This window comes from Microbacterium kribbense (genome assembly GCF_039537285.1).
GTDB classification, from domain to species: Bacteria; Actinomycetota; Actinomycetes; order Actinomycetales; family Microbacteriaceae; genus Microbacterium; species Microbacterium kribbense.
Genome location: NZ_BAABAF010000001.1, coordinates 396967 through 454637, shown reverse-complemented (window position 1 = coordinate 454637; position 57671 = coordinate 396967). Strand labels below are relative to the sequence as shown.

General features: G+C 66.3%; 45 protein-coding genes and 2 pseudogenes (2 of these 47 only partly in view). 26 read left to right on the top strand and 21 right to left on the bottom strand.

Annotated features, from left to right (window positions below):
- The 5 genes from pglZ to ABD705_RS02035 all read right to left on the bottom strand — a co-directional run.
- Positions 1–1533, bottom strand: the 5' portion of a protein-coding gene (gene pglZ / locus ABD705_RS02055) for a BREX-2 system phosphatase PglZ (protein WP_344779994.1). Its footprint begins 1125 nt before the window's first position; the window shows 1533 of its 2658 coding nt (coding positions 1–1533); the start codon lies at positions 1531–1533; its stop codon lies off the left edge, out of view.
- A gap of 3 nt (positions 1534–1536) precedes the next feature.
- Positions 1537–5172: a BREX-2 system ATPase PglY family protein gene (locus ABD705_RS02050; protein ID WP_344779992.1), complete on the bottom strand. Its 3636-nt coding sequence runs from the start codon at positions 5170–5172 to the stop codon at positions 1537–1539.
- Entirely contained in the window at positions 5169–8726 is a 3558-nt protein-coding gene (gene pglX / locus ABD705_RS02045; RefSeq protein ID WP_344779990.1) for a BREX-2 system adenine-specific DNA-methyltransferase PglX, read from the bottom strand. Before pglX ends, ABD705_RS02050 begins: the two co-directional genes overlap by 4 nt.
- On the bottom strand, positions 8723–12748 hold the full coding sequence (locus tag ABD705_RS02040) for a protein kinase domain-containing protein (protein ID WP_344779988.1): 4026 nt from the start codon (positions 12746–12748) through the stop codon (positions 8723–8725). The genes pglX and ABD705_RS02040 overlap by 4 nt, the downstream gene beginning before the upstream one ends.
- 189 nt (positions 12749–12937) lie before the next feature.
- Positions 12938–14398 (bottom strand): reverse transcriptase domain-containing protein, encoded by a 1461-nt coding sequence (locus ABD705_RS02035; RefSeq protein WP_344779986.1) that lies wholly within the window; start codon positions 14396–14398, stop codon positions 12938–12940.
- A gap of 358 nt (positions 14399–14756) precedes the next feature.
- Between ABD705_RS02035 and ABD705_RS02030 the strand changes: the two genes are divergently transcribed.
- The 8 genes and pseudogenes from ABD705_RS02030 (at position 14757) to ABD705_RS02000 (ending at position 24464) form a co-directional block, all read left to right on the top strand.
- On the top strand, positions 14757–15077 hold the full coding sequence (locus ABD705_RS02030; protein ID WP_344779984.1) for a nucleotide pyrophosphohydrolase: 321 nt from the start codon (positions 14757–14759) through the stop codon (positions 15075–15077).
- Positions 15064–16821 carry a DNA/RNA helicase domain-containing protein gene (locus tag ABD705_RS02025; protein WP_344779982.1) on the top strand — a complete coding sequence of 586 codons (1758 nt, stop codon included), beginning with the start codon at positions 15064–15066 and terminating at the stop codon, positions 16819–16821. Before ABD705_RS02030 ends, ABD705_RS02025 begins: the two co-directional genes overlap by 14 nt.
- A gap of 73 nt (positions 16822–16894) precedes the next feature.
- Positions 16895–18082 carry a DUF6361 family protein gene (locus ABD705_RS02020; protein ID WP_344779980.1) on the top strand — a complete coding sequence of 396 codons (1188 nt, stop codon included), beginning with the start codon at positions 16895–16897 and terminating at the stop codon, positions 18080–18082.
- Complete coding sequence (locus ABD705_RS02015) at positions 18079–19872, top strand: phospholipase D family protein (protein ID WP_344779978.1); 1794 nt, start codon at positions 18079–18081, stop codon at positions 19870–19872. Before ABD705_RS02020 ends, ABD705_RS02015 begins: the two co-directional genes overlap by 4 nt.
- Positions 19869–23099 (top strand): helicase-related protein, encoded by a 3231-nt coding sequence (locus ABD705_RS02010; protein ID WP_344779976.1) that lies wholly within the window; start codon positions 19869–19871, stop codon positions 23097–23099. The genes ABD705_RS02015 and ABD705_RS02010 overlap by 4 nt, the downstream gene beginning before the upstream one ends.
- A 529-nt stretch (positions 23100–23628) precedes the next feature.
- The gene (locus tag ABD705_RS02005; protein WP_344779974.1) at positions 23629–23904 is read left to right on the top strand and encodes a hypothetical protein; all 276 of its coding nucleotides are present in this window, start codon (positions 23629–23631) and stop codon (positions 23902–23904) included.
- A pseudogene (locus ABD705_RS16050) lies at positions 23901–24092 on the top strand (J domain-containing protein); the annotation flags it as partial. The gene ABD705_RS02005 and the pseudogene ABD705_RS16050, both read left to right, overlap by 4 nt.
- 108 nt (positions 24093–24200) lie before the next feature.
- On the top strand, positions 24201–24464 hold the full coding sequence (locus ABD705_RS02000; RefSeq protein WP_344779972.1) for a hypothetical protein: 264 nt from the start codon (positions 24201–24203) through the stop codon (positions 24462–24464).
- Positions 24465–24817: 353 nt separating this feature from the next.
- Here ABD705_RS02000 and ABD705_RS01995 read toward each other — a convergent pair whose 3' ends face one another.
- Both ABD705_RS01995 and ABD705_RS01990 read right to left on the bottom strand, forming a co-directional pair.
- On the bottom strand, positions 24818–26167 hold the full coding sequence (locus ABD705_RS01995; protein ID WP_344779970.1) for an MFS transporter: 1350 nt from the start codon (positions 26165–26167) through the stop codon (positions 24818–24820).
- Between the two features lie 143 nt (positions 26168–26310).
- Positions 26311–27786, bottom strand: coding sequence for an RsbRD N-terminal domain-containing protein (locus ABD705_RS01990; protein ID WP_344779968.1), 1476 nt, complete (start codon positions 27784–27786; stop codon positions 26311–26313).
- On the opposite strand from ABD705_RS01990, the gene ABD705_RS01985 reads away from it, so the two are divergent.
- The 6 genes from ABD705_RS01985 to ABD705_RS01960 all read left to right on the top strand — a co-directional run bounded on the left by ABD705_RS01985 (position 27715) and on the right by ABD705_RS01960 (position 32858).
- Positions 27715–29238, top strand: coding sequence for an amidohydrolase (locus ABD705_RS01985; protein ID WP_344779966.1), 1524 nt, complete (start codon positions 27715–27717; stop codon positions 29236–29238). The genes ABD705_RS01990 and ABD705_RS01985 overlap by 72 nt on opposite strands.
- A gap of 41 nt (positions 29239–29279) precedes the next feature.
- Positions 29280–30587, top strand: a complete 1308-nt coding sequence (locus ABD705_RS01980) for a hydantoinase/carbamoylase family amidase (protein WP_344779964.1) — start codon at positions 29280–29282, stop codon at positions 30585–30587.
- Positions 30584–31045 (top strand): hypothetical protein, encoded by a 462-nt coding sequence (locus ABD705_RS01975; protein ID WP_344779962.1) that lies wholly within the window; start codon positions 30584–30586, stop codon positions 31043–31045. Before ABD705_RS01980 ends, ABD705_RS01975 begins: the two co-directional genes overlap by 4 nt.
- Before the next feature lie 172 nt (positions 31046–31217).
- On the top strand, positions 31218–32108 hold the full coding sequence (locus tag ABD705_RS01970; protein ID WP_344779960.1) for an HNH endonuclease: 891 nt from the start codon (positions 31218–31220) through the stop codon (positions 32106–32108).
- Positions 32109–32251: 143 nt separating this feature from the next.
- On the top strand, positions 32252–32491 hold the full coding sequence (locus tag ABD705_RS01965; RefSeq protein ID WP_344779957.1) for a hypothetical protein: 240 nt from the start codon (positions 32252–32254) through the stop codon (positions 32489–32491).
- The gene (locus ABD705_RS01960; RefSeq protein WP_344779955.1) at positions 32484–32858 is read left to right on the top strand and encodes a type II toxin-antitoxin system PemK/MazF family toxin; all 375 of its coding nucleotides are present in this window, start codon (positions 32484–32486) and stop codon (positions 32856–32858) included. Before ABD705_RS01965 ends, ABD705_RS01960 begins: the two co-directional genes overlap by 8 nt.
- A 115-nt stretch (positions 32859–32973) precedes the next feature.
- Here ABD705_RS01960 and ABD705_RS01955 read toward each other — a convergent pair whose 3' ends face one another.
- The 3 genes from ABD705_RS01955 to speB form a co-directional block, all read right to left on the bottom strand.
- Positions 32974–33795, bottom strand: coding sequence for a nitrilase family protein (locus ABD705_RS01955; RefSeq protein ID WP_344779953.1), 822 nt, complete (start codon positions 33793–33795; stop codon positions 32974–32976).
- Positions 33792–35210: a purine-cytosine permease family protein gene (locus ABD705_RS01950; RefSeq protein WP_344779951.1), complete on the bottom strand. Its 1419-nt coding sequence runs from the start codon at positions 35208–35210 to the stop codon at positions 33792–33794. The genes ABD705_RS01955 and ABD705_RS01950 overlap by 4 nt, the downstream gene beginning before the upstream one ends.
- A gap of 76 nt (positions 35211–35286) precedes the next feature.
- Positions 35287–36240 (bottom strand): agmatinase, encoded by a 954-nt coding sequence (speB, locus tag ABD705_RS01945; protein ID WP_344779949.1) that lies wholly within the window; start codon positions 36238–36240, stop codon positions 35287–35289.
- Positions 36241–36385: 145 nt separating this feature from the next.
- Between speB and ABD705_RS01940 the strand changes: the two genes are divergently transcribed.
- Together ABD705_RS01940 and ABD705_RS01935 are read left to right on the top strand one after the other, a co-directional pair.
- Positions 36386–36970, top strand: coding sequence for a helix-turn-helix domain-containing protein (locus ABD705_RS01940; protein ID WP_344780430.1), 585 nt, complete (start codon positions 36386–36388; stop codon positions 36968–36970).
- Positions 36971–37070: 100 nt separating this feature from the next.
- Positions 37071–37289, top strand: a pseudogene (locus tag ABD705_RS01935) (CoA transferase); the annotation flags it as partial.
- 49 nt (positions 37290–37338) lie between these two features.
- On the opposite strand, the gene ABD705_RS01930 reads toward ABD705_RS01935, so the two are convergent.
- Positions 37339–38061 (bottom strand): TetR/AcrR family transcriptional regulator, encoded by a 723-nt coding sequence (locus tag ABD705_RS01930; RefSeq protein WP_344779947.1) that lies wholly within the window; start codon positions 38059–38061, stop codon positions 37339–37341.
- 187 nt (positions 38062–38248) lie between these two features.
- On the opposite strand from ABD705_RS01930, the gene ABD705_RS01925 reads away from it, so the two are divergent.
- The 4 genes from ABD705_RS01925 to ABD705_RS01910 are packed head-to-tail and all read left to right on the top strand — an operon-like array spanning position 38249 to position 42222.
- Positions 38249–39394, top strand: coding sequence for an acyl-CoA dehydrogenase family protein (locus ABD705_RS01925; RefSeq protein ID WP_344779945.1), 1146 nt, complete (start codon positions 38249–38251; stop codon positions 39392–39394).
- Between the two features lie 36 nt (positions 39395–39430).
- Complete coding sequence (locus ABD705_RS01920; protein ID WP_344779943.1) at positions 39431–40177, top strand: SDR family NAD(P)-dependent oxidoreductase; 747 nt, start codon at positions 39431–39433, stop codon at positions 40175–40177.
- Between the two features lie 32 nt (positions 40178–40209).
- Entirely contained in the window at positions 40210–41004 is a 795-nt protein-coding gene (locus ABD705_RS01915; protein ID WP_344779941.1) for an enoyl-CoA hydratase/isomerase family protein, read from the top strand.
- 39 nt (positions 41005–41043) lie between these two features.
- Positions 41044–42222, top strand: coding sequence for an acyl-CoA dehydrogenase family protein (locus ABD705_RS01910; RefSeq protein ID WP_425562008.1), 1179 nt, complete (start codon positions 41044–41046; stop codon positions 42220–42222).
- Positions 42223–42316: 94 nt separating this feature from the next.
- On the opposite strand, the gene ABD705_RS01905 is transcribed toward ABD705_RS01910, so the two are convergent.
- Complete coding sequence (locus tag ABD705_RS01905; protein WP_344779937.1) at positions 42317–43327, bottom strand: class I mannose-6-phosphate isomerase; 1011 nt, start codon at positions 43325–43327, stop codon at positions 42317–42319.
- A gap of 115 nt (positions 43328–43442) precedes the next feature.
- Here ABD705_RS01905 and ABD705_RS01900 point away from each other — a divergent pair, with 115 nt between their 5' ends.
- Positions 43443–43565, top strand: coding sequence for a hypothetical protein (locus ABD705_RS01900; protein ID WP_344779935.1), 123 nt, complete (start codon positions 43443–43445; stop codon positions 43563–43565).
- 108 nt (positions 43566–43673) lie between these two features.
- A complete protein-coding gene (locus ABD705_RS01895) occupies positions 43674–44033 on the top strand; it encodes a YybH family protein (protein WP_344779933.1) in 360 nt (119 codons plus the stop codon).
- Between the two features lie 45 nt (positions 44034–44078).
- Here the strand turns inward: ABD705_RS01895 and ABD705_RS01890 are convergent, their stop codons facing one another.
- The 7 genes from ABD705_RS01890 to ABD705_RS01860 form a co-directional block, all read right to left on the bottom strand.
- Positions 44079–44489 (bottom strand): VOC family protein, encoded by a 411-nt coding sequence (locus ABD705_RS01890; protein ID WP_344779931.1) that lies wholly within the window; start codon positions 44487–44489, stop codon positions 44079–44081.
- 180 nt (positions 44490–44669) lie between these two features.
- Positions 44670–44849 carry a hypothetical protein gene (locus tag ABD705_RS01885; protein ID WP_344779929.1) on the bottom strand — a complete coding sequence of 60 codons (180 nt, stop codon included), beginning with the start codon at positions 44847–44849 and terminating at the stop codon, positions 44670–44672.
- Between the two features lie 51 nt (positions 44850–44900).
- Entirely contained in the window at positions 44901–47234 is a 2334-nt protein-coding gene (locus tag ABD705_RS01880; RefSeq protein WP_344779927.1) for an arylsulfatase, read from the bottom strand.
- Between the two features lie 74 nt (positions 47235–47308).
- A complete protein-coding gene (locus tag ABD705_RS01875) occupies positions 47309–48088 on the bottom strand; it encodes an ABC transporter permease (protein ID WP_344779925.1) in 780 nt (259 codons plus the stop codon).
- Positions 48085–48924, bottom strand: coding sequence for an ABC transporter permease (locus ABD705_RS01870; RefSeq protein WP_344779923.1), 840 nt, complete (start codon positions 48922–48924; stop codon positions 48085–48087). Before ABD705_RS01870 ends, ABD705_RS01875 begins: the two co-directional genes overlap by 4 nt.
- Positions 48921–49745, bottom strand: coding sequence for an ABC transporter ATP-binding protein (locus tag ABD705_RS01865; protein WP_344779921.1), 825 nt, complete (start codon positions 49743–49745; stop codon positions 48921–48923). Before ABD705_RS01865 ends, ABD705_RS01870 begins: the two co-directional genes overlap by 4 nt.
- A 71-nt stretch (positions 49746–49816) precedes the next feature.
- Complete coding sequence (locus ABD705_RS01860) at positions 49817–50851, bottom strand: ABC transporter substrate-binding protein (RefSeq protein ID WP_344779919.1); 1035 nt, start codon at positions 50849–50851, stop codon at positions 49817–49819.
- A 133-nt stretch (positions 50852–50984) separates the two neighbouring features.
- Here ABD705_RS01860 and ABD705_RS01855 point away from each other — a divergent pair, with 133 nt between their 5' ends.
- Entirely contained in the window at positions 50985–51467 is a 483-nt protein-coding gene (locus ABD705_RS01855) for a MarR family winged helix-turn-helix transcriptional regulator (RefSeq protein WP_344779917.1), read from the top strand.
- 153 nt (positions 51468–51620) lie between these two features.
- Positions 51621–53159 carry a S53 family peptidase gene (locus tag ABD705_RS01850; protein WP_344779915.1) on the top strand — a complete coding sequence of 513 codons (1539 nt, stop codon included), beginning with the start codon at positions 51621–51623 and terminating at the stop codon, positions 53157–53159.
- Positions 53160–53181: 22 nt separating this feature from the next.
- Here ABD705_RS01850 and ABD705_RS01845 read toward each other — a convergent pair whose 3' ends face one another.
- Positions 53182–54168, bottom strand: coding sequence for a LacI family DNA-binding transcriptional regulator (locus tag ABD705_RS01845; RefSeq protein WP_344779913.1), 987 nt, complete (start codon positions 54166–54168; stop codon positions 53182–53184).
- 19 nt (positions 54169–54187) lie between these two features.
- Positions 54188–55402 (bottom strand): Gfo/Idh/MocA family protein, encoded by a 1215-nt coding sequence (locus tag ABD705_RS01840; protein ID WP_344779911.1) that lies wholly within the window; start codon positions 55400–55402, stop codon positions 54188–54190.
- Between the two features lie 253 nt (positions 55403–55655).
- Here ABD705_RS01840 and ABD705_RS01835 point away from each other — a divergent pair, with 253 nt between their 5' ends.
- Together ABD705_RS01835 and ABD705_RS01830 are read left to right on the top strand one after the other, a co-directional pair.
- On the top strand, positions 55656–56930 hold the full coding sequence (locus ABD705_RS01835; protein ID WP_344779909.1) for an ABC transporter substrate-binding protein: 1275 nt from the start codon (positions 55656–55658) through the stop codon (positions 56928–56930).
- Positions 56931–56972: 42 nt separating this feature from the next.
- On the top strand, positions 56973–57671 hold the 5' portion of the coding sequence (locus tag ABD705_RS01830) for a carbohydrate ABC transporter permease (RefSeq protein WP_344779907.1). It continues 264 nt past the right edge of the window; only the first 699 of its 963 coding nucleotides appear in the window; it begins with the start codon at positions 56973–56975; the stop codon falls past the right edge of the window.

The following is a 57671-nucleotide window of genomic DNA, read 5'->3' as shown; positions in this document are numbered from 1 at the left end:
ACGTTGGCGCGACTCAGCTGGCACGAGCTCAGTCCAGCCACGCCGAGGCAGGTCCGCTGCGAGCTCAATGGCGGTTGCCGCACTCATCCCGTCGAGGACGATGAGCAACACCCGGTGTTGCGCACTGAGTGGAACGATGACTTGAGTGAGCAGATCTTCGACACGAATAACGCCCTTCGGGGCGTGCGCACCCGCAGCTTGCTGTAGCAGCGAAGATGCCGCCGCGTCACCTGCGGCTTGCGCATCCCGGATACTGTGCGCGAGTTGGCGGAAGGCGGAGGCCAGCTCAGGTGTCGGTGCCCCATCCCACACGTCACCCAATGCCCGCTCGACCCACGCTCCGTCGCGCATGTACGAGGCGATCGCATCTGAGATGTTGGCAGGCACGGGTGTTGCGCCAGACAGCCACCGCACCAATCGCATAGCCATTGCCGCCGCCGGTACGAGACTCGGGACCGTCGATGCGGCCTGATGGCGAGCGATGTCGGCGAACGCACGGTCGACCGTGACTGCGTGCGCCCGAGTCGGCGACGCGACGGCCTCCGTGATCTGCTGCTGCATCCGTCGAATACGGGCGTGCAACCCGGAAAGGAGGATGTCGGACTGCCGTACGCCGGCGGACCATTCCAATTCTGCGCACAGCGCATCAGCCTGCTCGAGCAGCTCACGCCCATGATCGTCGGCGAGCAGCCGTCCGATAACGCGCCGCGAGACTTCACCGAAGCGTAAGGCAGCGGCAGCCGAGACCTGGCTCCCCAGGTAGCGCTCGATGCGGACCCGGGCTGCCGCAGTATCTGCATCCACGTTCCGCGTCGCCCACAGTTCTCCCGCGACCAGGCCGATGGCGATCGTGGAGACATGGCCGGCATGCAGCGTCGCACGGAGCGCGAGAGCAAGGTCCGCGCCGAGATCGTCGGATGCTGCACGCACGAACATCTCCTGAACGTCGGCAGGCAGAGCCCTCAGTCGAGCCCGCACCCCAGGGTCGTCGAGAGGCGTGAGCGCCGTGGCAAGGTCGAGGTCTTCGATTCGTGACAGGCCGAGCAACGCCATCATGAGTGAGCGCATCACGTGTTCGGCCGTGAGAACTCCCCCGGGTGCGGATGGATAGCCCCGCTCGGGTCGCAGCTCAATGAGCATTCCGGGAACCCATCGGCCCAGCCCATGCACGTGCCGTGAAGTATTCGAGTCACGCGCGGCGAACAGCTCAGGGACGACGCTCCACTCGTCCAGGTTCGTGACCCTCTGCGGGTGCGCGTCCAGCACCACCGCGGAGCCCAGCTGCCGCTCGTCGAGCAGCGTAAGCGCCACCACGGCATCGTCGGGCGGGGTCGTGCGCATCGCATCGAGGACCGCCAGCCCCGACACCCCTTCGATGACGTGTACGCGCGTGTTGCCGACAAGGATGACCGGCTCGCCGGTCCATCTCGGCTGCGCACGCACCAGCAAGGTGCGCGCCCGACGACTTGATGCGTCAAGCCAGGCAGAGACATGCTGCCGCAGGGCGGTCTCAGTGACGGTCGCGGCGGCCATAGGTCAGCCGACCTGCCAGCGGATGGTCACGGTATCGCTGGTTTCAGCAGCACGCTCGATCTCGGCCCGTAACTCGTCGAGTGTTGGGCCCAATTCGGCCACGGTAGTTTCACGACGCCCGGATGCCGCGGCTGGCGTTTCGTCGATGACCCCGGTGTTCGATACGGCAGGGTCGCCGGGGCGAGCTTCCACCGGCGGCATGATCACTGGCTGTACGACAAGGTGCCGAGCCCGCGTTGCGATCTCGCGCAACCGTGGTTCCAGCATTGCTACGGATTCGTTGACAGCGGCTGCCTCGCGCATGGCCGCGAGCAATTCCTCAAAAGCAGGGTCCGCCCTCGTCGCGGCCGCGGCAACGATTCCCCAGTCGAGTCCTGCCAGTTGACGCGCGAGTTGATCAGCCGTGGTGAACGTACGGCCGAGCGGCACGGGATCTTCGGGCAGGTCAAAGGTGGCGAGCGTGTCGACAAGCTCCCTATCGGTGTGCGTGCGGGTGAGCGTTGTGATCAGCTGGTTCAGGCGACGCACGGTCGCGAGGCGCCCGGTCTCGGATTCTTCGAAGATGCCGAGTTCAGTCGCCCGCTTCTGAAGCTGTGCCAGCAGGTCGGCTACGCCATTCGAATCGATCTTCATGCGCACCGCGGCAGCAAACCTCACTACCGCTCGCGACGTGAGGTGCGTCTCGGGCGCGACACCAAATATCCCACCCGCATACTGCTGAGCCCGCGACCAGTCGTCGGCCTGTGGCAGGTTAGCCTTGCGCAGTCCCGCAGCTTCGGGCAAGCCCTGCATGCCCGGGTTCGCGACGCCGATTATTTCCCAATCGCCCAAAGCGATCCACGTGAGCAGTATTGCGTTCTGCATCGGAGCCGACATGCCCCAGGGAACGAGCTTGGCACGAAACGCACCAATCGTGAGGCCCTGACCGAGCTCACCCTCCCATCGCGCGAACTGGCTGTTCCAGCGAAAGTGGGCGGCGTCGACGACGAGCACGTTCTCATTGAGCATACCGAGGCCCAGGGGGGTGACGATCTCACGCGCCAGCTTCTGCTCGGGGGCGCTCAGCCCTTGTCGGCGCCCACCCGCTTCAATCGTGCCCGTGGCAAGGTCGACGGCCTCGCTCAGTCGACGCACAGATACTTCTTCGGTGCCGAGATCGGGGTGATCGGGGAACTCGTTCGCCCACGCCGTGTCGAGCGCGTGGTGCAGCCCGACGAGCAGTGTGCCCGTGGGGGGCGGGGAGATCATGAGACCCTCGGCGAGGTTCGAAAAGATCTGGTTAGCTGCGAGGTCGGCACCGACGTTAATCTCATCGGGCGCGTTCACGCCGTACGCCTGCCGAAGAGCAACAGTGAGTACGTCACGCAGTGTGCGGCGCTGCGACTCGAGCGTCTGTCGGGCAGGTCCCCGGTCGGCGAGTGCCAGGTGTGCGGCGTTGGCATCGAATCGGTTGCCGGTGAGCACATACTCCAACAACACGAGCCGGCCGAGGTCGTTCAGCCGCGCATCGGACAGGAAGTTCGGGATCCACGCGATGCTGTTAGACGATCGACCAGCGTCGCGCAGCTCGTATAGGCGGGCCACATCGTCCGCGGGCGAGTACGACCCACTGTCATAGGGAAAGTCGATAATGACGCGCCATTGGTCGTCGCTGTGCACCAGATCGCTGTCGAGCACGCTGTCTTTGTCGCGGACATTTCCGAATTTGACGGTGGCAGCCCGCTTCTGCCCGCGCCACACGTGGGTCAGCTGCTGGCCGACAAGGCTGGTGGATGCCGCGGGAAGGCCCAGTTCGTCATTGACGAGTCGCCGCACAAGTTCGCGGCGCGTCTCTTGGCTGTCTTCGTTGCCTACGCGCTCGAGGATGGAGTCGTAGTCAACGCCGCTGAGGGTGGCGCTGATGATGGGGTCAGGGCCGTCACCAACACTGATCTCGCCGAACTCGGTCGCCCATTGACGGACGATCCCCAGTACTTGGCCGGCCTCGTCTCCGACGATGAACGCACGGATCGTCCCCCAGTTCAGTGCGGCGAGCTTACCGGCCGTGAGGTTCGACAGCGATCGCGCCTCGGGTGCGAGGGCGGCGATGAGCACCGTCTTTGCGAGTCGGTCTTCGGTGACGAAAGGGTGTTCGCGGTCGAGCCCCGCAGCCTGGCTCTCGGTGAGCTGATGCTTACGCAACAAGTACGGCAGCATCTTCTGGCGGTAAAAGTCAGCGGAGATCGTGAAGTGCTTCTTCATCTCGTCGGTTAGCGGTGCAGAACCGCCCAGCACGATCGGCGCATACAGGTCGCCGACCGGAATGACATCATGCACCTGCAGGGTGTCGCGCCCAGCGCTAAGCAACTCCGCCATGAGCTTGAGCGCGGTGCGCTCACGCTGCATAAGGCTCGACAATGCGACCATCGTGTCGACGAGGGCGGGGCTGAACGGGTAGACGTCGGCGAAATCCTGCTCGTCGGAATTGGCGTCGTCGGCGAGCAGGTAGCCCCACGCGGCATTGTCTTGTTTAACCTCGGCGAGCGCAAGCTTCAGCATCTGCGCAGCCTCGTCATCGACCGGCTGCAGCAGGCGCTGCTTGACGATCTTGGGCAGGTCGGCGGCGTGCAGTGTGATCTTGTCGAATCGGTCTTCCCAGTATGAGAAAAGCTGGCCCTGAGCGGTGCGTTGCGCGCCCGTGACATGCGTTCCAAGAAAGTCGCGCAGGTCGCGCTGGCGCGCGAGGAACGAGGTGATCGGGATCGGCAGGTTGGCCGTGGCGTTCTCGGCAAGCTGCACGACCTTCTCGATCTCGCTCGTTACCCATGTCTCGTCGGCGAGGTGCTGGCCGAGCCACAGCACGATCTCATCGATAAGAAGCACGAGGCCCTGATAACCGAGGTCCTTCGCGTGCGCGGTGATGGCCTGCAGTCCGTCTGCCATGGCCAGCCATTCGCCCGCATGCACGGAAGAGGTGAAGTATGTGTCGACGAGATCGCGCACGAGACGGTCACGATCGGGATGCCCTGGTGCGGCGTCCGCAGCCGCACCGAAGGTCGCGGCATCCCACGCGCTGCTGAAGTCTCCCCACCCTGCGTCGCCGCCGCCGAGGCCGTCAAAGAACGCGTCATCACCAATGCGACCGCGCAGAGCACGGGCGTCGGTGAGAATACCGTCGCTGACGTGCAACACAGGGGCAGGAATGGTGGCATCCGGATGCCTCGCCTCGATCGTGCGCAGGTAGCCGCTGAACAGCGCGTCTTCGAATGAGGTCGCCCCGAGCAGGTTGTAATCGACGACGAGCAGCTTGCGCTCGAGCGTGTCTTGCCTGGTGGCGACGACGGAGCCGAGCCCCGGGATCTGCCGCGCTGCAACGTCGCCAGAGAGCAGCAGGTGCAGCACTGCCATATAGTGCGACTTGCCGGATCCGAATGAGCCGTCGAGAAACGCCCCGCGTGAGGACTGACGAGTGAGAGCTCCTGCGACCAGGTCGAGCCCTTCACCGATTGCATCGGCGATCGCATCGGTGACGACGTAGTCGTGAATGGTCTGCTCGCGCCGGGCGACGCCTTCGTCAAGCTTGATGACGAAGTCGGCGGCCTCGACCCGCCTGGGCAGGTGAATGAGCTCCCGCAGCGGTGAGGTCAGCGTGTAAGTCATGCCTTCTTCTTTCTTCCGCGGGCGGCGGGAGCCGGCCGCCAATCGCTGACAGTGTCGGCACCGACACCCAGGCGCGACAGCAGGCTACTCGTAGCGCCCGAGATAGCGGATGCCGGGCTGACACCGGAGCGCGTGTCGACCTCGCGATACCACTGGTCGAGCCAGGGCTGCAGCTCGAGGAGTACGCCGAGCAAGGGGATGATCTGCTCGTCGGGAGCGGCGGAACGCGCGAGATCACCCGCCAGGCGGGCGACTGCCTGGCCTCGCTCTGAATGATCCCATCCGGCCCAGCCGTATAGCGCAGTCATGTCATCGGGCACTACCGAACCAGGAAAGGACATGAACCGCTCCTTGGGAACATCGAGACTGTTTCGAGCCGTCCAATACGACGGCTTGAGGAAGTCTTCTTTCGCGTACCTGGGAGGTACCGGGACGTCTACGTGTTCACCCCGGTCCTCCTCGCGCTGCAGTTCCCATGTGCGCTGCCACACCCGGAACTTCTCGATACCGGTCGGCTTGTACCGCAGCGGCGCAAACCCTGGCACGGCTTGGCCTGCGAGCAGGCGGCCGACCTCAGTCACCAAGTCGTAGTCGGGCGAACCGGTGTGAATCGTGAGCAACTCGCGCACTCGTTCGTCGTGCCGTAGCGCGTCGGCGGTCTGTGCCGCGGAGCGCACGAGCGGACGGCCCGCACCGTCTTGCCACAGTTCCGGCGCCTCGAGACGGTCGAGCAGCTCCGTCGTGACGGCATCTGCGAGCAATTCGTCCCACGAGGCTCCGGCCCAGCGTCGCTTGTACTCGGGCTGTTCAAGGAGCCGCAGCGACGGGTTGGACTCCGTCGCATCGAGGCGTCGCTCGACGAGATCCGTGTACCAGTCGGGCCAAGACGCTGGGAGTTCAATTTGCGGAGTGCGCCTGTGCCGCTCAAACCACGCAGTCTTTGTGCGGCCCGCCACGACATTGCGAGCGAGTTGGATCTCGAAGGCGCGCTGAGTCGGCTCGATCAGGACGGGATCTGTGTCCTCTGGCGTAAGGAGATCGGCATCGCTGAGCCCGTAGGCGACGTACATGCGCCAGTCGAGTTCCTCCTGGAGGCCGACGAGGCGACGGCCCAACTCATCCCATTCAGCATGTGACTGGACCAGGGATGTGCCGCTTGCGAGGGCTGCCGCCGGCGCCACACGCGCTCGCGCCTGAGCGATCTCATCGATCCGGCGAGCGAGAGTGCGTGCCCGATCACTAGGTAGCGGGAACTCCTCGAGCTTCGCTGCAGTGTATTCGTATCGCCACTCCCACGGTTCTCCGCCCCCACCCTTCTCGTAGCTCACCTCCTTCAGCCAGAAGCAAGCGGTGGAGGAATTGAGCACGCCGAGCAGGTCGTAGTGGTCGTCCTCGGTCGCCCCCGCAGGAAGCTTGATGATTGGCGCCGAACGATTGAACACTTTTCCACCGCCGTCCAACACGAAGTGATTGTGGGTTGCCACAAACGCGAACGCGATGCCGAACGGCTCCGCAAAGCGCTTCGCGAAGAACATGCTGTGATCAAACCATCGAAGACCGCGCTGTTCGGGCGTGTGACCATAATCAACCCGTGCACGAAGCGGGGCCCTCAACGGCCACATCTCACGGATGAAGACCGCTCCCGGTGGAATGGGGAGTCCGTTGGAATCGTATGGAAACAAGGTTTCCCAGACAACCTCCAGCGCGAAGTCTCTCACCCCGTCGCCGAGGATAACGGGCACCTCCTCCGCAACGCCGCGACGAGCAGCGTAGCCCTTCGGCCGAAAGAAGGCGCTGTCCAGACCCGTATGCGTCGTCCGTCCGACGACCACGCCCAGTTCCGAGAGCCGACGCGGCGCAGCATCGATCTGTTCGAATACGACACCAGCTCCGCCGCCTGAGAGCGACCATGGAAACGCTGAAAATGTTTCTCTCGATGTGTCTACGACCGAGACGTAGATTCCGTTGTATCCAGCGTCATCCACGTGTTCGACTATTTCACGCCACACAAGACCCTGAGCAGGATCGGCGGGCTCCCCGGGCTCTCGGCGGACGCCGAGCACCGCGCGCACCAGATCGCTCTGGGGCCTGCGAGGTCGTCCGATGAGGATCACCGTCGGCGTCCCGTGCCCAGGAATAGGCACACCAGATGTGTCAATGATCCGAGTCAGATCGACGTAGTCCGGCGTCACGCCAGTGTATCCGCCGTGTAGGAACTCCGTAATGAGCCTGACTCCAAACTCACGCGTCATGAAAGAGTTCGAGGTGATTTGACCCACATAGCCGGCCGTCCCCGTGCCGCGCGCTGGCTTGGCCAATCGAAAGAGAAGTTCCATAAACGGGGCAGATAGCGCATACGCTCGAAAACAGGTCCGATATCGGTCGCGATAACCCTTATTTAGGGACTTGTCTTTTACTGTGATGTACGGCGGATTCGCCACCACCACGTGGTACTGCCCTGCCTTGAGAATGTCGACGTGCTCTTGCAAGTCTTCACTCCTGTAGGAGAAATACTCCTCATCGTCGCTCAAGTCCAGCTTCGCCTCGGGACTGCGGCCGCCGAGCAGTGAATCGCCGATCGCGAGGTGATACTTGAACGCCGGCGCCGCAAGGAGAGTCCGAATGCCGGCGGCCTGGATCGCCGCAACAGTGAGCCGAAAGCGGGCAATCGCGATAGCGAAGGGGTTGAGGTCGACGCCGTGAATCGCGTCGAGTGCACGCTGAGCGCGCTCACCCCTGTCGAGCCCCGGCGCCTGCGCGGCCCACTTCTGGTTGAGGCGCTCGAATGCTCCGAGAAGGAAGTGCCCTGACCCACACGCGGGGTCGATGAGCTTGAGCCCCGTCAACCCGAATTCGGCAACTGCTGGTTCCAGCGTCTGATCGAGGATGAACTGCTCGACGAACTCCGGAGTCTGTAACAGCGCGTACGTCTTCCTCGCGTAGTCGGAGAGTTCCTGGTAAAGGTCGCCGAGAAAGCGGGTATCAAGATGGGCGTCACTGAAGTCGTGCACCAAGTCACCTCTCGGCGTCGTGCGCCGGAAGAATGCCAGGAGCTCGTCGGCCGCGGACGCCGAAATCTCCGCATGCCACACCGCGGAGTGCCGCCGGTCGACAAGCGGACCGCCAGCTGGCAGATCCGCGAGTGCAACGAAGGCCTCCTGCAACCAGTCGCGTGAGGTGCGCAGCGGGTTCTCTCGGTTGAAAGCAGATTCATTCTCAGCCGCACGCTCGAGCCCATCGCCGGGCGCGGCGATCCACGGCTGCGCCCGCAGCCGCCCGTCCGGAGCGGTCGCACCCACAAGCAATCCGTTGTCTTCGCAGAATCGGATGAATACCGTCGCGATGATCCAGGCCACGCCTGCCTGCGCAACCTCGCCGTCACGCCACGCGATCCATGGCAGCCCGGTGCGTTCACGCGCCTGAGCCCGGGCGAACTCGTCGCGTAGGCGTGCACCCCATACCGTGCTCTCATCTTCGGCACGCGCCCGTAGGTCGGCCTCGAGGATCTTCAGCTGGCGCTTCAGGTCGCCGAGCAGGGTCTGGGACTCGATCACGGAGTGGAAGCCTTTCGCAGAAGGGTCGGATGAGTAGCAGGGAGGTCGGGCAGCCCAGCGTCGATCACGCCGGTGGGAAGACCGTCAAGGGCGAGATCGATCCACCCGTCGGCACCGAACGGCACGGGCACACCATCGAGGTCAGGAATTCCGCCAGAACGCGGTCGCGGCAGCAGGAACCACCGGGCGGCTACACGCGCTGTCGCCAGGTTCGTCACCTCGGCGATCAGATCGGTGAGACCCCATCTAGCCAGCACCGCGGCGTTCAAGAAGACCATGGGTTCTGGAGAAGCCAAGATCTCTCTCCACACCGGCGTCACCGCCAAGCGGGCTAGCTGTTGTAGGTTCCGGTGATCTTGGGTTGCGGCATCCTGTCCATCCGCCTTCAATACCACCGGCCATTGCACACGCCGCGCCACGGCCGTCTCGCGCAACGCCGCAAGGGCAACCTCAGCCAGATCAACCACCTGCAGGCCGTGACTTCGTGCGAGCGCAGCCGCGGCGGCCGGCAGCGGGCGCCGCCACGACACGACCAGGACGAGAGCGCCATTCTCGCGCAATGACGCTCGAAGACGAGCAGCGATCGCCGGGTCCCCGGCGGGTCTGCCCCACGTCGTCGACGAGTCAGTCATCGTGCCGGAGGCGGTGCCCGAACTGCGTATGCCGTACTTCTTGATGTCGGGGAGCCACTCCAGGTACGGCATCGCGGCCTGCACCGCAGCATCCAGTGCCGGGCGCGCCGGCACCTCCTGCACTTCAGGAAAGCGCGCTCGAACACGCTGCTCGATCGTCGAGATTGCCAGCTCACGTGTCACCGCTGATCGCAGAGCATGCTCAACGGCGCGCGCCGGAGTCAGTGCAACCCCATATGCCTCGCCCATCGACGAAATGCGACCTGTGCTCGACAGTCCGATCGCGATCTGGTTGATCCGCGCCTCCGACAATCGAACAGTCTCAGCGCGCCGGCCGCGCAGGGTCTCTCGCAGGCGTGGGGCTGAGATCACGTCATCAGTTCGCAGCAACTCATCCACGACTGTTGCTGCGTGCAGGAGTGACTCAAGATGGGTGTGTGCCTCATCGAAGCTCAGTCCCGAGTCGTCGCTAGGAGCGTACGCGACGACCAATCGCTTGTAGTCCTGAGTGCGCTGGAAAACGAAGCGCGGCTCACGGTAGCGAAAGTCGAATTCCAGGGTCTTGCCCACAACGTCAATTGCGATCTCGACACGCTCATGCTCAGCCGTCAGAGTTGAGCCATACTCACGCAGCATCTTGGCCGCGAGTTCGTGAAGGGTCGCGACGTTCTCGAACTCGCTCAGCCATCGGGCGATGTCTGCCGACACGGCTCCCAGCGTGCCCGCCTTGCGCAGACGCTTGAACTGCGCCTCGGGAGTCTCTTCGGGTCTGGGTGCGAGGGAATCACGGACGAGTTCGACTGCGCGACGGCCGCCTTCGGCTGCCACCCCAGTGTGCGTTGTGGTCTGAGTCAGCCGCTGTCGCCACTGGCGTACTCGCGCGCTGATCTCGCGACGCACCTGCTCACCGCTGCCGCGGATCTGGTTGATCGCCATCGGCGGCACGCCGAGCAGCTCGCCGACCGTTGTGACATTTACGCGCGCCACCGCGGAGAGCGCGCGGGCGCTTAAACCCGAATCTGCGAGCGCGGTGTCGAGTGTGGTCGCAGCAGCCTTCGCGTCGTTGGCTTCCACCGCCCCTTCGTCTGCAACAGCGGCCGGGAAGGCGTGTACCCAGGCTGCGCGCATCGACTCCAGCGTTGCGTGTCGTTGTTTCGCGTCCGGCGCGAGGGCCGTACGAAAGAAGGTCACCAGCCCGTCACTGACGCCGGAATCGAACATGCTCGCCTGAACGATCGGCGCATCGGCGGCACTAGCAGGAGCGTCACCCGACTCCCACCACACGGGATCGCCTGTGGCGAGCTCGAAGAGCGTTGCACTGGCGGCGAACCGTTCGGCCGCCGAATCGTATTGGCGGCGATCGCCCGTACCGAGATACGGGTCGAGGTACGGGCGCGAACCGGAACGAATATTCGCAAGCGGTTCTTCGGCGAGCGAGAAGTCGAAAAGTGTGAGGTGTGGCTTGCGCGAACCGGGATCTGGCTTCACAGCAAGGTTCGAAGGCTTGATATCGCGATGGAACACCCCGCGCTCAGCGAGGTGGGCAAGCGCGTCGAAGAGATCGCCGCCGTATCGTTCGAGTTGCTCGATCGTGGCGCGACCTTCGAGGCGTATGCGGTCGGCGAGCGTCTCGATTCCGGCATCCGTCATCAGCAGACCTTGGCGAGTGCCGACGGTCAGCGTGCCATCGAGTCGTTTGACGATGCGAGGGTGGTCAAGGCGGTCGAGAATGGATGCCTCGACCATCAGGCGAGCGGCAGCCGCGTCATCCTTTGCAAGCTTGAGAATGTCGCCGTGACGCTCAGTGTCGTAGTCGACGACCTCGAGTGCGACGCCGGTCGAACCGGAACCGCGGCGGCGCACAATCTCGAAGCGTTCCCCGACGATCTCACCGGTGCTCGCATCGAGAGGATCCGTCAGCGCTGGGACCGATTTCGGTGCCACGTCTGCCCGCGCCTGTTCGAACTGCGACTGGACACTCACGATATCGAGCAATCGGTGAATCTCTTCGAAGGCCGTTGCCGCGATGATGACGCCAGCGACCAAGTCAGAGACCTGCGGTGTGACGGCGCGCGGGTCGAGGCCCTTCGCTCCTGACGCGACCAGTGACTCGAAGGCGGCGAGGTTCACCGCAGGTGGCTGTCCTGTCAACATCGTGAACGCCACAGCGCCAACGCCATAGACGTCCAGCGTCTGTGAGGACGCGGGTGTTGCGCCGCGGAGCGTCTCTGGCGCGAGGTAGAGAAGCGCCCAGGTATCAACGACCCCCACCAAGTCCGTGATCCCGCGAGAGACGACCGTCGAGGAGTCGGTGCCGCTTTCGGTGCGGCGTGCCAGGTCCCAGTCACGGATCCGTATTCGGACAGGTTCGTTCGCTGACGCTTTCACCCGGACGCTCAGCGGCGAGAGGGCGCGATGTGTAAGCCGTTGGGTGTGCGCAAACCGGACCAGTTCGATGAGGTCTTGGACCAGCCGCTCGCGGGCATCGTACGTGAGATCGTCTGTGTGAGCGGCCAGATAATCGGCGAGGCTGAGCTCATCACGGTCATAGGCGAAGACGAGCGCCGAACCCTCTTCTGTAACGAAGAGCTCTTGCGGACCGACGATGCCCGGATGGCTGATCCCATCGGTCAGCCGGAACTCGCGCTGAGCGCGACGATCAATGTCGAGTCGGGTCGCGCGGTCCGCACCCTTCGGGTAGGGAAAGAGTCGGATGCGGCGCCTCGTCTCCGCTGCCGGGTGCGTGACGAGAAAGTCCTGCCAGCCTGGGCCCTCACCCAATACTTCGCTCGTGTCGAGTGCGTACTGTCCGATCATGCGCTGCTTCACGCGAGGCATCAGTCCCGCCGCGTTCATGAGCGCATCGATTGCCTTCGCGCGGGGAAGGTCGATCGGGTTCGTCTCGGGGGCCTTGAGAAAGTCGGAGAACCGCGTGTATGCCCCGAGTCCCTTGATGTGGAAGCCGTCGAGAGCCCAGACGTGTTCTGCTCCGAATTGGTCGAGCGAGACCGTCAAGTCTCGACCGTGGAGCACGATTGCTTCGCTGACGAACGGCACGGTGCGCGCGGGTGCTCCAGCCTTATAGGCGAGGTCCTTGAGCACGCTCGCGAGCCGCTTCGCCTTTGCGTTTGCAAGGATGCGGGGGTTAGCTTGCCTGCGACCGGCGTGGATCCACTCATGCTGGTTACCGCTGATCTGGCCGTTCCAGCCCTTGAGCTCAATGACAAATAGGCCCGCGCGCGTAAGGAGGAGGGCATCGACCTCGTTGAGCCGCCCTGCGTCGTCGGTGAACGTGACGTTCGCCCACGCCCGAGCAACCCCGTCGTCGGGGAGCATCTCATGCACCTTGGCGAGCGCTTCGGCCTCCTGCGCCTGTGCAGGATCGCCCATCACTCGCCACAGCGGCGAATCCGCCCTCATTTACGCCGCACCCCCCCTGGAATCGCATGCCGCTCCAAGGATATCGAGACGATCGGACGGTGGCGCGCACTGGCACCCAGCCGCACCAAATGCCGACCCTAATGAGATATCTGGTCGTCGCCAAGCCATCCCACGCAGCTCGAATGTAGGCAGTATCTCCTACTCTTCTCCATACAGGTACAGGGGTGGACGTCCAGATACAACTCCCAGACCATGCGTCATAACCGCAGTCTGTATGACGCGTGCGATCTTCCGGACACTAGGCACTCGGAGATCGATCAGGTCGCCGGTCCGTGATGATGTCGCAGTGAAACCGAGGAGCTGAGCTTTCTCGAGCCCATGCGGCAGTGGGGTGGCAAGCCCACCCGCCTTCAGAAGGTGGGCGCGCTTCCGAAGCCCCAGCCAGATGTGCGCCGCTATCCACTCGTCCAACTCGCGAAGCTGTGCCTCACCATTCACCAGTGGGAAGAACGACATAACCCCCTCAAACGACATCGGAGGAATTGCACCCCGCTGGAACCTGCGTACATCATTCTCAGTCAATGACCCATAGAGATACCGACGGAGCTGCCAGATAAGAGTCACGTAGTCCCTATCGACGCCCCCCAGACGACTGCCAGCCTGACTTCCATTGAGCGGTTCCTGGATCAGATTCGTATAGATCAGCTCCGCGATACGCTCTCTGATTCGGATCACCGAACGGTCCTTCATCCGCACTTGACGCATACCGATGCGGTGTCCGAGGTAGTCCACGTGCTTCGTCGAAGACATCTCGACGTGCACCGTCTCTTCCTTTGCGAGCACCCGAATCCCGAGGCTCTTCTCTGCGTTGATCGGAGAACCAATATGACTCGAAGCTTCATGCAAAATTGATGCAGCTTCGCTAACGCGTCCGTAATCGGGACTCCAGATGAGAGTGTCGTCGGCGTATCGAACGAATCCGACTCCAAGGCGCTCCAGCGAACGGTCAAGCTCAGACGCTGCGACATTGGCAAGAAAAAGACTGAGCGAGGTCCCTTGCGCCACGCCACGCAGCCGCCGTGCTTTTGGCAAATTCTTCTCCTCCGCTGTGAGGTACGGCTCGGGTGCCTCCAAGAAGCGTTCGATGACGTACTGCTCAAGAGGAGTTCTCGTAATCCCTATGGTGTCTAATGTTTCAAGCAGGAACTGATGCGAGACAGTATCGAAGAACTTGCTGAAGTCGTATTCAGCTACGAATAGGCGATGCTCCCGGCTAAACTCTGTCGCGACATAAGCTATCGCGTCATGTGGGCCCAAGTCGGGCCGATACGCGTAAGCGCGCGCACTCAGCCGAGGTAGATTCTTTCGCGTCAGTGACCGGAGCAGGCGGTTCGAGATGACCTCGTCCGCTATCTGAAACATGCTAACCACGCGGTACCCACCTGAGGGCTTCGATACGCGGAACCCTGCAGGAGGTCGTGGCGAGTAGCTGCGGTCTCTTAGCCCTCCCGTAATTGCGTGTGCAATCCGTTCATGATGGGAGCGTACGACGTATGGATTGAAACCTGAGTCGAGTGCCCACGCCTCAGGGCGGAGGAGCGGCAGCAGCTCTGGCCTCGCAGTGCTCCGCCGACGGCGCCTATTGTTCTCGTCATGCACCGACCTCGCTCGTTTCTCGTGCTCACGTACGAGCCGCGCCGCGGCATCGTAAATCCGCTGATCGAGTTGCCACCACACGAGTTCCTCCTCAGCGAATGGTCGGAACGCTGAGGTCGAGCGAGATGCTCGACCTCAGCGTCAGCTTCGGGTCCAGGCAAAATGTGCTTCACGCAGGCCGCTGATCTCGCGACCACGGCCCCATTGGAGCAAGCGGTGATCAACCGGAGTCCACTCCAAATTGGCCCGATGCTTAGTCCTCCTGAGGACCTACGAGCGAGTCTATCGATCCATGATCCGGTGCCGCTGATCCCTGTCGGCCTGTTGGATGGAGGCTCTTACCTGCTGCTAGGTTCATCGTGTGTCCAGCGAAGACGTGAGACAGCAGCTCCGGCAGTTCGTCGCCGAGCGCGACTGGGCACAGTTTCACTCCCCCGAGAACCTCGCGAAGAGCATCGTGATCGAGGCCGGCGAGCTGCTCGAATGCTTCCAGTGGGGCACCGAAGTCGACTCGGCCCACGTGCGCGATGAGCTGGCTGACGTCATCACCTACTGGCTGCTCCTGGCGGACAAGTTTGGCGCCAACCCCGACCAGATCGTGCTCGACAAGCTTGAACGCACGCGTGCGAAGTACCCCGTTGCCAAGGCCCGCGGCCGGAGCACAAAATATGACTCCCTTTAGCATCGAGCAGGTCGCGTTCGAAGCGGGCGACGTCAGTGCTTGGGGTGGCCGCAGTGTTCGGCACACCAATTGGCCGGTCGTGTACGTGATCGACGGAGATCGCCGCCGCACCACGCCCGCCGTGTACGTCGGTGAGACTGTCAATGCCGTCGCGCGCATGCACCAGCACCTCGGCAACCCGGAGAAGCGCGACGCGGGGCTGCAATCGATCCGGGTCGTGATTGACGACCGCTTCAACAAGTCGGTGTGCCTCGACCTGGAGTCGCACCTCATCCGTTGGCTGGCTGGCGACGGCCGGTTCACGGTGCTCAACGGCAACGAGGGCATCACCGACGCGGATTACTACGACCGTGAGCTGTACCGCGAGTCGTTCCGCGACGTGTTCGAGCAGTTGCGGCGCGAAGGCGTGTTCGAGCGGTCGATCCCCGAGATTGAGAACAGCGATCTTTTCAAACTCTCGCCGTTCAAGTCCCTGTCGCACGACCAGGCGATTGCGGCGGAAGATATCCTCGACGGCCTGTTCGAGGATCTGGATGCCGCAAAGCCGTCGACCACGGTCATCCAGGGTGCGCCCGGCACAGGCAAGACCATCGTCGCGATCTTCTTGATGAAGCTGCTCGCCGACATCCGTGACCATGACGAGGCAGCCGATATCGAGCACGACTCGATCTTCGCCGACCTGTTCGTGCCCGAGAACCGCGGATTGCTGCGGGACTTCACCATGGGCCTCGTTATCCCTCAGCAGTCACTTCGCGACTCGATCCGCAAAGTGTTCAAGAAGACCCCCAAACTCAATCCGAAGATGGTTCTCTCGCCGTTCGACGTTGGCAAGAGCGCTGCTCGGTTCGATCTGCTCATCGTCGACGAAACGCATCGCCTCAACCAGCGAGCGAACCAGTCGTCGGGGGTGCTCAACCGCGACTTCATTCGCATCAATGAACGCCTGTTCGGGGCGGACGACCTCACGAAGACGCAGCTCGATTGGATCACGACGCAGAGCGAACACCAGATCCTGCTGATCGACGGCGAGCAGTCGGTGCGCCCGGCCGATCTGCCGAGTGATCTGCTGCACGAGGTCGTTCAGGGTGCGGCATCCCGCCACCGGCGCTACCTACTCACCACGCAGATGCGCGTGAAGGCGGGCGCGGACTACGTTGATTACGTACGCAGGATGCTGCGGGGCGAGGTTGCGGTGGACGAGGCCGTCGATCTGGGCGAGTATGACCTGCGGTTCTTCGATGATCTCGGCCAGATGCGGCGAGAGGTTATTGCACGCGATGCTGATGCGGGGTTGGCGCGACTGGTGGCCGGCTATGCGTGGGACTGGGTGAGCCGGCATGCCCCTGCCGCGTTCGACATCGAGCTTGACGGCGTCCGGCTGCGATGGAACAGCACCGACAAGGACTGGATCAATGCAAAGAACTCGATCAACGAGGTCGGCTCGATCCACACCGTGCAAGGCTACGACCTCAACTATGCCGGGGTCATCATCGGGCCTGAGTTCGGATACGACCCGGTGGCAGGGCGCTTCTTCATCGACCGCGATGCGTATCGCGACAAGAAGGGCAAAGAGAACAGCAAGAAACTCAGGCGACGCTACACGGACGATGACCTGCTGCAGTACATCCGCAACATCTACGGGGTGCTGCTGACACGCGGGATGCTCGGGACGTACGTGTACGTGTGCGATCCGGGGCTGCGGGAGTACGTGCGGGAGAGGCTGATGCGGATGGTGCAACGGTAGGCACCTGATGCTTCCGGCTCCGCAATGACAGTCAATTGCCGCCTCACGGGTGTCACCCCACTACGGTCAAACCATGTCTTCTTTCGGCTGGCTTGACGCCGACGCCGGCGCGCGGCGGCGCATGCTCGAGGTCATCGACCTGTTCCGCGAGCCAGGCACGGTCGACGAGCTCGGCATCGGAGCCGTGCGCGATGCCCTTTCTGACATGCTCTTCCCTGGCACGTCGGTGCTGCACACGCGCCTGCGCTACGTACTGTTCCTCCCATGGCTGCTGCAGCGTGCCGCCGATGGCGGCGGCACGCACGACGAAATGCGCGAACACTTCCGCACGCACGAATACCAACTCATCCCAAGCCTCGAAGCTGGAGGTGAGTCCACGGGCGTGTTCGGCCGCGTCGCAGGCGGCGAGCTAAAGCGGCTGCCCAGCATCGCGTATTGGAGCGCCCTGACCACCTGGGGAATTGTGCGCGCCGACTCGACCAACGCGTTCTTCCGCTCCGCCGCCGATCTACGAGCGCTGCAGCGCCGCACCCCGACGAGCGATGACCCCGAGTCCCGCGGGTGGATGCCGCAGCCGGCCCTCGATCCCGCACTGCCGCCTGCTCCGCACCACCTGCTGAAAGCGACCTCGTTTGCGCTCACCGCAGACGAAGCCGGCTATCTCTCCGATCGCATCGCCGAGTCCACCGCAGGCACCGCCCTCGCCTGGCTCTGCGAGCATCCGCCAGGCGAACTGCCCGACGCCGCCTGGGATATCGATCTCACACAGGCACCCACGACGATTCGCAACCAGCTCGACCACGCACACCGCTTTAGCCTCGCGATCAATGGCGCCAGCATCCTCTACAACCTGCTGCTCGCCGAACAGATCGACAACCCCGACCGCATCGACAGGTATCGTGCGCTGCTCGACTCGTGGGCGACCGAGATACGCGTGACCCGCGTTCTCGACGACTGGGATCGTGCGGACTGGTGGAACACGATCCTGCACCAGAACGCGCGCGTCGCTGCCGGCGCACAACGGTTCATCAACCGCTGGCTCGACCACGTCACGGCCAGCGCCGACATCGCCGACGACCCAGCTGCGCGCGAGCTGGTGCGTGACCGCGAGATCCAGATCAAGCGGGGCCGCGCACGCTTGGCGAACCGCGCCGCGCTGGACTCCTGGAACGGCGACAGCGGCATGGGCCGGCTCATGTTCCGCTGGCACATCGTGCGCAACCATCTGGCAGACCTCGCGGACGGCAGGGCAGCGGCATGAGCCTCGCCCCCGAATCGCGCGTCATGCTCACCGACGCATTGCGCCCGCCGGCGGAGTTCCGCGTCGACGCCGCCGTCGGCACGACCTACACGCTGGACCTGACCGCGCTGCTGCTGGCACCCCTCGCGTTCGCCGTTGCCGACCGCGCACACACGACCGGGGGCGACGACTCGGGCATCGACCCGATTCGCCTGCTCGAGGCGGTGCGCCGGCACGCCGACCGCACCACCATCTTCGTGCAGGCCGGCGGTATTGCCGTGCCTTCGAACTACCGGTCGATGCTGACGTTCATCGAAGACAGCGTGCGCGAGGTTGCACCCCCCGCGCACGCACGCATCTTCCACCCGAAGATCTGGGCGCTGCGCTTCATCGATGCGGCCGGCGGCTACCAGCATCGGGTCGTGATCCTCAGCCGCAATCTCACGTTCGATCGATCGTGGGACACCGCTCTCGTGCTCGACGAATCACCGGATGGCACGATCGATGCCGAACCGGCGGCATCCTTCATCCGAGAACTCCCCTCTCTCGGCCTACGCGCGCTCGATTCCGACCGGCAAGCGCTCATCGATGACCTCAGCACCACCCTCGCCGCAGTGCGGCTGCAACCTCCCACACCCTTCACCGAAGGACGCCTGTTACCGATAGGGCTCACTGACCAACCCGTGTGGCCCTTCCCCGCGCGCGCTGACCGGCTGCTCGCGATCAGCCCGTTCCTCACCCCTCCCGCCGTCGCGGGGATGGCGCGCATCAGCGGCGAGCGCACCCTCGTCTCGCGCGCCGAGTCGTTCGACCTGATCGGCTCGACTGCGCTCGACGGGTGGAGCATCCGCACCCTGCAGCGCCTGGCCGAAGGAGCCAGTGACGCCGACACCGCGATCGAGGCCACGCGCGCGCCGCACGACGGACTGCACGCCAAGACATTCGTGCTCGACCTCGACGGCGGCACGTCGACGACCGTCACCGGCAGCGCGAACATGACCTCTGCGCAGTGGGGCAAGAGCGTCGAGTTCGACGCCGTGCTGACTGGCCCCACCCACGACTGCGGAGTCGAACGCGTGCTCGACGACGACGGCCTCGCAGCTGTCCTTGGCGCGTACACGCCACAGTCTGAGTCCGGCGCCGAAGCGCCCACGATCGCGACCGAGAAGCTCATCGAACAGTTTCAGCTCGCTCTGGCCGCATCGCACCCCGTATTGCAGGTGGATGCCGCAACCGACGGCCTGGTCACTCTCACGCTCGTGATCGACCCGCCGCCCGACCCTGGCATGTCGAGAGTCTGGCCAGCATCGGTGTCGGCGACGCAGGCGCGGCCCTCGAGCGATCCTTTGGTCTGGACGATCGCAGCGAAGAACGTGACCCCGTTCCTCGCCGTCGAGACCACGGCCGGGCAGGGAGAGTCGCGGGTGACCACGCGCTGCGTGATCATGGCCGAACTGACGGGCGACGTCGGCGACCGGCGTGCCGCGGCACTTCACGACGTGCTGTCCAGCCCCCTCGATGTGCTGCGCTACCTCGTGTTCCTGCTCGGTGATCCGTCGTACGACGACCTGGTCGCGGCATCGGCGACCGCGGCCGTCGGATACGGCGAGTTCGGGCCTGCGGCATCCACCTCCGTCACTCTCTTCGAGCCACTCGTGCGCGCCCTCGGCCGCGACACCGACGCGCTGGCCCGGGTCGCAAACCTCGTCGACGAGCTGCGGGCGATGCCCAACGGTGCGGCACTCATTCCCGAATCGTTCGACGAACTCTGGGACGCCGTCTGGCGCGTGCACCAGGAGGTGTCGGCATGAGCGATGCGATATCGACAGAGGCGGTGCTCGACAGTCTCAAAGACTTTCAACTCGACACCGTCGAGCACGTCTTCCGCCGGCTGTGGACGGATGCCGATGCCACCCGCCGCTTTCTTGTCGCCGACGAGGTGGGCCTGGGCAAGACAATGGTCGCGAAGGGCGTCATCGCCAAAACCGTCGAGTACCTGCGCGGCAAGGTCGGACGCATCGACGTCGTCTACATCTGCTCGAACGCGCAGATCGCCCGGCAGAACCTCAGCCGGCTGAACGCCGTTGGCGGCAACGAGCTGAGGCATGCCGATCGGCTGACGATGCTGCCGGCGGTGATCGGCTCGCTGCGCAAACACGATGTGAACTTCGTCTCGTTCACACCAGGGACGTCATTCCAAGTCGGGCAGCGATCGGGCCGCGCCGAAGAGCGCGTGATGCTCTATTGGATGCTCGTACGCGCCTGGGGCGCAGAGGTACGCCACCACACCCGATGGAAGCGGTTCTTCGAGGGCTGGGTGAGCCGTGACAATTTCGAGCGACACCTGAAAGCGTTCGACGAGAAACAGCTCGACGCGAAGCTGTGCGACACGTTTGCACTCGAAGTAGAGAAAGCGACGGGACCGAACGGCGGGCGTCTGGCCGACGAGCTACGCGAATGCGTGCTCGAGTTCAATTATCTGCGCGGCAAGCCGTCGTTGCCGGTGCGGATGCGGCGGGACGCACTTGTCGGACGATTGCGGCACCTCGTCGCGCGGGCGTCGGTCACCCATCTGGAACCTGATCTGATCATCCTCGACGAGTTTCAGCGGTTCAAAGACCTGCTGCGCACCGACGACGACACCGCACCGCTCGGCGAAAGCGCCGAACTCGCAAACGCGCTCATGGATTATCCCGACGCGCGGGTGCTCATGCTGTCGGCCACTCCCTACAAGATGTACACACTGCCCGACGAGCCCGAGGGCGACGACCATTATCGAGACTTCACCCGCACGGTGTCGGTGCTGGGCGGTCGGGAGCGGGCGGCACGCGTCGAGGCCGGCCTCCGTGAGATGCGTGAGACGATCCTCGGCGGGGGCGATGTCGAGCAGGCGCGGGCAGCGCGCGACGCCGTCGAGCGCGAGCTCCGCAAGATCATGTCGCGCACCGAGCGGCTCGCGTCGACGCCCGATCGCGACGGGATGCTCGCGGAGCGACCACTCGCGGCAGCCCGCGTCACAGCATCCGATCTTCGCACCTGGCTATTCGTCGACAACGTGGCCCGCCTCGTCGACCGGCACGATGTGTTCGAGTACTGGCGGTCGACGCCGTACCCGCTGAGCATCATGGAACGCGGCAGCTACCAGCTGCGGCGCCGATTCGAGGCGGCGATCGAACGCGGCGACGCGGGTGTGGCCGACGCGCTGCGGGGTGCGCCGCTGCTCTCGCGCGAGACGCTTGCCGAGTACGGCGCGGTCGAGCCGGGCAACGCGAAGATGCGCGGACTCCTGCACGACGTGCTCGATCGGGGTGCGTGGCAGCTCGCATGGATTCCACCATCCTTGCCCTATTACCCGCTCGGCGGCGCATACGTGGCACCCGAGCTGCAGTCGTTCACAAAACGTCTCGTGTTCTCGGCATGGACCGTCGTGCCGAAGGCCATCGCGTCGCTCATGAGCTACGAGGCCGAGCGGCGGGGCGTTGCGCTGTTGGGAACGAAGCGTGGATACGCCGATCGCGTCTCTCGGCCGCTGCAGTTCCGGCTCTCTGGGGATGAACGCGAGTCCGGCATGACCGTGCTCGCGTTGATGTATCCCAGCCTGGTGTTGGCGCGGGTCGGCGACCCGTTGGCCGTGGCGCGGGGTGAAGGAGTCGACGTCGTCGAGACCGTCGCTTCGCGCGTGCGGGAGCTACTGGCCGCATTGCCTTCTGCCGAGGGGCCAGTCGACCAACGGTGGTACTGGGCCGCGCCGCTCTTGCTGGACCGCGCTCACGCCGCTGCCGAGAGCGCACCGTTCGATGCGGTGTTGAGGTCGTTGGGCGACGCGTCTGCGGGTGCTGACGCCGATGACGATGCCGACGCCGATGAAGCAGCTGACGCTGAGGCTGAGGCTGAGGCAGGCGATGCGGGTGGTGGTCGCGCCGCTGAGGGGCGGCGGGCGCTGGATGCACACCTCCTTCGCGCCGCGCAGCTGGACGTCGAGCTCGCCGAGCGCCCGCTCGGAGCGCAGCCCGACGATCTCGCCGAGGTGCTCGCGCAACTGGCGGTCGCCGGTCCCGGTGTGACGGCACTGCGTGCGCTGTCGAGAGTGTCTGGCGGCCCGGCGGTTCTTGCCGACGTCGAGCGCCGGCGGCGGGCGTTCGATATCGCGGGCGGGTTGCGGTCGCTGTTCAACCGGCCCGAGATCATCACTCTGCTGCGCGCAAGCGACGACAACTATTGGCGCGTGGTGCTGCAGCACTGCATCGACGGATGCTTGCAGGCCGTGCTCGACGAATACGCCCACGTGCTGGTCGAGTCGTGCGGGTTGCAGGACGCCGATGGGACGCGTCGGGCCGCGGTGCTCGCGGCCAACATGGTCGAGGCGCTGACAACCCGCACGGCGAGCGCACGGATCGAGCACTTCACCGTGGATGGTGGGCGCATCGACACTGCGGAAACGCGGGTGCGCACGCACTTCGCGTCACGCATGGGGGATGCCGTCACCAAGAGCGCGATCGACCGCGGCAGCAGCATCCGGACTGCCTTCAACTCACCGTTCCGTCCTTTCGTTCTCGCAACGACATCGGCCGGGCAAGAGGGCCTCGACTTTCACACCTACAGTCACGCGGTCGTGCACTGGAACCTGCCGAGCAATCCCGTCGACCTTGAGCAGCGCGAGGGACGCGTGCACCGCTACAAGGGGCACGCCGTGCGTAAGAACGTGGCCGCACAATACGGCCTGGCGGCGCTGGCGGACCCCCGGGACGATCCGTGGGCCGCGATGTTCGATGCGGCCGTCGATGATCGGCCGGCCGAGGCATCCGACATCACTCCGTTCTGGGTGTTCACGCGCCCCGGCGGCGCGGTCATCGAGCGGTACGTGCCGGCGCAGCCGCTGAGTCGCGAGTCGGCGCAGCTCGAGCGGCTGCAGCGCACCGTGGGCGCGTATCGACTGGTGATGGGCCAGCCGCGGCAAGAGGACCTGCTGCGTTACATCGGCGAGCGCGACGGGGACGTCGATTGGATGCGGATCGATCTGAGCCCGCCGGAAGAGTGAAGGCGCTCTTCGAAAGTGGCCCCGTCGACGAAGCAGCCGGCACAGAAACCGGCCGTCAAGAGCCCGGCCATCCCCGGGGGCACGGACACCGGCTGCCGCGCATACGGCGATAAGGGCACTTCGATCGACTCGAAGGGCCGCCGCTACACCAAGATCGACTGCACGACGAAGCTACCCATCGGGTAGCAGCGGCGCGGGACGGGCCGGCTCCAAAGCCGCTGATTCCACCGCCGCTCGGGTCAAGTTCCCCGTCCTACGTCGCCGAGTCCCGGTAGTCTCTCGTGAGAGCCTTCTCATCACACAGGGGAGTCGAGGGATGCGTCGACGCGCCGTAAGAATCCGCGTGACGGGTGTTGCTGCGGACTTCCGCATGCCGCGAGGGTGGCCGCCGCCGAGCAAGCGATGGGTCCGCGAGAACGTGTTCTGGTGCCCGCCTCCAGATTGGACGCCGCGACCCGGACTCACGGCAGCACCCGCCGATTGGCGATTCTGGGTCGCCAACGAAGAGTGGCGCACAACGAGCGCAAACGTGTACGCCAAGATCTCCTGGTGTCGCGGCCTCGCGATGTGGCTATTCATCGTGGTGTTGATACTGCGCGCGGTGGGCAGCTTCGCCCACGTCCCGGCGCTGGGTACGGTGACCGCGGTGGCCGGCGTGGTCGCGATCACCCTCCTCGCGACATACACCATATTGCGCAGCCGAGTGACTCGGCGGGTCTTCGAGACGCTCGCAGCCACCGCAGAACACCGCCGATCCGAGCGACTCGTTCGCGAATACCAGCGCTATCTGCAGGTAGTCGAATGACCCTGGATGAAGCGCGTGCGCATCTCGGCGTGGAGCGGAATGCCAGCATCGATGACGTTCATGCAGCCTTCCGTCGGCACGCGCGACGCGTGCACCCCGATCGCCATCCCGACGTGGACGAGCGCTCAAGAACGCAGTTCGCGCGCGAGTTCGACGCCGTACGGGAAGCCCACGACATCCTCGTTCGGCATATACGCAGGGTCTCGAGCGATTCCCCACCCGTAGCGGAGGCCGGTCCACGGCGCTCAGCAGACCGACCGGGACCATTCCGCGCACAGCCAACTCAGACTTCCCCGATGTCAGATCCGCTGACCACTGACCCCGGGCAGGCGCCCGGCACCAAGCCGGCGGCAAATGAGACACGACGAGAGCGTGCCCAAGCACCGCGCGTCACCATGCGATTCGATGAGTTCGTGGCGTGGTCCGACGCCGCAAGTTTCGGCAACACCTCGCCCGCCCGACGCTGGGTGGACTGGCCTCGTGTCGTAGCCTGGTCGGTGGTCGGCGCGGCCTTCGCGAGCATCGTCGTGGCAGGCACGTGGATGGCGATTGCGACCTAGTCGACAGCCTGGTGCCGCGCGCGTGTTTCGATGATGCGAGTGCATCTCGTCACGGTCGCAGCGTTCGCGGAGTTCAATCTCGACCTGCGGGCCGCCGGCGAAGCCGTACTCGAGGAAGCGCGTGTCGGCGGCGCTCGACTTATCGGCGTTTTCGGCGTTCGAAAAGTGAGCAGTTGTGGGCAGAAGCTACCCATCGGGTAACGATTGCTCATCGACAGAGAGGCCAGGGTATGGGAGCCCCCGGCTGAAGACCATCAGTCGGCGGGCGCCCGGCCGACGACACCGATCCCAGTAGGTTGACGCCTGGGCCGACGCGGCCGACGACGGTCAGTCGGCCGGCTCAGAGCGCGCCCTCACCCCTCGAAGACGATGGCCTGGTCCTTCACCCGCAGGCGCTCACCCACGATTCCGCCTACCGCGGTGATCAGCGAGATGACCACCAGGATCACGACGGCGGGCCACGATGCGGTCGTGCCGCTGGCGTTGATCAACCAGGTGGCGAGGAATGGCAGGAACCCGGAGAGCGCCCCCGCGATGTTGTAGCCGAGCGAGACACCGGAGTAACGCTGCTCGGGTGGAAAGAGCTCAGTCAGCAGTGCGCCGGTGACGGCGTAGGTGATGGTCAACAGCCCAATGCCCAGCGCGACGGCGACCGTGATTGCCACCGGCGAGTTCGTGTCGATCAGCGCGAACAGCGGCCACGCGGCCACCGCAGTGGCGAGGCCGCCCCAGAACGTGACGCGTCCGGGGCCGATCTTCTCGGCGACCCGGCCGAACAGCAGGATCACGCCGATCTGCACTACGGCCGCGATCAGCGTCGCGTTGACGACGATCTGCCGGTCGCCGCTGAGGGTGTTGGTCACGTAGCTGACCACGAACGTGTTCATCACATAGAAGCCGCCGACACCGAGGAACGCCGCCGCGACCGCGACGATCAGCCGGCGCCAGGACTTCGTGAACACATCGAGCGCCGGGACCTTCGCGCGCTTGTCCAGCCGCACAAGTTCCTTGAACACCGGCGACTCCTCGACCTTGAGCCGAATCCAGAGCGCTACCAGCAGCATCGGGAACGCGGCGAGGAACGCCAGCCGCCATCCCCACGCGTCGAAGACCTCCGGCGGGAGCAGCAGCACCAGCGCGAACACACCCGACGACAGCAGCGTTCCTGCGGGCGAACCGACCTGGACGAGCGCGGCATAACGGGCCCGACGCTTCGCCGGCGCGTGCTCGATCGCGATCGTGGTCGCACCGCCCCACTCACCGCCGACGGCGATGCCCTGGAACAACCGCAACAGCACCAGCAGACTGGGCGCGAGGATCCCGACATCCGTGTAGGTGGGAAGGACACCGATCAGGCCAGTAGCGGTGCCGATGAAGATGATCGTCATGATCAGCGTCGGCCGGCGTCCGACTCGGTCGCCGATGATGCCGAACAGGAATGCCCCGACGGGCCGCGCGGCGAAGCCGACCCCGAACGTCGCCAACGCGGCCAGCACCGCGGCCGTCGGATTCAGCGCCGAGAAGAACAGTCTGTTGAAGACGATCGCAGCTGCTGTACCGAACAGGAAGTAGTCGTACCACTCAAGAGCAGTACCCACGAACGCCGCGGCCGCGATGTGCCGCAATTCCTTGGGCGTGATGTGGACGACCGTGCCGGTTTCGGTCGTCACCTGGCCGATCGCGTCGTCGCGTTCAGCGGGCATGGGGGCTCCTTCGTCCAGATCCGACGCAACGAGACTGTCGCGCCGGATCAATCGTGACGCAACATTCGCCCACCTTCAATGGCGATTAAACGCGCTATCTGGCATCTAGAATCGACAATTGCACAATACCTACGACTGTGACGTCAGACGTGGACCGTCTGCAGCGCCACCACAGCCAGCGCCGCCTGCTCTGGCACGGTGACATCGAGCCCCGTGAGCCGTGTGAACGTGCTCAGCCGGTTCACCACTGTGTTCCGATGACAGAAGACCGCTTCTGCCGTCTCTTTGATCGACCCGGTCTGCATGTACGAGCGCACTGTCGTCACCAGCCGTTCCCGTTCATACACTCCGGTGCCGTCGAGACCCGCGAGGGCTGAGGGAATGAACGAGGGCATGATCGTCATGATGTGGTCCGCGACGACGGCAGGCCAGGCCGATGTGAACGGGGTGAGCACCTCGACGGGGCCGAGGGCATGCAGCGCATCACGCAGCGTACGCGCCACGAGGGGCAGCTGCGCGAGCCCGTCCAACTCCTTCACGAGCAGGCCGCCGACAGGATGGATCGACGCCGCGTCGAACGACGGTGCGCCGTGGCGCCAGAATGCGCACAGCGCTCCGTCATATGTGTAGGTGCACACCGCGCCGGCAGTGATGGCATGTTCGAGTCGCTGCAGGGCCTCCCCGGACTTCTGCTCGTCGAAAACGGCCAGATCGAGCCGCTGTGTTGCGTCGATCCCCGTGGCCAACGCGGCGCGCTCCACGACAGATGCCGCCGGAGGGATGCTGCTGAACAACCGCGACAGATCTCGCTCCGTCGCCCGGCGTGAATCGCGCTCCAACGCTGCCTGCTCACGCAAGAACGACGTCTGCACTTCCAGCACATACCGATCGAGCACTTCGAAGATGACCTCGAACCGATCCGCGACCAGCACCGTGTACTTGTCGCCGGCGAGCTCCCGCAGCCATCGCCAGATCACCAGCAGGTCCAGCCGCACGGCTTCGGTCAGCGTATCGAGCGGGACGCCTTGACGTGCGCGGCGCTCTCCCAGGGAATGCACCAGGTCGGTCGCGGCCGGGCTCGAGCCCCGGTCGTCGAGCCGGTGCACGAGCATCCGCAGCGTCTGTTCGGCGGTGGCCCGGAGGTCCTCCCCGGAGACGGCGCCAGCTGGGTAGAGGCTGCGTGCGGCGAACTCTGTGAGGAAGTCCTCGGCCACCCGCGGGATCGCCTCGTCGAGCCGGTCGATCAGGCGGGTCCATTCTGCGGCATCCGTGCCCATGGCGGCGTCCTCTTCGGCCCTCGGATTGGACAATTCCACAATCGCGCCGCCGTGTTGCGCGGCGAAAGTCCATTGTACGTGTGAACCAGCACAGATGTAATGGATGTGCGGTGCCGATAAGGGCACTACACGAAGCCAGGCGGTCCCATGCACATCGATCTGATCTTCTCCCACGCGCGCATCCGTACCGGGTGGTCGCAGCGGCCGGTCGCGAGCGCCGTCGGCGTGTGGCAGGGAGTGGTCGTGGGCTTCGACGAGCAGCTCGACGGTATGACCGCCGACACCGAGGTGAATGGGCGCGGCGCCTTCCTGATGGCCGGCTTCAACGACGCCCACGCGCACAGCGTCTGGTACGGACAGACTCTGTCCGAAACCGATCTCACCGGTGCAACCGACCGCTCACAGGTGTACGAGAAGGTCACACAGGCGTCCGGTGACGACTCGGATGCCTCGGCCTGGCTCATCGCAGCCGGCTTCGATCCACTGGCCCTCGACGCCCCGCTCGAACTGGACGCCCTCGACCGTGCGGCGCACGGCCGGCCGCTGCTGATCAAGCACGCCTCCGGCCACGCCTACACGGTGAACGGCGTGGGGTTGGAGGCCGTCGGCATCGGGCGCTACCCGCATGCACGCATCGACGGCGGTGTCATCGCCACCGATGACGAGGGGCGCGCGACCGGGCTCCTGGAGGAGAACGCGATGCGGCCCGTGCAAGACGTACTGCAGCCCGACCCCCTGCTCGAGATATCGCGGGCGCTCGACCGCGCGACCACCGCGTATGCGCGTCAGGGTCTGACGTCGGTGACGGATGCCGGGGTCGGCGGGGGCTGGATCGGCCACAGCCCTCGCGAGTTCGCCGCCTATCAGGACGCCCACGAACATGGAATGCTCTCCACACGCATCCAGGCGATGATCACCTCGGACGTGCTCCACCCGGTCCATGGGCACCGCACCGAAGGGCCGTTCACCGGACTCGACGCCGGCATCCGCTGCGGCCTCGGCGATGACCGGCTGCAGATCGGGCCCATGAAGCTGTTCGTCGACGGGTCACTGCTGGGCGGCACCGCGGCCGTGACCGAGCCGTATTGCGGGCATGACACGGGTCATGGCTACCTTCAGGGCGACCCCGACGCCATGACCGCGACGATCACCGGGGCGGTGCACGCCGGGTGGGCCATCGCCACGCACGCGATCGGCGACCGCGGTCTCGATCTCGCGCTCGACATGCTGGAGCGCGCCACGGCGGAATCACATCGCACACCGCCGATGCCGCACCGCATCGAGCACGGGGGCGTCGTCCGGCCCGAGCAGCTGCCGCGCATCAAGAGTCTCGGGGCGGCGCTGGTCCCACAGCCGATGTTCATCGCGGCGTACGGCGACGGCATGGCCGAGAAGCTCGGAGACAGACGGACGCTCTTGTCCTACCCCGCGGCGTCCGTCCTGCGCGCCGGAATCACCCTCCCCGGCAGCAGCGACCGTCCGGTCGCCGAAGGCGCGCCATTGCGCGTCATCCAGGCGTTCGTCGAACGCACGACGCAGACCGGCCGGGCCTACGGGCCTGACGAACGCATCAGCGTCGATCAGGCGCTCTCCGCGTACACAACCGGCTCGGCACGTGCGACGGGGTGGGCTGCCCGCAAGGGCCACCTTGCCCCTGGGATGCTCGCGGACTTCGTGGTGTTGTCCGATGACCCACGCGAGGTGCCGACCAACACCATCGGCCAAATCGGGGTGCTGAGCACCTGGGTCGGCGGCGAATGCACCTTCACGGCCGAGCAGCCGGTGAGGCGATGAAGCCGCCGGCAGGCGCCGCGCACGACCATGAGAGGAAAACAATGAACACCGACGGTGACCCCACGGGGGCCCAGTCAACAGCCGACGTGGACGGCGCGAGATTCCTCCGGGACTTCGCCGCGCTCTCGCTGATCGGCAGAAGCGCCGGCGGCGGGGTCGACCGCGAAGCGGCGACGGTCGCCGACCACGAATCCCGCGCCTGGTGGTCGGGATGGCTCGAGGCCAACGGTTTCGACGTGCGCATAGACCAGATCGGGAACGTCTTCGGCCTGCACTGCTTCGTGCCCGGGGCGCCCTACGTGCTACTCGGGTCCCACCTCGACTCCCAGCCGCTCGCAGGGCGATTCGACGGCGCGTATGGTGTGCTCGCAGCGGGGCATGCCGCCCGTGCCGTGGCCGACCGAGTCGCGATGGATGAGATCGTCCCGACCGTGAACGTCGCGGTCGTGGATTGGTTCAACGAAGAAGGCAGCCGATTCTCGCCAAGCATGATGGGCAGCTCGGTGGCAACCGGAAAGTTGGCGCTCGCAGACGCGCTGACCATCACTGATGCGGCGGGGATCACGGTCGCCGAAGCCCTGACACCCGACGCCACATTCGAGTCCCCGCTCGAGGTCGGGAACTACGCGGAGATCCACATCGAGCAAGGGCGCATCCTCGAAGACTCCGGCGCGACCATCGGTCTCGTCGACGGCACCTGGGCGGCCAGCAAGTATGTCGTACGCGTGCACGGCGACCAGGCGCACACTGGCGCCACCATCATGGCCGATCGGCACGACGCCCTGTACGGTGCGGCGCTGACTGTCGTCGCGGCCCGTGAATTAACCAACCGTGTCGCGGCCGGAAAGCTGCATACGGCCGTGTCGACGATGCGCGTACTGCCCAACTCTCCCGTCACGATCGCGCGGTTCGCGGAGTTCAACCTTGACCTGCGATCCGCGGACGAAGCCGTGCTGGAGGAAGCCAACCGCTTGCTTGAGGAGGAGTTCGCGCGCATCGAGACGACAGCCCGAGTGACGATCGAGCGGACCCTCACTCACGAGTGGGGCCTGCGCTCGTACACGCCTGCGGGGGTAGCACTTGCGACTTCCGCTGCCGAAGCGGCCGGGCTGCCGGCATCCCGCATCCTCACCGTTGCCGGGCACGACTCGACGAACATGAAGGATGTCGTCCCCACCGTCATGCTGTTCATACCCAGCATCGAAGGCATCTCACACAACGAGAAGGAAGACAGCACCGACGCCGATTCGGTGGCCGGCATGACGATGCTCGCCGAGGTCGCGTCGCGACTCGTGCAGGGCGAGCTCTGGCACGGCGAGCGCTACGTTCTGCCGACGACTGTGGTGTGAGCGTATCGCCCGGCGCGCTCGCCGGGCGCGCGCACCGTCCCAGCGGCGAACGGGATGACGACGGTGTCACCGATGAGGACGGTGTCACCACCGGCGCGCATCGCCCGTGCGCCGCCATCCCACACGAGTTCACCTCGGCCCTCGGTAATCACGAACACGACGAACTGCGTCGCGAACTCGACGTCGCGGGCGGGTTGCGGTTGCTGTTCAACCGGCCCGAGATGATCACTCTGCCGCGCGCAAGCGACGACGACTGTTGGCGTGTGGTGCTGCAGCACCGCATCGACGGATGTCTACCGAGCCGCGAGTCGGCGCAGCTTGAGCGGCTGCAGCGCACCGTCGGCGCGTATCGGCTGGTCGTGGGCCAGCCGCGGCAGGAGGACCTGCTGCGCTACATCGGCGAGCGCGACGACGACATCGACTGGATGCGGATCGATTTGACCCCGCGGGCAGAGTGAAGAAGGCACTTCCGTCTGCGCACGCTGTTCGCCCGTGACGAGGCGATCGAAGCCTGGCTGCGAACCGAGGTCGTGCGCTCCTGTTCGTCGATTTGTTGGCCAGAGCTCCGACTAATCGTTAGATGGGCGCCCGTCCATTTGTTAGCTAGGCCATGATCGAACCGTGGCACGAATGCGCAGTGCAGCAGAACAAGCGGCGATCCGGAAGGACGTCTTCCGCTGGCTCGATGACGTCTTCATCGGCCACGGTGGGTACGAGATCCATCACACGGTTCTTCGCTCATACGCCTATCACGGCGAGCGCATTCCGTTGCTCGACCGAGGCAAAGGCATCCGGAATCCAGCCGACTTCTCGTCGACGCTGTCGATCATGTCGGGCTGGAAGAAGAACCAGTACGAGGACTACGAGAGCGACGACGGCTGGGTCAAATATCACTATCGCGCCGGCGAGGGCGGCGACAACGTCAAGTTGATTCGCGCGTTCGAGGCTCAGGATCCGATCGTCTATTTCAGCGCGGTACGCGAGGGCTACTACCTGCCGTACTACCCGATCTACATCGCGGAGAACGACCCTGTCGAGCGCGTGGTGCGCTTTCCCCTTGATGAGGGGCTCGCTGTGCTCGGTGACCCCGCCAGCTACACGATCGCGCAGAAGCGCTATGCCGACCGGCTCGTGCAGACGCGCCTGCATCAGCCGATCTTCCGTGCCCGCGTGCTGCACGCGTACGACGGGTCGTGCACGGTGTGCGCGCTTCGCCATTCAGAACTGTTGGATGCTGCGCACATCATCCCCGATGCGTCAGAGCAGGGCGTTGCCCACGTGACCAACGGCTTGGCGATGTGCAAGATCCACCACGCGGCGTACGACCGGAACCTCATGGGCATCACGCCGGACTTCGAAGTGCGCATCAACTCGGCGCTGCTGCACGAGGTCGACGGACCGATGCTGCGGCACGGGCTGCAAGACATGCATGGGCGACAGATCCAGCTGCCGGAGCGGCGTAACGAGCGGCCCGCGCAGGACCGGCTCGCAGAGCGGTTTGCGGAATTCGCTGCGCGGTGACGTCGAGGCTCCTGCTGTTGGAACACGGATGCCAATCTGGACCACCACCTGATTGCGGCCTACCGCTGCTCATCCGTCCACGATCCAGGGCTGCGGAAAGTCTGTCCCCACTCGCAACCGGAGAGCGTCGGTATACTAGGAGTATGACAACGACGATCAAGGTCAGTGACGAACTCCGTGACCGGTTGAAGGCTCAGGCATCCCGTGCCGGCCTTACGCTCGGCGCACACCTTGCGATCCTGGCCGATCTCGCCGACCGGGATGATCGCCTTGCAGCAGCCAAGCAGGCGATGGGTGCCGCGCCGGCAGATGTGGTCGACGACTACCTCGCAGAGACCCGCCAGTGGGAATCGGTGGAGCTGACCGACGCGACGCATGCTTGACTTGGCGCTGGCGCCGGGAACGATCGCGTGGGCGAGCCTGGATCCGATCCGCGGGCGAGAGCAGGGCGGTCACCGTCCGGTACTGGTGATCTCGTCAGCGGGACACCTCGACGCCGCGACGACACTGGCCATCGTGCTCCCGATCACCACCGTCGATCGGAACTGGCCCAACCACGTCGCAGTGACGGGTCACTCGGGCCTCGAGCGGGCGTCCTGGATCATGACGGAACAACCACGAACGCTCAGCCGGCACCGTCTCACCGGCATCGCGGGGCATGTCGACGCCGGATGCCTCGCCCAAGTGCGCACCTGGCTCGGCGACTTCCTCGACCTGTGGCCGATGCCCGGTCGGGCGGCCGGTTCTTGATCGTGGCGGTCACCCGTTCCGCTGCGCGCGCACCGAGACGCTGCGCGGCAGGACCTCACCGATGCCGACGACGACGCCGACCACACGGCTCGATCGGGCCCGTCTTCATCGACGCTCACTGCGCAATCCTCGAATACAGAGTGGGGCGGCGGTCAGCGAGGACGTCGTTCTCTTCGCTGATGGACTTGTTGCGGGCCTTACTCAGATCAAGGTCCGCGGTCAGGACCGCGGGTCCGCCCAGAGCGAGGCGCGTCACCGGATAACCATCGGGGTCGACGATCACGCTGCCGCCGACCCAGTCCTGCCCTCGCTCCAGCCCCGTTCGGTCAGCGACCGCGACGAACATCCGATTCACCGCCGCGTCGGCCTGCACCCTGACGACCTCGCCCGGTCGCTCACCGTCCGGCCGCGGGTACTGCGGCCAGTTCGCCGGGGCACACAGCAGATCGGCGCCGTCCAGCGCGACCAGACGCACCCACTCGGGAAACTCGAGGTCGTAGCAGATCATCATGCCGATGCGGCCGAACGGTGTGTCAATGACGGGCGGCTGCTCAGATCCCGCGTGAAACCCGACCGTCTTCTCGTGATTCCACAGATGCGCCTTGCGGTAGACGGCACGCACTCCGGCCTCATCCACCATCAGGGCCGAGTTGTACACGACGTCACCCGCCCGCTCCGCCATGCCGCCGATGATCATCACCTGATGCTCGGTCGCCAGCCTGCACCAGTCGTGGGCCGTAGGGCCGTCGGACGGTTCTGCCGCGGCCATCAACTCATCTCGATCACGGAACATATAGCCGGGTGCGATCAGTTCTGGCAGCACGATGATCGACGCGCCACCTGCGACGGCCTCACGCACCGCTCCGTGGATGCGGCCCCGGGTTGCGATCTTGTCCCCAAGGACGGGAGCGATCTGGCAGACGGCGACGGTGGTCATTGCAGCTCCGCCTCTGTTCCCTCCAGTTCCAAGTTGCTGGCGGCACGCGCCGCCGCCTCGGCCTTCGCATCCATGCTTCGCGAGAACAGCAGGTACAAGCCACCCGAGACGACCAGGCCGATGGCGAACGAGAAGTCCGCACCGCCCAGCAGTTGCGCCATGGGCCCTACGAAGAAGCTCAGCGAGAAGAACGGAATCATCACCAGGAAGCCAACGGAGTATGCAACCACGCCTCGCCATGCCCAGTGGCCGTAGTAGCCGCCAGGTTTGAGGATCTCGGCGATCGCATATTTTCCGTGCCGGACGAAGTAGAAGTCCACAAGGTTGACTGCCGTCCACGGAACCAGGAAGTACAGCATCAGGAGCACGAAGCTGTTGAAGCTGTTCAGATAGTTGTCGGGGATCAGCAGCGCCACGATCAGAGCGACGAGGCCGACCACAATCAAACCGATCACGCGCAGCCGAACGGTCGGACGGACCTTGCGGAACGCATCGACGGCTGTCGAACCGGTGAGCATCGCACCGTATGCGTTGACTCCCATGATCGACACGAGTGCCAAGACAGCCACGATGACCGCGATAGTACCGAACCCCGGGAAGAAGATGTCCCCGACGCTTCGCAGGGAGTTGATCGGATCGGCATCAGGGATATAGCTGGCCAGCAGCGCACCCAATGACATGAGCCACACGGCGGAGAACGCCGCGCCGATGTACACCGACGTGATCAGCTTCGGAGCCGAGGCGTTCGCTGGAAGATACCGCGTGTAGTCGGAGACATAGACGGCATAGCTGATGTTGTAGCCCGCCGCCAGGGAGAACTGCACGAGAAAAGCCACCAGGCTCCAGCCGGCCGTCGCCACCGCGGCCCCCTGCGCGACAGGCGCAGTGGAGAAGTGGACGATCGCGACGATCGTCACGATTGCGAACACGACGACCAGCGCATATGTCAGCCACCGCTGAATGAAGTGGAGCAGATCGTGCCCGACCACAGCGATCACGATCGACACGATGATGAGCAAGGGATACCAGAACGCCTTGGCCTCGGGGAACACGTTGATGCCCTGTGTTGCCAGGATCGTGTCGAAGACGATGAAGCCCACGTAGACGAACACCGTCGCGGCGAACGGCACGATCGCACCCCGGCTGCCGAACTGCGCCCGCGACTGGATCATCTGCGGCAGCCCCATTCGAGGGCCCTGATTCGCGTGAAAGGCCATGAAGAACGTGCCGAAACACGCACCCAACACGACGGCCAGGACGCTGAACCATACGCTGAGACCCATAGCCGGGCCGACGAACCCCGTCACCATGGTGACGACGACGAAGTTGCCGGTGAACCAGAACGGCCCTTGGTGCCAGACCTTTCCGTGACGCTCGGCATGCGGGATGTAGTCGATCGAGTGCTGCTCGATCACCGGCTCGCCTCGCCGGCTCTGCTTAGTGGAAGGCATCCTTGACTTCTCCTCATTCTTCGTATGTCGGTACTGAGGCTTACTCAGGTTTGGGTGTCATGGCGGACAGGATCTCGTAGCCCACGTGGGCCGCGGCAATGCCGGTGATCTGGGCGTGGTCATACGCCGGCGCGACCTCGACGATGTCGGCGCCGACCAGGTTCACGGCGCGCAGCGCGCGGATCATCGAGAGCAGCTCACGACTGGTCATGCCGCCGGCTTCAGGCGTACCCGTGCCGGGCGCATGGGCGGGGTCCATGACGTCGACGTCGACAGACAGGTAGACGGGGCGGTCGCCCAGGCGCGTGAGCATCCGCCGGATGGCGGAAGGCAACCCCTCGTCCTGAATCTCGACGCTCGAGATGATGGCGAAACCGAGCCGTTCGTCGTCGCGCAGATCCTCCGTCGTATACAAGGGGCCGCGAGTGCCGACATGAGTGCTGGCTGTCAGATCGATGAGCCCCTCTTCCGACGCGCGCCGGAACGGTGTGCCGTGCGTGATGGGGGCTCCGAAGTAGGTATCCCAGGTATCCAGATGCGCATCGAAGTGAAGGACGGCGACAGGCTGCTGAGCCCGCTGCGCAGCCGCCCGCAGCAGGGGGAGCGCAATCGTGTGGTCGCCTCCGAGCGTGATGAGCCGCGTGCCCTGCTCGGTGAGAGCCAGTGCTGCGTGCTCAATCTGGTCGACCGCTTCGAGGATGTTGAACGGGTTCGCAATGACGTCTCCGGCATCCACGACTTGCTGGCCGGCGAACGGCGATACATCTTGAGCGGGATTGTACGGACGCAGCAGTCGAGACGACTCGCGGATGTGCGACGGACCGAAGCGGGCGCCCGGCCGAAAGCTCACGCCGCTGTCGAACGGAACGCCCACGAACGCGATATCGGCGCGCGAAACCTCGTCCAACCGCGGCAGGCGTGCAAACGTGGCGAATCCCGCGTAACGCGGGTTCAGGCTCGCATCCGGCGGCCCCAACGGCACGTGGTCGACCATGACTGCTCTCTCTCCGTAGAGGATATTATTGCTTGTGAAACATGAATTGATGTCTCTCAGACAACTTGTGATCGATAGTCTCGTCTTATCTCGCACGACTGTCAAGAGTCATTGCTTCAGGTCAATACTGATCAGGGAGGACAGGATGAGGCCGCTACCGCCAGCTCCGTCGACGACGCCGATTCGACTCGGCGCACGCTTGCGCGCCAGCCGACAGGCGCAGAGCCTGACCATCGCACAGGTCGCGCAGGCTACCGGGCTGAACAGCGGATTCCTCAGCCGCATCGAACGCGATGAGACCTCACCGAGCGTCGCCACCCTGGTCTCACTTTGCGAGGTGCTCTCCCTGTCGATCGGCTCGTTGTTCGAGGAGATCGACACTGACGTCGTACACCTCGCCGATGCGCCTCGCATCAACCTGGGTGGACGCGGAGCGAGCGAGCGGCTCATCACACCCCGTACTCAGTCGAGAGTGCAGTGCGTTCGGTCGAGCCTCGCCGAGGGGGCCGACGGCGGCACCGAGCTTTACACGATCAACTGCGACGTCGAGGTGCTGCATGTCATCACGGGCCAGATCACCCTGGTCTTCTCGACCCACGATGTCACCCTCGACACCGGCGACACACTGACCTTCAACGGGCACGAACCGCACACGTGGCGCAACACGGCTGCCGACGTCACCGAGGTGGTGTGGACGATCGTGCCGGCCGCATGGAGTGGCTCGAGCTGACGCGGGGCCCGACACCGGCCGGCAGAACGCCGATCAGCCGGCCACCAGTGGCATCCGAATGACCAACGGCCGCCGCGCTCCGCGGGAGACAATCAAGTAGATCGTTTCTGACGACGGAGGACTGCTGTGGTGGGCGGTCCAGTCCCGGGGCAAGCGCCTGGTCACGCTGGACCTCAAGAATCCGTCGGATCTGGCGACCGCGCACAGCCTGATCGACGATGCGGATGTGCTCGTGGAGAACTTCCGGCCCGGCACGCTCGAGCATCTCGGCCTCGCACCCGAGACGCTCTGGCAGACGAATCCGGGCCTGGTCATCGCGCGCGTCGACCACATCGCCCGGGGCGAGCACCAGGACGAACTCGACGCGCTCATCTCGCATTGGGCGGGGGCGCACTCACCCCGCTGGAGGTCCCGCCGCAGCGGCGCTGATCCCCGAGCCCGACGTGCGCGGCTACCGCCGCGCGGCCGGCGGGTCCCATCAGCAGCATCAGTGTGTCGCACAGCTGGTCGATCGCTCGGGCGCGGGTGCGCACAGCCAGCGGCGTGCACCAGACCGGGGCCTGGGTCATGGCCGCGTGCATGCACTGCAGAGCGATGTCGACCGAGATCACACTGAACTCGCCCGTCGCGACCCCCTGCTCGATCACGGAGCGGAAGATGGCATCGTGGCGCCGGCGCAGCCGGTGGATGCGCTCGGCCTGCGGCTGCGGCCACGCGCGCGGCGCGACGAACATGCGCAGCGCATGCGGATGCTCGGTGACGGCGATCGTGATGTTCTCGTGCACGAGCGCGCGCAGGCGCGCGGAGGCGGGCCCGTCATGCGCGGCGCCCAGGCGCTCCAGCCGGGTCATCCACTCGTCACCGAGCGCTTCGATCGCGGCGGTGGCCAGTTCGTCCTTGCCGCTGAAGTAGTAGTACAGCGACGCCTTCGTGACATCGAGGCGGGCGGCCACGTCATCGAGCGCGACGGCGTCGTATCCGCGCTCGGCGAACAGTTCGGCGGCGACCGCGAGGATCTCGGCGCGCCGCCGGCTGCGCTTGCGGGCGATGCGGGGGGATGCCGGAGCCTGTGCCTGTCGGGCGGTAGTCATCGGTCCTCCTCGCACAGCACGGCGCATTCTGCGGGTCACCCGTGCGTCACGTGATGTCGCGTGCGGGATGCGGCGGCTGCGGCATCCCATGATGGATTCTACAACTCCGTCAAACTTTTACTTACCAGTCAATATTCGTCGTAGACTGTGAGAAGACAGCGGCGCCGCGGGGCGCCGGAGGCGCGAGATGGACTTCGGATTCAGTGCCGATGAAGAGGAGTACCGCGCCGCTCTGCGCGACTTCGCCACGCGCACGCTCGCACCCCGCTACCGTGCCGACGACGTCGCCGGCGCGCTGCGGCCGGAGCTCGTGCGCGACATGGCCGACATGGGGCTTACCGGCCTGCGAATCCCCGTCGCACTCGGCGGTCAGCAGGCGGGCGCCGTGGCCACCGGCATCGCCGCCGAAGAGGTCGGCCGGGCCGACGTCAATGCGGCGTACATCATCGTGAACACGGCGCTGATCAGTGACATCCTGCTGCGCAACGCGACCGCCCCGCAGCAGCAGGCGTGGCTGCCGCCGATCGCACACGGCGACGCGCTGCCGGCGCTGTGCGTCACCGAGCCCGAGCACGGCACCGATGCCGCCCACCTGGGGCTGCGGGCCGAGCGCAGCGACGACGGCTGGTCGCTCACCGGTGAGAAGACGTCGATCACGCTGGGCATGTCGGCCACGACCGCCCTCGTGCTCGCGCGCACCGGAGGCGAGGGCGCCCGCGGCGTGAGCGCGTTCTACATCGATCTCGACGACGCCCACGTGCACCGCGACGGCTTCGACGACCTCGGAGGCCGCTCGATCGGGCGCGCGTCGCTGTACTTCGACCACGCACCCGCGCCCGCCGACCGGCTCGTCGGCGCGCCCGGCGACGGGTTCGTCTCGGTCATGCAGGGCTTCGACTATTCGCGCGCCGTGATCGGCCTGGCCTGCCTGGGGGCGGCGGCCCAGTCGCTGGACGAGGCGTGCCAGTGGGCGCGGGAGCGCGAGGCGTTCGGGCAGCCGATCGGGCGGTTCGAGGGCGTCGCGTTCCCGCTCGCCGACGGGGCCACCCGCGTGCGCGGGGCGCGGCTGCTGTGCTACGAGGCGCTGTGGCGCAAGGACGCCGGGCTCGCGCACACCACCGAGGCGGCGATGGCGAAACTGTGGGCGCCGAAGCTGGCCGTCGAGGTGATCCACCAGTGCCTGCTGACGTTCGGACACACCGGGTACTCGTCCGAGAACGCGGTCGGCCAGCGGCTGCGCGACGTGATCGGACTCGAGATCGGTGACGGCACGGCACAGGCGTCGAAGCTCGTGATCAGCCGCGGGCTGCTCGGCCGCGCGTCGGCGCCGTGAGCCGACGCCGCGCTGATCTCACGAAAGGAGAAGGACATGTCAAGATTCCAGGATGCCGTGGCCGTCGTCACCGGCGCGGGGCAGGGCATCGGTCGTGCCATCGCACTGCGCCTGGCCGACGACGGCGCGCAGGTCGTCGCCGCCGACCTCAACCTCGACACCGCGCGCGACACCGCGTCGCACCTGGGTGCGGGCGGACTCGGCGTGCGCATGGACGTCACCGACCCGACATCCGTCGACGAGGTCGTCGCGCACGTCGCCGGCCGATACGGCCGCATCGACGTCCTCGTCAACGACGCCGGGTGGGACCGGGCCGGGCCGTTCGTCGACTCCGACCGCGCCGACTGGCGGCGGGTCGTCGACATCGACCTGTTCGGCGTGCTGAACACGTGCCGGGCGGTGCTGCCCCTCATGCACGAGGCCGGGGGCGGTCGCATCGTGAACATCGCCTCCGATGCCGGGCGGGTGGGCTCGTCGGGCGAGGCGGTGTACGCCGCGGCCAAGGGCGGGGTCATCGCCTTCACCAAGACGATCGCCCGCGAGAGCGCCCGCTACGGCGTGACCGCCAACTGCGTGTCGCCGGGGCCCACCGACACCGCGCTGTTCGCGGGCGTCACCGCCGGCAACGAGCACCTGCGCGACGCGCTGATCAAGGCCATCCCGCTGCGCCGGCTCGCACAGCCCGAAGACATCGCGGCGGCGGTCGCGTTTCTGGCATCGTCGGATGCCGCCTACATCACGGGTCAGACGCTGTCGGTCAGCGGCGGCCTGAGCATGAGCTGACCCGACCGCGAATCGATGAAATGAGGAATGCCATGGACTTCTCGTCGTATCAGCAGCTGCTGTTCGAGCGCCGTGGTCACGGCGTGCTGCTGGTGACACTCAACAACCCCGACAAGTACAACGCCGCCGACGAGGGCATGCACGGCGAGCTCGCGCGGGTGTGGGACGACATCGCGCGCGATGAGTCGGTGCGTGCGGTCGTGGTCACCGGCGCCGGCAAGGCGTTCTCGGCCGGCGGCGACCTGGCGATGGTGCGGCGTCTGGCCGGCTCGTCCGAGCGGGTCGGGAATATGCTCTCTGAGATGACGCGTCTCGTGCAGGGGATGGCCGACTGCCCGGTGCCGATCGTGTCGGCCATCAACGGCGTCGCCGTGGGCGCCGGCGCCGTCGTCGCGCTGCTGGCCGACATCTCGGTGTGCGCCGACGATGCCCGCATCGGCGACGGACACGTGCGGCTGGGGGTGGCCGCCGGCGATCACGCCGCGCTGGTCTGGCCGCTGATGGCGGGGCTGGCGAAGGCGCGCTACTACCTGCTCACCGGTGAGATGATCACCGGAGCCGAGGCCGAGCGCATCGGGCTGGTCAGTCGCTGCCTGCCCCGTGCCCAGGTGCTGGGCGAGGCGCTGCGCATCGCCGACGGCCTGGCGACGGGCCCCCAGCAGGCGATCCGGCTCACGAAGCGCGTGCTCAACGGCTGGCTGCGCCAGTCGATGCCGCTGTTCGACCAGGCTGCCGCCTATGAGATGCTCGGGTTCCTCGGCCCGGATGTCGTGGAGGGCGAAGCCGCACTGCGCGAGAAGCGGCCGGCATCGTTCGGTCCGCACTGAGCCCCACGAGGAGGAACACCGATGAGTCACACCGATCCCATGTCCTTGCCCGCGCCGGACCCGGCCGACCCCGCGGCCCTCGACGACCTTCTGAGCGACGAGGAGCGAGAAGTCCGCGCCGCGGTGCGCGCGATGCTGGATGCGCGGGTCGAACCGCATATCGCGGAGTGGTTCGAGGCCGGCGGCATCCCTGACATCCGTGGCTTGACCCGCGAGCTCGGTGCGCTGGGCGTGCTGGGCATGCACCTGGACGGCTATGGCTGCGCCGGCATGACCGCCACGCAGTACGGCCTCGCCTGCCTGGAGCTCGAGGCGACCGACTCCGGCCTGCGTTCCCTCGTATCGGTGCAGGGATCGCTCGCGATGTTCGCGATCTGGCTCTGGGGGTCCGAGCAGCAGAAACAGGAGTGGCTTGCGCGCATGGCCGCGGGCGAGGTGATCGGATGCTTCGGGCTGACCGAACCGGACGCCGGCTCCGACCCCGCCAGCATGACCACCCGCGCCCGTCGGGACGGTGGCGACTGGGTGATCGACGGCCGCAAGATGTGGATCTCCAACGCCCCGTACGCCGACATCGCGATCGTGTGGGCCGGCACCGACGACGGCATCCGCGGTTTCATCGTGCCCGCCGACAGCCCCGGATTCAGTGCACCGGAGATCAGGCACAAGCTCTCGCTGCGCGCCTCCGCCACCGGCGAACTCGTCCTGGACGGGGTGCGGGTGCCGGCATCGGCGATGCTGCCCGAGGCCCGCGGCATGAAAGGCCCGCTGTCGTGCCTGAACGAAGCCCGGTACGGCATCGTGTGGGGTGCGCTGGGCGCCGCGCGCTCGAGTCTGGAGGCCGCCCGCCGGTACGCGCGCGAGCGCGTGCAGTTCGGCAGGCCCATCGGCGCCTTCCAGCTGACCCAGCAGAAGCTCGCCGACATGTCGCTGGAGTACATCAAGGGGTACCTGCTGGCCGTGCATCTCGGGCGCCGCAAGGACGCCGGCCTGCTGCGCCCGGAGCAGGTCTCGATCGGCAAGCTCAACAATGTGCGCGAGGCGCTCGAGATCTGCCGCACCGCCCGCACGATCCTCGGCGCCAACGGCATCTCACTCGAATACCCGGTCATCCGCCACGCCGCCAACCTCGAATCCGTGCTGACCTATGAAGGCACCGTCGAGATGCACACCCTGGTGCTCGGGCAGCTCCTCACCGGCGAGCAGGCGTTCCGGTAGCCCGCGCGCCCACGCCGCGTGGTGGTGAGCTCACGACGCGGCTCTAGCCGACGGTGTGCAGCATGCCTGGGCGATGAATTGCAGCGCCCGGTGATCAGCCGGCCGCCGGCGGCATCCCGCGAACGGCCGTGAGGTCGCCCGAGACCCGCACCGTTCCTGCGCCGAACGGGATGAGCACGGTGTCACCGGCGCGCACCGCCAGCACCCCGCCGTCCCACGCGAGTTCGCCCGCGCCCTCGGTCACCACGAGCACGGCGAACTGCGCAGCGAGCTCGACGTCGTGGCCCGCCGTGACGACGACGCCCTCGGCGCGGAAGAACGCGGCGGCGGCCGCGGGCAGGAACGATCCCGGTGACACGCGGCCGAGCCATCCGTCGATCTGAGCCGCGCTCACGGCGGCGCGCGTCACGGCGCGCAGCGCGGTGGCCTCGTCGAGGCCGAGCAGCGAATCCGCCTTCGTCAGCCGCTCGTATGGCGCGTACTCGAGGATGATCGACAGGTCGGCGGGCTCCTGCAGCTCGAGGATCAGCATGCCCGCGCCGATGGAGTGCGGGATGCCGGCCGGCACGAACAGCACGTCCCCGGGCCGCAGCGTGATCTCGTTCATGGCGCCGAGCATCGTCGCGGCATCCTGCGTCTGAAACCACGTCGCCAGCGTCGCCTCGTCGACATCGTCGCGAAAACCCACCCAGGCACTGCCCTGGCCGCCGTCGACGTCGAGGATGATCCACGCCTCGGTCTTGCCGTTGGCGAGGTGCAGCTCGCGCTGCGCGTAGGCGCCGTCGGGGTGCGCGTGCACGAAGATGCGGTCGCCGGTGTGCAGGAGTTTGCTGAGCAGCTTCGTGTCGGCGCCGAAGGCCGCCAGATGCGCCTCGCCGAGATACTCGGCCGGGTCGGCGGCGATGCGGTCGCGCAGCGTGATGCCGTCGATGACGGTCAGGCCCTGCTCGGCGGATCCGAACGTGGTGACGGTGGATGCCACGAAGTCTTCGGGCAGCCACTCCTGGCCACTGTCGGCCAGGCGCCGGAAGCGCTCGATCGCCGCGCCGCCGCGGTAGGGGCGCGGGGTGGGACGGTTCTCACCGAGAACGACGGGGGCGATCATGCGGCAATCCTCCTCGCTGCGGCGACGGGCGTCGCCAGGGCTTCGCCCAGCATCCTCTCACGCGTCGTGGCGGTCGCCCCCATGCCTGGTCGAGTCGCGCGCAGGCATCAAAGTCGTGTCCACATGCCGGCCCACGATCGGGCCGCACGCGCTGCTGGTCACCGCGGAGACCCGCGACCAGCCAGAGCGGTACAGCGCCGCCCTCGCCCAGTTCGCGCCCCGCGACGTGCCGCGCTGATGCACCGTGCAGCGCTGCCGGCCGAGAATCCGCGCCCACACCCTCGCCGACGGTGGCAGGCTGAAAGCATCCGCAACATCCCCGGATCCATTCCCCACGGAGGCACCCATGACGACCGATGAGGCACGCGAGACCGCAGCCACCCCCGCAGACATCCCGCGTCTGTTCGTGCAGTTCGTGCAGGCCGGCGACTATGCGGGGCTGGCGTCGCTCTATGAGCCCGACGCCGTGCTGGCGCTGCCGCCGGGCGAGCAGACCCGCGGCAACACGGCGATCGCCGAGGTGTTCCGCCAGGTGTTCACCGAACGCACACCGGGCGGGGAAGGCTCGCAGCTGCAGCCGGTGCTGCTGTCGGGCGACCTGGCGCTGACCTCGACGCGGATGTCGGACGGCCGGGTCACCGCCGAGATCGCGCGGCGCCAGCCCGACGGATCGTGGCGCTGGGCGATCGACAACCCCAGCATGTGACGGATGCCGCGGACGGGCGGTGACCCTGGCATGCCGCCCCGGCGCTCACGCGCCGTTCTGCTGCAGATGCGCCTCGGCGATGCTCGGCTCGAACAGCTCGACCGGGTTGCCCGCGGGGTCTTCGGCGAGGATCTGCCGCCCGCCCACCCCGGTCACGATGTCATTGCGAAAGCGCACTCCAGCCGCCTGCAGTTCGTGCACGAGCGCGTCGAGGTCGTCGACCTCGAGTGCGAACCGGTTCCACCCGCCGGGGTGCGGCACCGTGCCGTCGGGCATCGCCTGCCCGCCGCCGCCCTGCCCGCTCGGCGCGCTCAGCGTCAGGCGCAGGTCACCGCGGGTGAGCATCGCGAACGACGGGGCCGGATGCATCACCTCGGCGAATCCGAGCCGGCCGACATAGAACGCGATCGCCGCGTCGACGTCGTCGACGATGTACCGCACGCTCACCGTGGCCATGGGCAACCTCCTCCACGCTGGCGCAAGCGCCGCTTTCGCTCAGGGTACGCCGGATGGCGGCGGGAGGGCGAGGGCACCGGGATGCGGCAGAGCGGCTGCACAGCTCATCCGCAAGCAGCAGCCCGACTTCGACTCGCGCAACGGGGGCGACGCATGAGGTTCGTCCGAAGCTGGACCCTCCTACTCACGATGGACGGGCAGGCGACGCTCCTCCCCGAGCTGGTGCGAGTAAGCCAGCATCCCGTGTGTGATCGCCAGTCTGATCACGAGGTAAATAAGCAGCAGGCTGACCACGAGCGTCAGCAGACCGCCCGCGATCGCCAGAATCAAGTACACCGGGTCAGCCGGAGGAAGGATCATGCACTCAAGCTATCGAAGTGCGTAGGCCGAGCGCCCCTGAGCGATGCCGCGCTATTCGTACATCCGGTTGACGACCCGCTCGACCTGCTTGATGACTTCGGGATTGTAGGCGGCCCGCTCCCCCGGCGTGTAGGTGACCTCCAATTCACTGCCGGTGAAGGGGAACGACCGGAATCGCTCGTGCAGGTTCCAGTCAACCGGTGACCCGCGGTCGACACCGACGCTGATGCCGGTGAACGGGGCCATGCCGAGCATCTGCAGCAGGTCGTCGAGCCGCGCGCGCTGCTGGCCGTCCACGATCAGCGCGACGTCCCAGGCGAGCTCGGGCCGGCAGGTGAACCGGACGACCACCTCATGCGTTCCCGGCCCGATGGGTGCCGCGATCCGCTGCATCTCGCCGAACTGGTTGTAGCTGACGCACACCTGCCCGTCCTCGATGAAGAGCACGTAGCCGCCGCCCTGATCCCCGTGCGCGACCAGGACACCGGCATCCTCACCGGCCATCGAGAAGCGTGCCGCGATCTCGACGTCACGCAGACGGATGAGCTTGCTGGACCGGTACCGCTCCAGTGTCGGGGTATCGGGGTACAGCGTCACCGGCTGCTCGTACACGAGGTCGGTCGACGGCCGGAACGAGCGCGTCGTGCCGTCGTCGTCGAGCGGGAACACGGTGTTGTGCCATGCCTCGCGGTTCCACTGCGCGGCCATCTGCTGCACGATCTCTGGATTCTGCGCCGCGAGGTCGTGCCTCTCGGTCGGGTCGGCGGCGATGTCGTAGAGCTCCCACTCGGTATCGGTGAACGCCGTGCCCGGCAGGTGGCGGGTGACGATCTTCCACCGCCCGTCGTACAGCGAGCGGTTGCCGACCATCTCGGAGTACTGGGTGGTCCGCGGCGACGGCTCGCTGCGGTCGCGCAGCAGCCGAGCGAACGGGACGCCGTCGACCTCCTTCGCTGCGACCCCGTTCCGCCGGCTCAGACGCGGTACGCCGGCCAGATCCAGCAGCGTCAGCCCCAGGTCGGTGACATACGCGAACTGGTCGCGCAGCCCATCATCGGAGGCGCGACGCGGAAGGCCCCGAGGCCAGCTCAACAGCAGCGGCGCGTGGACGCCGCCCTCGAACGTGTCGCGCTTGTAATAGCGGAACGGCGTGTTCGAGGCATACGCCCACCCGCGTGGATAGTGGACGAAGGCGCGCGGTCCGCCGATCAGGTCCGGGTCGCGCGGCACGTCGCGCTGCCACCGCTCGGGCAGGTCGGCGTGGAAACCGAACTGGCTGAAATAGCTTCTGGTGCCGGCGGCGCCGCCCTCGCCGGTCGCTCCGTTGTCCGAGGTGAACGCGATGATCGTGTTCTCGTACTCGCCGATGCGCTTGAGGTGCGAGATGAGCCTGCCCAGGTTCTGATCGAGGTTGTCGATCATCGCGGCATACGTCTCCATGTACCGGGCGAACAGGTCCTGCCGCTCGGGAGTGAGCTCGTCCCAGACGGCGACCTCGGCCCCCGGCGCGGTGTTGCGCGGACCGGGTTCCGTCCCCTCCGGGAACAGCCCCTGCTCAATCTGACGGCGGAACCGGATGTCGCGGATGTGATCCCATCCGCTCTGATAGGCGCCACGGTATTTGTCGAGGTCGCCGGGCTTGGCCTGCAGCGGGGCGTGCACGGCCTGGTGCGCGAAATAGAGGAAGAACGGCTTGTGGCCCTCGCTCGCCCGCAGCGCCTTGATCATGCCGAGCGCGCGATCGGTCAGGTCGTCGGTGAGGTAGTAGTCGTCCGGAAAGTCATCGACCGTCAGCGGACTGTTGTCCGACACGAGTCGGTGCGGCTGATGCAGGGTCGTGAACCCGTCCATCGATCCGAAATACCGGTCGAACCCGCGCTGCAACGGCCAGGAGGACTTGTCGGCCGCATCATTGAGCAGCGACTCCTTGGTCAGGTGCCACTTGCCGACCAGGAACGTGGCGTACCCGCCGGCGCGGAACGACTCCGCGATGGTGGGCACATCGTCGGCGATCTGCAGTGTTGCGCCGGGATAGCCGGCATCCCCATGAGCCACCGTCGCGAACCCGGCCCGATGCGGATTCAGACCGGTCAGCAGCGCCGCCCGCGCGGGTGAGCACATCGGCGCCGTGCGGTAGTTCGTCAGCCGGTACCCGTCGTCGCTGACGGCGTCCAGGTGCGGGGTGTCGATCTCACCGCCGAACGGCGCGATGTCGCTGAAGCCCATGTCGTCGACGAGCATCAGGATCACATTCGGCGCGTCCTCGCCCGCGGTCGGCGGCACCGTCCACGCCGGCGTCGACTGCGACGACAGCTCGGCCGCCGTGCCGGCGAACCTCTCGTAGCCGCGCGCGTACTCCTGCGCGCTTTCGGGGATGATCGGCACGTTTGCCTCCTTCAGGGAATCTGCACGGTGCAGGACCAGGCCGCCCCCGGCGTGACGCCGGGGCGGCCGGTCCCTCATCGCTTCGCGTTCGCGCCCGCCTGCCAGAACAGCAGCGGCCGTTCGACGAACCACGCGAACAGCAGGTTGGCCAGCACGCCGATGACCGCCAGCAGCACCATGCCGCTCCACATGTCGGTGAAGTTGAAGTTCTGCTGCGCTTGCAAGGTGAAGAAGCCGATGCCCTGCGTCGCGGCGGTCATCTCGCTGACGACCATCAGGATCACCGCGAGGGAGATGCCGGTGCGCAGCCCCGCGACGATCTGCGGCGACGCGGCGGGCAGCAGCATCTCGGTCAGCCGATACCGGCGCGGTATCTGGTAGACCGTGGCCACGTCATCGAGGGTCGGCTCAACGCCGCGCGTGCCGTCGATCGTGTTCAGCAGCACGACGAAGACCACACCGAAGACGATGATCCCGACCTGCATCTCGGGCCCGATGCCCAGGAGCAGGATCGCGAAGGGAAGCAGTGCGGGCGGCGGCAGGGCACGCGCATATTCGACGATCGGCGTCATCAGCCAGCGCAACCAGCCGACGCGGCCGATGGCGACGCCGAGCACGATCCCGATCACAGAGCCGATCATGTAGCCGATGATGAGGTTGCGCAGACTGGGCACGACGTGCTGAAGGAACCCGTCGCCGAACCACGTCCGCCCGAAGGAGTCGAGGATGTCTCCCAAAGGCGGGAAGTACATGTTCGTGGAGGCAGCCGACCAGAACCACCAGATCACGACCAGCGCGACCGGCAGGATCAACTCCCAGACGACGCGCCAGGTCTTGGTCGTGACGCCGTTCACAGCGAGACCTCCCGGTGCGAGGGGTGCCAGAACAGGACGATCCGCTCAAGTCCGCTGAACACTGCGGTGATGATGACGCCGAGGACGCCGGTGAGCAGGATGAGGGCGTACATCGTCTCGTTGTCGCCGGTGCTCATCGCCTTCAGGATCTCGTTGCCCAGTCCCGGCGCGCCACCGACCAGCTCGGCGACGATCGAGACGATCAGCGCGAAGATCGCGGCGATGCGGATGCCGGTGACGATCAGCGGCAGCGAGCCGGGCAGCTGGATGGTGAGGAACCGCCGGACCTTCGAGATGCCGTACACCTGCGCGGTGTCGAGGGTGATCGCGTCCACCGAGCGGACCCCGTACACCGCCTGCAGGAGCACCACCCAGAACGTGCCCTGCACGATCAGCAGCAGCTTCATCTGCAGGGTCACGCCCAGCAGCAGCAGCGCGAGCGGCAGGATGACGATCGGCGGAATCGGACGCAGCACCTCGATGATCACCCGGAAGAACCGGTACGCCCGATCGCTCGAGCCCAACAGAATCCCGAACACCGTGCCAGAAACCCCTGCAATGATGAGACCGAGCCCCCACGACTGCAGGGTCTGACCGAGGACCGCCCAGAACGCCGGCAACGCCAGCAGCTGGCCGAGACGGTGGATGACGGAGTTCGCGTCGGGGAAGAACCGCTGGGGCAGCACCCCGGTGGTGGACAGCACCTCCCACACGACGTAGACGAGGATGAGGTCGATGACCACCGCGGCGGCGAACTGCACGCGACGGCGGCGCCACAGCGGTTCCCTGCTCTTCCGAAGGGCGGTAGCGGCGAACGTCGCCGTGTCGGTGCTCATGAGCGCTCGGAAGAGATCTGGCGGTCCAGCAGCGACATGAGCTCGCGTCGGTACTCGCCGAACTGAGGCTCCGTCTTGGTGTCGACCTGGTTGCGATTCTCCGGCAGGTCGATCGTCACCTCTCGTCGGATGCGCGTCGGCGCGGGTCCCAGGACCGCAACACGGTCACCGAGGTAGATGGACTCCTCGATGTCGTGCGTGACGAACAGGATCGTGATCCCGAACTCTTCGCGGATCTTGAGGACGAGGTCTTCCAGGTCCATCCGCGTCTGTGCGTCGACGGCGGCGAACGGCTCGTCCATGAGCAGGACGTGCGGGCGGTATGCCAGGGCCCGCGCGATCGCCACGCGCTGCTGCATACCGCCCGACAACTGCCACGGATACTTGTGCGCGGACGCTTCCAGCCCGACGGCGCGCAGTGAGTCGTCGACGCGGAGACGCATCTCGTCCTTGCTCAGACGCTTGCCCTTCAGCGGCAGTCGCACATTGCGCTCGACGTTCAGCCACGGCATCAACGATCGGCCGTAGTCCTGGAAGACCAGCGCCAGTCGATCCGGCGTGCCGCTGATCTGCTTGCCTTCGAACTCGATGGCCCCCGATGTCGCCTGCAGCAGCCCGCACATGCACTTGAGGAAGGTCGTCTTTCCGGCACCGGACGGACCGATGATGCACACGATCTCACCGGGATAGACCTCGAAGCTGATGTCGGCGATCGCCTGGAACGCCGCCGGACCCTTTCCGTAGGTCTTGGACAGACCCATCACTCTGACGGCCGGCACCGTCGGGACCTGCGTCGTCGGATTCACACTGGATTGCGTCATCGTGCTTCTCTCACTTCCTCGTGATGCCACCACGTGCCGGAGCACGCTGTGCGTCTGTGCAGGAGTCCTGCTCAGGGGGTGATGACGTACTTCGACACGTCGAGCTTCGACGCGATGAAACCATACTGCTGGGCCGCGTCAGCGAGCGCCTGCAGCTTCGCCACGTCCACCGGCTTGCTCGACAGGTCGGGAAGGTCCATCTTCTCGGCGTCGTTCTTGCTGACGCCGATCGACTCGGTCTGCGCAAGCGAGCGGATCATGTCGGGGTCGGCCACGAGCTTGTCGACGGCCTTGTCACTCGCCTGGTTGAACCCCTTGATGGCCGCGGCCTTGTTCTGCGCGGTCTTGCCGGAGGTGATCACGACGTTGTACGAGGTGCCCTCCTGCAGCGCATCGGCGGTCGGGTCGCCGATATTGCGGAGCCCGGCTTCTTCGCCCTGGGTGATGAACGGCGTGATCACCACGGCCGCGTCGACCTGCCCCTGTGCCACCGCCTGCAGCGAGGACTTGAACGGAAGCGCGACGAACTTGATGCCGCTCGGGTCACCACCGGCCGCCTTGACCGCCATCTTCGTGACGAGCACGTTCAGCGAGGTCAGCGCGTTGGTGGCCACGGTCTTGCCCACCAGATCCTTGTAGGACGTGATCGACGATTTGGCGGCGACCAGCACGCCGGACGTGCCGTGACGGGGCGCCACCTCGCTCGTCGCATTGAAGATGCGCAGGTCGGCGCCCTTTGAGATCGCCACGAGGGCCGGCAATGCGGCCAGGGTCGACACGTCGTAGGTTCCGTTGATCACTCCAGTGACCAGAGCGGGGCCGGAGTCCGCGGTCGCGATCTTCAGGTCGAGTCCCTGATCGGAGTAGTACCCCTGGCCCTTCGCGTACTCCCAGACCAGGTTGCTGATCGAGCTCACGGCCCCCAGGGTGAACGGCTGCTCACCGGGCGACTGACTCTGTGCGGACAGTCCGCCCGAGAGCGACCCGGGGTTGCCTCCGCTGCACGCCGAGAGCAGCACCGCGACGAGGCCGACGACCCCGATAAGCGCTGAACGGCCTTTCCACTTCGCCCTGCGACGGCCGGCTCGTGCGTTGATGTGACCCATCTGGTGCTCCCTTGCATCCAATCAAACAGTTCAAACTGTAAATTATTTAGAATCAGAACACAAGGATGTGTTCTGCCGTATCGCGGAGAACGATCGATACGGTCGGAAGCAGCGACCACAAGGAGCATCAACCATGGGACAGAGCGCAAAGAGGCGCCGGCGCACGAGCGCACTCACCGAGACGATCGTCGGCCACGACGTCCCATTCCTGCTGGCGCGGACCAACACGCTGTCGCTGGCCGCGGTCAACACCGAGATGACGAAGCATCGCCTGACCGCGCGCTCCTATGCCGTACTGGCGCTCGCCGTGTCCGACACGCGGCCGACGCAGCGACAGCTCGGCGAGTTCCTCATGCTGCACCCCAGTCAGGTCGTCGCCGTGGTCGACCAGCTCGAGGAGCGAGGATGGGTGCGCCGCGAGCTCGACAGCGTCGACCGCCGTTCCAACGTCATCGTCGCCACGGATGAGGGTCGAGCGGGCCACGAGGTCGTCCGCGTCGCGGTCGAGTCCGCCAGTGCGCACATCTTCGGCGACCTGAGCGAGCAGGAGTTCGGAACGCTCAGCCACCTCTTGCGCCGGCTCGCATTCCCCGTCCAGACGCGCGAGGTCGGCTGAACGGCCACCCCGCCCGCCTACAGCTGCCGGCGCTGGTACAACCCGGAAGAGGCCAGCGCCGAATCGACCAGCTGCACCGCGAAGCCGCCGGGGCGGGTTCACGCGCCGCGAGAGACCGCCCCGCCGCGCGCCCAACAGGTGCACCATGAAGGTATGACAGGTCACGAAGGAACCCCTCTGCCGGGCAGCTCGCGTCCTACCGGTCTCGACGCGCAGCTTCTCGGACCGCTCCCCGACGACGAACAGGTCACCGCCACGCTCGTGCTGCGCCGGCGGGCCGAGCCCGACGCCGCCGCGGGTGCGCCGGCCACCGCCGCGCAGCTGCTGACGGCAGGGCAGCTCGCCGACCGGTACGGCGCCGATCCGGCTGACATCGAGACGGTGCAGAGCACGTTGCGCGCCGCCGGCATCGATATCGTGCAGGTGGATGCCGCGACCCGCCGCATCCGCGTCTCCGGCACCGCCGCGACGATGAATTCCGTTTTCGGAATACATCTGCTGCGCTCGAACCAGGGCGCGGATTCGTTCCGCCACCACGCTGACGACATCGCCCTGCCGCCGGCACTCGCCGGCATCGTCACGGCCGTGCTCGGGCTCGACGACCGGCCGCAGGCGCGGGCGCACAGCCGCCGGGTCGATGCGGCGGCCATCAGCTACACGCCGATCCAGGTCGGCGAGGCCTACAGCTTTCCGCCCGGCACCGACGGCACCGGGCAGCACCTGGCCATCATCGAGCTCGGCGGCGGGTATGCGACCGACGACCTGCACGCCTACTTCGACGGCCTCGGCGTGCCGCTGCCGGCCGTGTCGGCGGTCGGCGTGGACGGCGCCGCGAACTCACCTGGCACGGATCCGAACAGCGACGGCGAGGTGATGCTCGACATCGAGGTCGCCGGCGCGCTCGCCCCCGCCGCCGAATTCCTCGTGTACTTCGCCCCCAACACAGACGCCGGTTTTCTCGACGCGATCGCGGAGGCGTACCGGGCCGACACCGCCCCGACGGCGATGAGCATCAGCTGGGGGCAGAGCGAAGACCAGTGGACGCCGCAGGCGCGCACCGCGATGGATCAGGCCCTCGCCGACGCTGCGCTGCGCGGAGTCACGGTGACCGTCGCCGCCGGCGACAACGGCAGCGGCGACCGCGGCGCCGACGGGTCGCCGCACGTCGACTTTCCGGCATCCAGCCCGCACGCCCTCGGCTGCGGCGGCACGAGCCTGCCGAACCCGGCGGGCGAGGCGGTGTGGAACGACGGGTCCAGCGGCGGAGCCACCGGCGGCGGGGTCAGCGACGCGTTCGCGCTGCCGGCGTGGCAGAGCGCGGTCGGGGTGCCGGTGCGGGCGACCAGCGGCGGCGGCGCCGGCCGCGGTGTGCCCGACGTCGCGGGCGACGCCGACCCGCAGACCGGATACCAGGTGCGGGTGGACGGGCAGTCCGCGGTCTACGGCGGCACGAGTGCCGTCGCCCCGCTGTGGGCAGCGCTCATCTGCCGACTCGCGCAGGCGGCGGGCCGGCCGTTCGGGCTGCTGCAGCCGACGGTCTATGCGGGGGTGAGCGCCGGCCAGGCACCCGCCGGGTTTCGCGACATCACCGCCGGCGACAACGGGGCGTATTCGGCCGGGCCGGGGTGGGATGCCTGCACCGGCCTCGGCGTCCCGGTCGGCACCGCACTGCTGACCGCGCTGACAGCCTGACTCGGCGGCACGCCGAACGGTGTCAAGGCGGGCACCCGCACGATCGGCGCACGACCAGCTCGGTCGGAAGCACCACGTCGACATCGTCATCGTCCGCGACCAGGGCTGCGACGGCCGCGGCCGTGATCTCGGCCACCGGCTGGCGCACTGTCGTCAGCGGGGGCCACAGGTACGCGGATTCGGTGACACCGTCGAATGAGGCCAGGGCCAGGTCCTCGGGCACTCGCAGCCCCGCGGCATGCACCGCCGCCAGCAGCCCCATCGACATCTGATCGGACGAGACGAACACGGCATCGGGTCGATGCTCCAACTGCAGCAGCTGCAGCCCGGCGTCGTACCCGCCGTCCAGCGAGTACTCGGTCAACACGCGCGGTCCGAGCGGCAGTCCGGCCGCGCTCACCGCGTCGGCCCACCCGTGCTCGCGCGCGCTGCGGTACTCCGCCGCCCCGACGAACCCGATCCGGCGATACCCATGCCCGATCAGATGCTCGACCGCGGTGCGCGCGCCTGCGGGCAGGTCGACGCGCACGGACGGGATGCCGGGCGTCGCCGCCGGTTGGTTGATGACCACGACATGGATGCCCTGACCACGCAGCCGCTCGATCTGCCGCGGCGTGAACGCATGCACGCTGATCAGCCCGCGCACCCGCCGCGCCACGAGTTCGTCCACCTGCTCGTCCAGACTGAGCGGGCTGCCGCCGGTCGATACCGTCATCAACGAGTGCCCGTGCGCACTGCTCTCGCGATTGGCGGCATAGACCAGCTGCGCGAAGAACGGGTTGCGGGCGTCGACCACGAGCATGCCGAACACATCCGACATCCCCCGACTCAGCGCCCGCGCCGTCGCATTCGGGCGATAGTTCAGGGCGTGGATCGCATCGAGCACCCGCGCGCGGGTGGCCGCGGCCACCGGCCGCGGACCACTGTTGACGACATAGCTGACGACGGCGTCACTGACCCCGGCGAGCCGGGCCACGTCGGTCCGCGTCGCGGGTCGCGGTGTGTTCACGCTTCGCACCCTGGCCCCCTCACGCGTCGACGGGCGGAGCGACGGGCGCGTCGCCGAGATCCGGGATCGCCAGCCGCTCCCCATCACGACGTGCGGATTCGTGCGCGATGATTCCCGGGAGTGTGCACCGCGCAGCCATCCAGGCGTTCATCGGCGGTGTGGTCCCAGTCTGCACTGCGGTGGCGAAGTCGTCCACCAGAAAGTGATGGCTGCCCTCGTGGCCGGTGGGCAGCGCCCGCAGTTCCGGCGGTATGCGCGAAGTATCGTGCACACGCGCATAGCCGGAGACGAACGCCGCCCGCAGTGCCGGCGAGATCTGCGCCAGCGCGGGATCGTCCACGCTCATCGTCGCGTGCGTGGCGACCAGGTCCGAGACATCCTCCACCCCGTCCCTGGTCTGCCAGAACGCCGTCGTGGCGCCCTCTTCGAACGACCCCTCGGTGCCGAAGTAGCGATAGCGGGATTCGCGCAGGTACGACGGGTACCCGACGCGGCGGAACTCGTTCGTGCGCATCGACCCGCCCCCGGCCATCTCGAACAAGGCCGTGGCGTTCGAGAGGTCGTTGTCGAACTGGCTGACCGTCCGGTCGAAGACGCCGTCGCCTCGATCATCCACGACGCCGTTGCAGCTGACCGCGACCGCATGCGTGCGCCACGCGCCCAGCACGCCGCCGATCGAGTGCGTCGGATACAGCATCGGCGGGTAGCTCGCCGTCGCCTTCCAGTTCTCGCCCCCGCTGTACTTGTACGCGTCATAGAAGCCCAGGTCCATGTCGTGCACGTAGTCGCCCTCGGCATAGAAGATGCGACCGAACTCACCGGCGGCGACCTTGGCGCGCGCGAACACCGTCGCCGGGTTGTAATAGCTGGTCTCGCCCATCATGTAGGTCAAGCCGCTGGCCATCACCGTGGCGATCACATCGGCAAGCTCGTCGGTGGCGATCCCCATCGGCACCGTACAGTAGACGTGCTTGCCGGCTCGCAGCGCGGCGATGGCCAGCGGAGCATGTGTCCACCGCTGGGTGAAGATGGCGATCGCATCCACGTCCGACGCCAGCATGGCCTCGGTCGATGCGAACGTTCCGGTCAAGCCGTGCGCCGCGACGAGCGCGTCGGCACGGGCCGGGATGACGTCGGTGACGTAGACGTCAGCGATGCTCGGATGGTGCCGGAACAGCGGCGCGAACTGCTGGGCGAACTGCCCGGCGCCGATGATTCCCAGTGAAAAGCCCATCCAGATCCTCCGTCGACACTGACCGCACGCATCCGACGCCGTGCTGCGCGGATGCGACTGCACGGGAGTCTACGCGCATCACATGCATAATTTCACCTCCGGATCACAAAAATAACAAGCAGGTATCGGCTGCTTGTCAACACTTATGCAATGCGCGTAGACTTTTCCGCACAACCAGAGGACCCGTCGCTGGGTCTGTTCCTTGTCACGCGTCCTGCGTGCATTCGATCGGCTCGAAAGCAAGGGAATGACAATGAAGTCCTGTATCAAAGGCATCGGCGTGCTCGCCATCGCCACACTCGCCCTGGCCGGCTGCGCTGCCGGCGGCGGCGGCGGAGACAACGATCAGACCAGCAACACCGGCAAGAAGATCAGTCTCGAATTCGAGACCGGCCTGGCCACCGGCGACCCGGCGATGAAGGAGCTCACGACCCTCGCCGACAAGTACCACGCCGATCACGCGAACGTCACGATCAACCTCGTGCCGCTCTCGGGCGACTACGAGGCCAACATGAAGGTGCGGATGGCTTCGGGCAATCTTCCCGACCTCTGGTCCACGCACGGCTGGTCGCTGCTGCGGTACTCGCCGTTCCTGCAGGAGCTGAACGACCAGCCGTGGGCGAAGAACTTCAACGACGCGCTCGCTCCGGCGATGAAGAGCAAGGACGGCAAGTTCTATGCGCTGCCGATCACCACCGACATCTCCGGCATCGTCTACAACAAGACCGTGCTGAAAGACAACGGGATCGACCCGACGACGCTGAAGACCTGGGCAGACTTCGACGCCGCGCTGGCGACGCTGAAGAAGGCAGGCATCATCCCGTTGTCCTCGTCGGGCAAGGACAACTGGTTCGCCGGCGACGTGGCCGACTTCATGGCATCGGGGGCATTCGACGACGCGACGCTCAAGCAGTTCACCGACGGCACGTTCGTCTCGGACCAGTACGTGAAGGTGCTCGACGAGGTGCAGAAGTGGAGCAAGGCGAAGTACTTCAACCCCGACTACTCGAGCATCGCGACCGACGGCATCGCCCGATCGCTCGCCGAAGGCAAGACGGCGTTCGTGTTCATCCAGAACACGCTGGTCGCCAACGCGCTCACGTTCAACCCCAATGCCACACTCGGCTTCATGCCCATCCCGAACTTCACCGGCACGCCGTTCCTGGTCGGCGGCGAGGGCACGGCCTATGGGGTGTGGAAGAACTCCCCCAACAAGCAGGCCGCACTGGACTTCCTGGCCTTCATCGCCGAGCCGGCCCACCTGGGCGAGTTCGCCACGGCACTCAACAGCGAGCCGGGACTGACCGACGCCACCTCCGACCTCGGGCCATTGCAGGACAGCTTCGACCAGTTCGCGAAGGGCGGCACGTATCCGCTGTGGCCGTATTTCGATCGCGTGTACCTGCCGAACGGCTCGTGGGACACGATGGTCTCGACGACCGACAGTGTGATCACCGGGCAGTCCCACGCGCAGGATGCCACGAAGAAGCTGGCCGACACCTTCAAGAGCCTGTTCGGCCAGAAGTGAGCCGGCCCGCGCGGCCGTGAGCGACTCCGCGAGAGGCGAGCCATGACGCACACCACCCAGGTGCCGACGACCACACCGTCGGCACCTGGCGTGCGTGCACCGCGGCGGCGACGAGGGGGGCATACGCACGGCGCGGCGTTCGCCTCTCGCGGCATCAACCTGCTGTACCTGCCGGCCCTGGCCGTCGTCATCGTCTTCACGGTGTACCCGTTCATCCAGGGCATCTCGCTGTCGTTCACGAATTGGAACGGATACAGTCCGCAGAAGTCGTGGGTCGGCGCCGTGAACTACCTGCGCCTGTTCACCGATGCGAACTTCGGCCAGGCCCTGGGCAACACGCTCATCTACGGATTCGGCAGCACGATCATCCAGCAGGTGCTCGGGCTCGCCCTGGCGCTCGCGCTGGATCGCGCCATCCGCGGTCGTGGGCTGGCCCGCGCGATCATCTACCTGCCGGTCCTGGTCTCGCCGGTGGTGATGGGGACGATGTACTACCTGTTCTTCGCCTACGGCACCGGCGGGTTCAACGACATCGTGGTCGCGTTCGGCGGCGAGCGCATTCCGGTCTTCGCCGACGCGGCGGCAGCGACGGCGATCATCACGATCGTCAACTCGGTGCAGTTCGTCGGCATCTCGATGGTGATCTATCTGGCCGGGCTGCAGGCGATCCCGGTGATGTACTACGAAGCCGCGCGCGTGGACGGAGCCGGCACCTGGACGCAGTTCACGAACGTGACGATG

Coding starts and splice junctions, on each gene's coding strand:
- ABD705_RS02050 (WP_344779992.1), bottom strand. CDS start 5,172: ATGACTTACACGCTGACCTCACCGCTGCGGGAGCTCATTCACCTGCCC.
- ABD705_RS02040 (WP_344779988.1), bottom strand. CDS start 12,748: ATGGGCGATCCTGCACAGGCGCAGGAGGCCGAAGCGCTCGCCAAGGTG.
- ABD705_RS02025 (WP_344779982.1), top strand. CDS start 15,064: ATGACTCCCTTTAGCATCGAGCAGGTCGCGTTCGAAGCGGGCGACGTC.
- ABD705_RS02020 (WP_344779980.1), top strand. CDS start 16,895: ATGTCTTCTTTCGGCTGGCTTGACGCCGACGCCGGCGCGCGGCGGCGC.
- ABD705_RS02015 (WP_344779978.1), top strand. CDS start 18,079: ATGAGCCTCGCCCCCGAATCGCGCGTCATGCTCACCGACGCATTGCGC.
- ABD705_RS02010 (WP_344779976.1), top strand. CDS start 19,869: ATGAGCGATGCGATATCGACAGAGGCGGTGCTCGACAGTCTCAAAGAC.
- ABD705_RS02000 (WP_344779972.1), top strand. CDS start 24,201: ATGTCAGATCCGCTGACCACTGACCCCGGGCAGGCGCCCGGCACCAAG.
- ABD705_RS01995 (WP_344779970.1), bottom strand. CDS start 26,167: ATGCCCGCTGAACGCGACGACGCGATCGGCCAGGTGACGACCGAAACC.
- ABD705_RS01985 (WP_344779966.1), top strand. CDS start 27,715: ATGACCGCCGACACCGAGGTGAATGGGCGCGGCGCCTTCCTGATGGCC.
- ABD705_RS01980 (WP_344779964.1), top strand. CDS start 29,280: ATGAACACCGACGGTGACCCCACGGGGGCCCAGTCAACAGCCGACGTG.
- ABD705_RS01970 (WP_344779960.1), top strand. CDS start 31,218: ATGCGCAGTGCAGCAGAACAAGCGGCGATCCGGAAGGACGTCTTCCGC.
- ABD705_RS01965 (WP_344779957.1), top strand. CDS start 32,252: ATGACAACGACGATCAAGGTCAGTGACGAACTCCGTGACCGGTTGAAG.
- ABD705_RS01960 (WP_344779955.1), top strand. CDS start 32,484: ATGCTTGACTTGGCGCTGGCGCCGGGAACGATCGCGTGGGCGAGCCTG.
- ABD705_RS01955 (WP_344779953.1), bottom strand. CDS start 33,795: ATGACCACCGTCGCCGTCTGCCAGATCGCTCCCGTCCTTGGGGACAAG.
- speB (WP_344779949.1), bottom strand. CDS start 36,240: ATGGTCGACCACGTGCCGTTGGGGCCGCCGGATGCGAGCCTGAACCCG.
- ABD705_RS01940 (WP_344780430.1), top strand. CDS start 36,386: ATGAGGCCGCTACCGCCAGCTCCGTCGACGACGCCGATTCGACTCGGC.
- ABD705_RS01930 (WP_344779947.1), bottom strand. CDS start 38,061: ATGACTACCGCCCGACAGGCACAGGCTCCGGCATCCCCCCGCATCGCC.
- ABD705_RS01925 (WP_344779945.1), top strand. CDS start 38,249: ATGGACTTCGGATTCAGTGCCGATGAAGAGGAGTACCGCGCCGCTCTG.
- ABD705_RS01920 (WP_344779943.1), top strand. CDS start 39,431: ATGTCAAGATTCCAGGATGCCGTGGCCGTCGTCACCGGCGCGGGGCAG.
- ABD705_RS01915 (WP_344779941.1), top strand. CDS start 40,210: ATGGACTTCTCGTCGTATCAGCAGCTGCTGTTCGAGCGCCGTGGTCAC.
- ABD705_RS01910 (WP_425562008.1), top strand. CDS start 41,044: ATGTCCTTGCCCGCGCCGGACCCGGCCGACCCCGCGGCCCTCGACGAC.
- ABD705_RS01905 (WP_344779937.1), bottom strand. CDS start 43,327: ATGATCGCCCCCGTCGTTCTCGGTGAGAACCGTCCCACCCCGCGCCCC.
- ABD705_RS01895 (WP_344779933.1), top strand. CDS start 43,674: ATGACGACCGATGAGGCACGCGAGACCGCAGCCACCCCCGCAGACATC.
- ABD705_RS01890 (WP_344779931.1), bottom strand. CDS start 44,489: ATGGCCACGGTGAGCGTGCGGTACATCGTCGACGACGTCGACGCGGCG.
- ABD705_RS01885 (WP_344779929.1), bottom strand. CDS start 44,849: ATGATCCTTCCTCCGGCTGACCCGGTGTACTTGATTCTGGCGATCGCG.
- ABD705_RS01870 (WP_344779923.1), bottom strand. CDS start 48,924: ATGAGCACCGACACGGCGACGTTCGCCGCTACCGCCCTTCGGAAGAGC.
- ABD705_RS01865 (WP_344779921.1), bottom strand. CDS start 49,745: ATGACGCAATCCAGTGTGAATCCGACGACGCAGGTCCCGACGGTGCCG.
- ABD705_RS01860 (WP_344779919.1), bottom strand. CDS start 50,851: ATGGGTCACATCAACGCACGAGCCGGCCGTCGCAGGGCGAAGTGGAAA.
- ABD705_RS01855 (WP_344779917.1), top strand. CDS start 50,985: ATGGGACAGAGCGCAAAGAGGCGCCGGCGCACGAGCGCACTCACCGAG.
- ABD705_RS01850 (WP_344779915.1), top strand. CDS start 51,621: ATGACAGGTCACGAAGGAACCCCTCTGCCGGGCAGCTCGCGTCCTACC.
- ABD705_RS01840 (WP_344779911.1), bottom strand. CDS start 55,402: ATGGGCTTTTCACTGGGAATCATCGGCGCCGGGCAGTTCGCCCAGCAG.
- ABD705_RS01835 (WP_344779909.1), top strand. CDS start 55,656: ATGAAGTCCTGTATCAAAGGCATCGGCGTGCTCGCCATCGCCACACTC.